The 44,908-nt window shown below is 51.8% G+C and carries 37 protein-coding genes (1 of these 37 running past the window's edge); 16 read left to right on the top strand and 21 right to left on the bottom strand.

Going from position 1 to position 44,908, the window contains the following annotated elements; translation table 11 throughout:
• On the bottom strand, positions 1-2,041 hold a 2,041-nt coding region (locus tag B036_RS0114230), incomplete at its 3' end, for an SdrD B-like domain-containing protein (protein ID WP_026231988.1).
• Between the two features lie 650 nt (positions 2,042-2,691).
• On the bottom strand, positions 2,692-3,333 hold the full coding sequence (locus B036_RS29410) for an NUDIX hydrolase (RefSeq protein WP_020569396.1): 642 nt from the start codon (positions 3,331-3,333) through the stop codon (positions 2,692-2,694).
• Positions 3,334-3,418: 85 nt separating this feature from the next.
• Here B036_RS29410 and pyrE point away from each other — a divergent pair, with 85 nt between their 5' ends.
• Together pyrE and B036_RS0114215 are read left to right on the top strand one after the other, a co-directional pair.
• Entirely contained in the window at positions 3,419-4,060 is a 642-nt protein-coding gene (gene pyrE, locus B036_RS0114220) for an orotate phosphoribosyltransferase (RefSeq protein WP_020569395.1), read from the top strand.
• A 158-nt stretch (positions 4,061-4,218) separates the two neighbouring features.
• Complete coding sequence (locus B036_RS0114215; RefSeq protein WP_020569394.1) at positions 4,219-5,304, top strand: M42 family metallopeptidase; 1,086 nt, start codon at positions 4,219-4,221, stop codon at positions 5,302-5,304.
• Positions 5,305-5,340: 36 nt separating this feature from the next.
• Here the strand turns inward: B036_RS0114215 and B036_RS0114210 are convergent, their stop codons facing one another.
• Positions 5,341-7,134 (bottom strand): vWA domain-containing protein, encoded by a 1,794-nt coding sequence (locus B036_RS0114210; protein ID WP_157472163.1) that lies wholly within the window; start codon positions 7,132-7,134, stop codon positions 5,341-5,343.
• A gap of 116 nt (positions 7,135-7,250) precedes the next feature.
• On the opposite strand from B036_RS0114210, the gene B036_RS0114205 reads away from it, so the two are divergent.
• On the top strand, positions 7,251-8,222 hold the full coding sequence (locus B036_RS0114205) for a UbiA prenyltransferase family protein (RefSeq protein WP_020569392.1): 972 nt from the start codon (positions 7,251-7,253) through the stop codon (positions 8,220-8,222).
• Between the two features lie 43 nt (positions 8,223-8,265).
• Here the strand turns inward: B036_RS0114205 and B036_RS0114200 are convergent, their stop codons facing one another.
• Positions 8,266-9,624, bottom strand: coding sequence for a gluconokinase (locus tag B036_RS0114200; protein ID WP_026231987.1), 1,359 nt, complete (start codon positions 9,622-9,624; stop codon positions 8,266-8,268).
• A gap of 155 nt (positions 9,625-9,779) precedes the next feature.
• On the opposite strand from B036_RS0114200, the gene B036_RS0114195 reads away from it, so the two are divergent.
• The gene (locus tag B036_RS0114195) at positions 9,780-12,530 is read left to right on the top strand and encodes an alpha/beta hydrolase family protein (RefSeq protein ID WP_020569390.1); all 2,751 of its coding nucleotides are present in this window, start codon (positions 9,780-9,782) and stop codon (positions 12,528-12,530) included.
• A gap of 475 nt (positions 12,531-13,005) precedes the next feature.
• On the opposite strand, the gene B036_RS0114185 is transcribed toward B036_RS0114195, so the two are convergent.
• On the bottom strand, positions 13,006-13,788 hold the full coding sequence (locus tag B036_RS0114185; protein WP_020569388.1) for a biotin--[acetyl-CoA-carboxylase] ligase: 783 nt from the start codon (positions 13,786-13,788) through the stop codon (positions 13,006-13,008).
• A 162-nt stretch (positions 13,789-13,950) separates the two neighbouring features.
• Here B036_RS0114185 and rsfS point away from each other — a divergent pair, with 162 nt between their 5' ends.
• The 6 genes from rsfS to argH all read left to right on the top strand — a co-directional run bounded on the left by rsfS (position 13,951) and on the right by argH (position 19,255).
• On the top strand, positions 13,951-14,295 hold the full coding sequence (gene rsfS, locus B036_RS0114180; protein ID WP_020569387.1) for a ribosome silencing factor: 345 nt from the start codon (positions 13,951-13,953) through the stop codon (positions 14,293-14,295).
• 71 nt (positions 14,296-14,366) lie between these two features.
• Positions 14,367-16,358 (top strand): ATP-dependent zinc metalloprotease FtsH, encoded by a 1,992-nt coding sequence (gene ftsH, locus B036_RS0114175; RefSeq protein WP_020569386.1) that lies wholly within the window; start codon positions 14,367-14,369, stop codon positions 16,356-16,358.
• A 105-nt stretch (positions 16,359-16,463) separates the two neighbouring features.
• On the top strand, positions 16,464-17,138 hold the full coding sequence (locus B036_RS0114170; RefSeq protein WP_020569385.1) for a nitroreductase family protein: 675 nt from the start codon (positions 16,464-16,466) through the stop codon (positions 17,136-17,138).
• A gap of 57 nt (positions 17,139-17,195) precedes the next feature.
• Complete coding sequence (locus tag B036_RS29405; RefSeq protein ID WP_052333961.1) at positions 17,196-17,642, top strand: Uma2 family endonuclease; 447 nt, start codon at positions 17,196-17,198, stop codon at positions 17,640-17,642.
• Positions 17,606-17,785 carry a Uma2 family endonuclease gene (locus B036_RS34450; RefSeq protein ID WP_157472162.1) on the top strand — a complete coding sequence of 60 codons (180 nt, stop codon included), beginning with the start codon at positions 17,606-17,608 and terminating at the stop codon, positions 17,783-17,785. Before B036_RS29405 ends, B036_RS34450 begins: the two co-directional genes overlap by 37 nt.
• A gap of 129 nt (positions 17,786-17,914) precedes the next feature.
• A complete protein-coding gene (gene argH, locus B036_RS0114160) occupies positions 17,915-19,255 on the top strand; it encodes an argininosuccinate lyase (protein ID WP_020569383.1) in 1,341 nt (446 codons plus the stop codon).
• On the opposite strand, the gene B036_RS0114155 is transcribed toward argH, so the two are convergent.
• A complete protein-coding gene (locus B036_RS0114155) occupies positions 19,209-19,739 on the bottom strand; it encodes a DUF2199 domain-containing protein (RefSeq protein WP_020569382.1) in 531 nt (176 codons plus the stop codon). The two genes, argH and B036_RS0114155, sit on opposite strands and share 47 nt — an antisense overlap.
• Before the next feature lie 140 nt (positions 19,740-19,879).
• On the opposite strand from B036_RS0114155, the gene B036_RS0114150 reads away from it, so the two are divergent.
• On the top strand, positions 19,880-20,983 hold the full coding sequence (locus B036_RS0114150; RefSeq protein ID WP_020569381.1) for an acyltransferase family protein: 1,104 nt from the start codon (positions 19,880-19,882) through the stop codon (positions 20,981-20,983).
• 123 nt (positions 20,984-21,106) lie between these two features.
• Here the strand turns inward: B036_RS0114150 and B036_RS29400 are convergent, their stop codons facing one another.
• The 4 genes from B036_RS29400 to ileS form a co-directional block, all read right to left on the bottom strand.
• Positions 21,107-23,761: a choice-of-anchor B family protein gene (locus B036_RS29400; protein ID WP_020569380.1), complete on the bottom strand. Its 2,655-nt coding sequence runs from the start codon at positions 23,759-23,761 to the stop codon at positions 21,107-21,109.
• Positions 23,762-24,006: 245 nt separating this feature from the next.
• Entirely contained in the window at positions 24,007-24,498 is a 492-nt protein-coding gene (locus B036_RS29395; RefSeq protein ID WP_020569379.1) for a flavodoxin family protein, read from the bottom strand.
• 311 nt (positions 24,499-24,809) lie between these two features.
• Positions 24,810-25,541 carry an SMI1/KNR4 family protein gene (locus B036_RS0114130; protein ID WP_020569377.1) on the bottom strand — a complete coding sequence of 244 codons (732 nt, stop codon included), beginning with the start codon at positions 25,539-25,541 and terminating at the stop codon, positions 24,810-24,812.
• Between the two features lie 129 nt (positions 25,542-25,670).
• The gene (gene ileS / locus B036_RS0114125) at positions 25,671-29,027 is read right to left on the bottom strand and encodes an isoleucine--tRNA ligase (protein ID WP_020569376.1); all 3,357 of its coding nucleotides are present in this window, start codon (positions 29,025-29,027) and stop codon (positions 25,671-25,673) included.
• A gap of 652 nt (positions 29,028-29,679) precedes the next feature.
• Between ileS and B036_RS0114115 the strand changes: the two genes are divergently transcribed.
• On the top strand, positions 29,680-30,123 hold the full coding sequence (locus B036_RS0114115) for a DUF1493 family protein (protein ID WP_020569374.1): 444 nt from the start codon (positions 29,680-29,682) through the stop codon (positions 30,121-30,123).
• 5 nt (positions 30,124-30,128) lie between these two features.
• Here the strand turns inward: B036_RS0114115 and B036_RS0114110 are convergent, their stop codons facing one another.
• Both B036_RS0114110 and bioD read right to left on the bottom strand, forming a co-directional pair.
• Positions 30,129-30,599, bottom strand: a complete 471-nt coding sequence (locus tag B036_RS0114110) for an OsmC family protein (RefSeq protein WP_020569373.1) — start codon at positions 30,597-30,599, stop codon at positions 30,129-30,131.
• Between the two features lie 218 nt (positions 30,600-30,817).
• On the bottom strand, positions 30,818-31,447 hold the full coding sequence (bioD, locus tag B036_RS0114105; protein WP_020569372.1) for a dethiobiotin synthase: 630 nt from the start codon (positions 31,445-31,447) through the stop codon (positions 30,818-30,820).
• Positions 31,448-31,524: 77 nt separating this feature from the next.
• Between bioD and B036_RS0114100 the strand changes: the two genes are divergently transcribed.
• Together B036_RS0114100 and B036_RS0114090 are read left to right on the top strand one after the other, a co-directional pair.
• The gene (locus tag B036_RS0114100) at positions 31,525-32,076 is read left to right on the top strand and encodes a GNAT family N-acetyltransferase (protein WP_026231986.1); all 552 of its coding nucleotides are present in this window, start codon (positions 31,525-31,527) and stop codon (positions 32,074-32,076) included.
• Between the two features lie 242 nt (positions 32,077-32,318).
• Positions 32,319-33,656, top strand: a complete 1,338-nt coding sequence (locus B036_RS0114090; RefSeq protein ID WP_020569369.1) for a type III secretion system chaperone family protein — start codon at positions 32,319-32,321, stop codon at positions 33,654-33,656.
• Positions 33,657-33,842: 186 nt separating this feature from the next.
• Here the strand turns inward: B036_RS0114090 and B036_RS0114085 are convergent, their stop codons facing one another.
• The 6 genes from B036_RS0114085 to B036_RS0114060 form a co-directional block, all read right to left on the bottom strand.
• Positions 33,843-34,298, bottom strand: a complete 456-nt coding sequence (locus tag B036_RS0114085; RefSeq protein WP_020569368.1) for a methyltransferase family protein — start codon at positions 34,296-34,298, stop codon at positions 33,843-33,845.
• A 4-nt stretch (positions 34,299-34,302) separates the two neighbouring features.
• Positions 34,303-34,965 carry a (d)CMP kinase gene (gene cmk, locus B036_RS0114080; protein WP_020569367.1) on the bottom strand — a complete coding sequence of 221 codons (663 nt, stop codon included), beginning with the start codon at positions 34,963-34,965 and terminating at the stop codon, positions 34,303-34,305.
• Positions 34,966-35,086: 121 nt separating this feature from the next.
• The gene (locus B036_RS0114075; protein WP_020569366.1) at positions 35,087-35,308 is read right to left on the bottom strand and encodes a DUF2795 domain-containing protein; all 222 of its coding nucleotides are present in this window, start codon (positions 35,306-35,308) and stop codon (positions 35,087-35,089) included.
• A 142-nt stretch (positions 35,309-35,450) separates the two neighbouring features.
• Positions 35,451-36,650, bottom strand: a complete 1,200-nt coding sequence (locus B036_RS0114070; protein ID WP_020569365.1) for a hypothetical protein — start codon at positions 36,648-36,650, stop codon at positions 35,451-35,453.
• Positions 36,651-36,825: 175 nt separating this feature from the next.
• Positions 36,826-37,794 (bottom strand): T9SS type A sorting domain-containing protein, encoded by a 969-nt coding sequence (locus B036_RS0114065; RefSeq protein ID WP_020569364.1) that lies wholly within the window; start codon positions 37,792-37,794, stop codon positions 36,826-36,828.
• Between the two features lie 135 nt (positions 37,795-37,929).
• On the bottom strand, positions 37,930-39,873 hold the full coding sequence (locus B036_RS0114060) for an ABC-F family ATP-binding cassette domain-containing protein (protein WP_020569363.1): 1,944 nt from the start codon (positions 39,871-39,873) through the stop codon (positions 37,930-37,932).
• Between the two features lie 401 nt (positions 39,874-40,274).
• Between B036_RS0114060 and B036_RS0114055 the strand changes: the two genes are divergently transcribed.
• Positions 40,275-40,880, top strand: coding sequence for a TIGR04282 family arsenosugar biosynthesis glycosyltransferase (locus B036_RS0114055; protein WP_020569362.1), 606 nt, complete (start codon positions 40,275-40,277; stop codon positions 40,878-40,880).
• 321 nt (positions 40,881-41,201) lie between these two features.
• On the opposite strand, the gene rnc is transcribed toward B036_RS0114055, so the two are convergent.
• The 3 genes from rnc to B036_RS0114040 form a co-directional block, all read right to left on the bottom strand.
• The gene (gene rnc / locus B036_RS0114050) at positions 41,202-41,942 is read right to left on the bottom strand and encodes a ribonuclease III (RefSeq protein ID WP_245557473.1); all 741 of its coding nucleotides are present in this window, start codon (positions 41,940-41,942) and stop codon (positions 41,202-41,204) included.
• Between the two features lie 6 nt (positions 41,943-41,948).
• Complete coding sequence (gene fabF / locus B036_RS0114045) at positions 41,949-43,220, bottom strand: beta-ketoacyl-ACP synthase II (protein ID WP_020569360.1); 1,272 nt, start codon at positions 43,218-43,220, stop codon at positions 41,949-41,951.
• A 151-nt stretch (positions 43,221-43,371) separates the two neighbouring features.
• Positions 43,372-43,611 carry an acyl carrier protein gene (locus B036_RS0114040; protein WP_020569359.1) on the bottom strand — a complete coding sequence of 80 codons (240 nt, stop codon included), beginning with the start codon at positions 43,609-43,611 and terminating at the stop codon, positions 43,372-43,374.
• A 373-nt stretch (positions 43,612-43,984) separates the two neighbouring features.
• Here B036_RS0114040 and B036_RS0114035 point away from each other — a divergent pair, with 373 nt between their 5' ends.
• A protein-coding gene (locus tag B036_RS0114035; protein ID WP_044102750.1) for a T9SS type B sorting domain-containing protein crosses the window boundary here: on the top strand, positions 43,985-44,908 show its beginning. Its footprint extends 4,242 nt past the window's final position; the window shows 924 of its 5,166 coding nt (coding positions 1-924); the start codon lies at positions 43,985-43,987; its stop codon lies off the right edge, out of view.

Below are 44,908 nucleotides of genomic sequence, written 5' to 3'. Positions count from 1 at the left end.
CCTGCGTAACGTCCTGTCCATCGGAGTTCATACCCGCTCCGTCCGGAGACGTCGGGATCACTACCGTGTAGGTACCGTCGGGAAGGTTACCGAAGAAGTAATCGCCATTGAGGTTCGTCATTGTCGTACCGACCAGGGTCTCCGGCGTGCCGTCTCCGTCGATATCGGCATAAAGCTCGACCGTTACGCCGGCGATACCAATCTCGTTGGCTCCAACCTGCATACCGTCATTGTTCATATCGTAGAAGACCGTGGAGCCAACGCTGTTCGTCGGCACGAAGCCGAAGTCAACCGTCATGTTGCCGTTGAGTTCGTCGGCGTCATCCTGACCACCACCACTGAAAGTCTCAATCGTAGCGTTTGGCTCCATATTGTAGACCAGCATAACGGGACCTGAAAGTGACTCATCAAGAGCAGCTGTAGTAGCAGAGCCATCACTGTTACCGTCCGTATTGTCTTCGGGGTCTATTGAAACGGCAGTACCGGAAGATGAGACTGGAGCTTCTGAGCCCGCAACGACACCAACGACATAGATACCGGGAGGTAAAGAGTCAAAAAGGTAATCGCCATTTTCGTTCGTCATGGTCGACTCAACGAGGCTATCAACCAAACCTGTAAGCACACTCGTAGTATATAGGTTAACCGTCAACATATCAATACCGCCTTCCAGTGGATCAGTCAGGCTTTGGTCACCGCTGTTGTCAACATCATAGAAAACGGTAGAACCAAGAGACATAGCTGGCACAAAGCCAAAATCGACTGTCATATCTCCGTTCGCGTCATCATCGCTTGTATTTGTGGAAGAAGAGACTACCACGCCGTTGTTCTGCGTAATGTTGCTAGTGTTATCATCCTGATCGCCACCTTCTCCGAATTCACTCGAACCCGTAGGCTCCGTCCCTGCCATCAGCATAATAACCGGACTGATAACCGGATCTCCGGTCATTGCCTGGATACCACTGTCCATGTTATCGCCTGTAGCATCCGTTGGAGTTGTTCCATTAGTTGAACTCAGCGGGAATCCAGTAGGAGTGGTAGGGATAGAAACCTGGAAGTTTCCTTCGCCCAGACCTCCAAAAAAGTAGTTACCGTCAGAATCAGTAGTTGTCGTAGCCACTAAGCTATCGATCATACCGGAAAGTACACTTGTGGTAAAGAGGTTTACCGTAACGTTGGGAATGCCCATTTCACCGGCAAGCGGTTCGTAGGTAGCATCATTATCGATATCCGTGAATACGGTAGAACCGATGCTAAGGCAGTTGACCGGAACCATAATCACGGGATCCGTATTACATACCGTATAACAGGCACCATCCAATTGGCTGTCATCCGCATCACCGGGCAAGCCATTAAGGACTTCATCAAAAGATTCCCCCGGAATAAGGAATTCGTCTACAGGTTCGGTATCGCGATAGTTTACCGCGAAGACCTGATAGGTGTCACTTGGCAGGCCCGTGAAGAGGCCCGTCAGGTTTGTTTGTACTATGAAACCGGCAGCATCAACCAGTACGTAGGTTTGAATCTGGCCACTCGTCCCTCCGGCCATGAAGCTTCCTGGAGCCGACTGTGCCAAAATTGCACCGCTCAACGCATCGGAATCTGTTGTTGTCATACAGAAACCACCCGATGCCTGTCCGCCATCAGGGCGAACACCACACAAGACTTCCGGAATCTCCTCTCGGGTAGCATCTCCTCCATTAGTATTGTCCAAGACATCTACCACCCGGACTGCACCTCCGGTACCGCTATGGGTGAAAGGGCCGAAAACAAGTGGCTCGTCTCCTGGTGTGAAAGTCAGTAATACGCCATCGACCGTAACGTTAAAGTCGGTTATAACAGTGGCCGTATCATTCGTCACATTACTTACCGTAACATAATAGGCGTTTTCTGCAGCATTCCCTCCTGCGCCGTCTGAACAACTTGCAGCAGCTGTAACCACCACCTGGCCTGACAGACTTGCTAAAGACAAGACGGAAACAAATAATGTCAGGATTCCTTGAAAGATGAATTTCCAGGGACGTTGATTAGAACAATTTTTCATGAGATGAGAGTTGCAGTTCGCCCGCCCCAGAGAGGCTAGCGAATAGAGGTTTAAAATTTCCATGATTTTAGAGAGAAAACAAACGACAACAGCCCTTCCCCGGGGCCGGGAAAAGGCTAAATTTTTCTTTTCCGTAGCGCACGCACGAAAAAGCCTCAGACTTGAATCTGGAGAGAATCCTAAAGGATTCGGAAGTCTATTTTTCATAAGAGATTAAAATAAAAGCAAAACACAGAGTCGAAACTCACAAAGTAAAAACCAAAACATTAAGAATAAAAAAATATGTAACCAATTTCAGACCAAATAGTAAAGCTTATTAGCGTGCTAGCTGATCTGGAGTATATACACTTTTTTTAAAAAGAATTGGACAGAAAAAAGTGGGTTTCAACTCAAAAAAACCTCTAGGTCAACTCCAAAGAGGAACACACAAATATAATACGAATAAGCATTTAGAGAAGAAGAAAGCAAAAAAAACTCTGTGCTTTATACTTTCTTGTTGCCTTTTTGCCTTAGTAAAATCGCAAATTTGAGCCCCCATGCTAATAGAAAGTAGCCCGACCCCCCAAAAAGGGATCATATTGGTCAGATTTGAGATGGCAGTAAAAATTTTAGTATCAGCGTCAAAAGTTTAAATTGTTCCCACGTTGAAGTCACAAGACTTGCTCCAGCAAAAAACGGAGGCTCTTATAGATGGGGTCCGGGCCCGCAAGCACCTCTGAGATAGTTCTCCATTCTGCGATTTCAATATCCTCTTCAACCTGTGGCACAAGCGCTGACTGGCTGGTGTCCATCTCAAACCAGTAGGTTGGCTTTAGGACTCGCTTCTCTTTTCGGTTCCGATAGGTATGGTAGGTTGTTGGCAGCGCCTTACCCAGCGTCAGGTCTGAGATACCTGTTTCTTCCTCCACCTCCCGGAGTGCCGCCGTTGGTTCATCTTCTCCTTTGTCTATTTTCCCTTTGGGGAGATCCCAAAAGTTTCGACGAAAGATGAACAGGTGCTTATCCAGTTCGCGGTGGCGCACCACGCCACCTGCTGCCGGTAACCAGCGATAATGGCTCTGAAAATCTTTCCATAAATCCCCCAGGTCCTTGGCAACGATAGCTACGGATACAACTTTAGGGCTTCCTTTCTCCAGCATATCCGCGTAATGAAGCAGGGTTCTTGGCTTCCCGCTGTACATCGCAGTTAGGTGTGTTTCTGAATTTAAGATTTCCTGGGCGAGGGCGCCGGTGCGATGTTCTGTTTTTGAAAGCAGGGCAAGCGGTCGGTCGTTGATATAGATTACGTACATTTGCGGCGATTTTAAGTTATAGGTTTTCCGCTGTAAGTTACAGTACGCCTGCCTCTCTTAAGGTTCTGAACTAATACGTTACGATATGAGTACTGCTGCAAAAATAGCCCGTCGTCTCCTAGAGGTAGGTGCCGTAAAGCTTCAACCCACTACGCCATTCACCTGGGCAAGTGGTCTGAGGTCTCCCATTTATTGTGACAATCGGGTACTCCTCTCCTACCCGAGCATTCGTACCGAAGTCATTGACGGCCTAGTGGAGTTGGCGGCAGGCTTTGAAAATATTGAAGGCATCGCAGGCGTTGCGACCGCAGGTATCCCACACGGCGCACTGTTAGCCGACCGGCTGAATTTGCCTTTCGTTTACATCAGATCGAAGGCGAAAGAGCATGGTCGCCAAAACCTAATTGAAGGCAGGGTCACCCCCGGCCAACGATACCTGGTGGTGGAGGACCTGATCTCAACGGGAGGTTCTTCACTAAAAGCAATAGATGCGCTAAAGGCAGCGGGAGGTGATGCTATCGGCGCAGTGGCCATCTTCAGCTATGAGTTCCCGGCCGCCGTTCGTGCCTTTGCCCTGGCAGACATACAACTCGCCACCATCAGCGGCTACGAAACCTTGTTGGTTGAAGCAGCAGATTCCGCCTACATTTCCAATGAAGAAGCTAAAGCACTAAGCAGTTGGCGGGAAGACCCAAGAGCATGGAGCGAGGACTTCCAGGCTGCATAACCTCCGTCTTTAGCAAAAGCAAAAATGAACCGGGTGATTTTGGCTGGTTTACACTGCTCCTACAAATTTCTACTGCACCTGCGTTCCCGCCTTATTAGTCAAACAGTACGCAACAACTTACCAATTGACGATCTGACCAACTAACTACCTGACCAACAATGGCAATACTTACCAAGCAATCTGAAAAATTCCTCAACAGTTACCTTAACAATGCCTCTCCGACTGGCTTTGAGTCGTCTGGGCAGAAGCTGTGGCTAGAGTATATCCGTCCTTTCGTTGATGAGGTAGGGCTGGACAATTACGGAACGGCCTACGGGATCATTAACCCCGGCAAGGATTATCGCGTCGTAATTGAAGGACATGCTGATGAGATCAGCTGGTTTGTGCATTACATCACTGAAAGTGGGTTTATCCATGTGATCCGTAACGGAGGCAGCGACCACCAAATCGCCCCTTCAAAGCGGGTAAATATTCATGGAGACAAGGGGATTGTGCGCGGTGTTTTCGGCTGGCCGGCCATTCACACCCGTCGTGGAGACGAAGCTAAACTCCAACCACAAATTCACAACATCACCATCGACGTAGGTGCGAAGGACAAGGCAGAGGTCCTCGAAATGGGTATTCACGTTGGCTCCGTAATCACTTACCCAGATGAACTGGAGGTAATGAACGATACCTTCTACTGCGGCCGCGCCCTCGATAACCGGATGGGCGGCTTCTGTATTGCCGAGGTGGCGCGATTGCTTAAAGAGAACAACATCGAGCTGGACTTTTCGCTCTACATCGTCAATTCGGTGCAGGAAGAAGTAGGCCTGCGGGGTGCAGAAATGATCGCAGACAACATTAAACCACACGTAGCGATCGTCACTGATGTAACCCACGACACCAGTACGCCGCTGCTTAATAAAGCTAAGGTCGGAGAAGTTATAGCGGGTAAAGGGCCCAGCGTCACCTATGCTCCGGCAGTACACAATAAATTGCTCAAGCTGATCATCGATACCGCTGAAGCCAACGATATCGACATCCAGCGCGAGGCTAGCAGCCGTGCCACCGGCACGGACACCGACGCCTTTGCCTACTCCAACGGCGGCGTACCTTCAGCCTTGATCAGCCTACCGCTACGTTATATGCATACGACGGTGGAGATGGCGCATAGGGACGACGTGGAAGGCGTGATCAAGCTGATTTACGAGACTTTGCAACGGATTGATGGCGGGATGAGCTTCAAGTATTTTGAGGTTTAACCCCAATAGAGTATAAAACCAACTATTTCCCATCAGTTACTTATTCTTCACATTAGCAACAGCCTCCGCCTTACCAATCAAAGTTATCATTTCCGAACGATACCCTTCAGTATCCTTTCCAATAGATTTATTTGCCATTTCCAGGCAATGCTTCCAGTTCGCCGATCCTTTATGTTTACTGTCCGTCAAAAGCATGGAGAACTCCGCCACCACTGCGGCCCAACGGATATCGTTTGAGGCGGTAGCATCGGTATGGTGGTTGGCCGCAACGGGATAAGATTCCTTTTTAGATGGTCCGCCAGTATTGGGTTTATACCGAAGTCGGAGGTAGCCTAAGTAATTAGCTTCTTTATATTCTCCTGCCGGCACTATTTCGTACAAAACGGTTACGTTATGGCCAGCCCCCATTTCGGCGGCGTCCTTCGTATCGTCGTCAAAGTCCTCCTTGGCCAACAGCCGGTTTTCGTAGCCGATGAGGCGGTAAGCGGCGACTACTTCCGGATCGAATTCGAGCTGAAGCTTCACGTCTTTTGCGACGGTGTACATCGTCCCACCAAACTCGCTGACCAGTATCTTTTTCGCCTCCGCCGGAGAATCGATGTAACCATGGTTACCGTTGCCGCGATCGGCTAATTCCTGCATCGTTCCTTCCTGGTAATTCCCGGTTCCGAAGCCCAAAACCGTAAGATAGATGCCGCTTTCACGTTCTTTTTCGATAAGTTTCAACAAGCCTTCCTGGCTGCTGGTACCGACGTTGAAATCACCGTCGGTGGCGAGAATAATACGGTTATTTCCGCCCTGGACGAAATGCTTCCGGGCTACGTTATAGGCCAGCTGAATGCCGGCTCCGCCGGCAGTGGAACCACCGGAGCTCAACTTATCAAGTGCGGCAACGATCGTTGCCGGGTCCTTACCCGAAGTAGGTGGTAATACCAGGCCGGCTGCGCCGGCGTAGACCACGATGGCAACCTTATCCTCTGCGCGCAAACTCTGGGTCAACATTTTCAGGCTCTCCTTCACCAACGGCAATTTATTAGCACTGCTCATACTGCCGGAAACGTCCAGTAAAAAGACGAGATTAGCTGGCGGTAAGTCTTCATTTGTGATGGGCATTGTACGGGCACTTACGCGAAGCAATTGGTTTTGCTCGTTCCACGGGCAGGTTATAAACTCCGTTCGCAATGCAATTCCGTCTTTCGTTTTGGGATCAGGATCCTGGTATTTAAAATAATTAATTAATTCCTCTGTGCGGACGGCATCTGCCGGGGGGATTTTTCCTTCATTTAGTATTCGGCGAACGTTGGCGTAGGCGGCCCGGTCCACGTCAGTGGAAATTGTGGAGAAGTTTTGCTCTTTAGTTTTAATAAATCCGTTGCGGGTAATTTTATTATAGGATTCCTGCTGGGTCGGTTCCGGTGCATAGGCGGGCGAGTTTTGATACCGGGCACCATAGTTGGCCGGTCTGGAAATTGCTGCGGACCGGGCCACATCCTTTTTACGCTGAACGGCATATGCGGTGACGACAACCTCTTCCAGTAACTGGCTGCCAGATTCTAATTTTACTATCCCTATTTTCTGGCCCGGGGCTACCAGGGTTTCCAGCGTTTCGTAACCGGTATAAGTCATCACCAATACCACGGAATCAGGAGAGGAAACACACAGGCTGAATTTTCCGTCGAAATCGGTAACGGTTCCCTGGGTAGTTCCTTCCCAAAGGATACTAACTCCGATCAATGGAGAACCGTCGTCAGCATCAGTGATCGTACCGGTGACGCACTGGGCGTGAAGGAAAAAGGGAAGGGAGAATAAAAGGGAAAACAGGAGTTTCATGGTTTGGATTTTAGACCATGGATGTAGCTTACCACTGAAATACACAAACCTTGCCAAACTTTTTGGGGTACGGGACGTAAGTAACCCACACCGTTTCACCGTCCGGGCACCTCCTTATGACCGCTAACCGCCTTTTCAATTGGGTATTCTACGGGCACGTCTGGATTGCGCTGGCGGCTACGGGCTTGTCTTGGTTGAGCCTTCGGCTTGTGTATGGCAATCAAACCTGCGTTAGTGAATGGCCCGTTCTTTCCTTTATTTTCTTAGCTACGCTCGGCGTTTACACCTTACATCGTTACTTAAGTTTCCAACGTGCCGGCATCCGACCGCAGAGCCGGCGATATGAACTTGTCGCCGAAGCCCCAAAAACGAGTCTATGGATAGGCGGCCTGTCCATAGCCTTGGCGATTCTCCTTAGTTTTACCTTCCTTAAGGCAATTTGGTGGTGCCTCTTAGCCGCCGTCCCGCTCACAGTTTTCTATCTAACGCCGCCGCTGCCTGGCTGGCGGCGACTACGGGACCTGCCCTACCTAAAAGTTGTGTGGGTTGCCGTTGCGTGGACGATCATGACCGTCGTCTTACCGGTTATGGTGATCAACACTGCTGCTAGCGCTTTTATAGTACCGGAATCAGAGAATGACTTACTCGGCTTGATCACCCCTTTTTCATGTCTTCCTCCAACAATGACGGCGCAGAATTTTTATGTTGAATGTCTCATTCGCCTATTATTCACCGGTGCCGCGGCGATGTTATTCGATCTACGAGACGTGGTTCTTGATCGGTCACAGGGCGTTCGAACCATGGCGAATGAACGACCAAGGTTGCACAAGGTCCTGGTCTATGGCGCACTGATCTTTTGTATTCTGATGGCTCAAAACCTATGGGACGGATGCATCTACCCTTCTAATCTGGGCATATCTCTGGGGCTTGCTTATCTGGCCCTTTTACCAATAACCTACCTGACTTACCGCAAGCAGGACGAGAACTGGTATGCCATAGTGGTGAATGGCTTGTTATTGGTGCCGCCGTTTGCTTACTGGCTGATGTCGATTTTGGGCGCGGGCGCGGGTGCGGGCTTCGGAATTTGAAAGCAAAGGGGGAGCGGGCGAAGGTGGATGCGCGAACGGACGCTCAAAGGTCGCTACGCGACGCTTCGAGGTCCGTTTGGGCGTTGATGGCAACCAGGGCGGCGCCGTAAGCGGAAGCCTGCGCCGCATCAGCCACCTCCACCTTCCGGCCGGAACGGACGGCGACCAGTGCTACCCATTCCGGCGACTTCGTAAAGCCGCCACTGGCCAGGATCCGATTGGCGGGGCCTACGACTTCTTCCAGCTTCCGGAGGATGTTGACGATGTTTCCGGTTACCCCTTCCAAAACGGCACGGGCGATGTGAGCTGGGCCGTGATGGCCACGCAGGCCTTCTAAACCTGCCGCAGCAGCGGCATCCCACAGAGGCGCGCGCTCGCCATAGAGCCAGGGGGAGAAGGTGGGGCAATCTTCCGGATCGACGGTAAAGGCACCATCGATCAGTTCGCCCACGTTGGCGTAATGCCCGGAGAGGAGTCCTTGCCAATATTCCAGCACCTTGGCGCCGTTATTAGTGGGGCCACCAATGACGTACAGGCCGTCCTTCATCTTGTAGTTAAATAGACCGTATTTAGGGTCAACCTCTGCGCTGCCGTGGGTGGTGCGGACGGCACCGCTGGTACCGATACTCAGCGCCACGTCTCCCGGTTCCATGATCCCGCTGCCCACGTTGGCCAGTACGCCGTCGGAACCTCCGAGGAAGAGCGGAACGCCGGTAAGGCCGAGGCGTTCGGCCACTTCCTTATCCCATTTTAGTTCGTGGTTGGCGGGGAGTACTGGTGGTAACTCAAAGGGAAATCCATTCTTCGCCTCTCCTGAGGCGATGGTTAGTGCCAGTTCCGACCATTCCCCCTTTCTATTGTCGTACATCCCGGTGGCGGAGGCGAGCTGCTCATCCAGCGCCGCCTTTTTTGTCCAGGATTTCGTCAGGAAAGATTTAAGGTCATAACAGTACGCTGCCTTGTCTTTCAGTGCGGGGTCTTCCCGCAGCAGCCAACGCAGCTTCACTAACGGAGACATCGGATGGACGGGCGTACCGGTAATCCGGTGTAACTCCCTGCGGTCTTCCTGGCTGATCTCGTCCATCACTGCCTGCGCACGGGTATCGGCCCAGGTGATGACATGGTCCAGCGGCACTTCATTCTCATCACATAAAATGAGGCTGTGCATCGGGCAGCTCAGGCCGACGCCGGCCGGCTGGCCATCGGTAGATTCAACCAGTTCGGCCAGTGCTTCCCCGGCGGCCCTGAGCACTTCCACAGGCCGCTGAATGGCAGCGCCCGGTTCCGGGTGAAGCAATTCGTACTCCCGTTCGGCAATGCCGATCATTTCGCCGGAAGCATTGAAGGCGCAGGCTTTGGTGGCGGTGGTGCCTACGTCCAGGCCGATGTGGTAGGGGGTCATGGGGGCTAAGGTACTAAAGTCGTCAGCCGAATTCTTTTGGCCTGGCGTAGCCGGACGAAAGTTCGTCTTCCGACTAGGGAGTAGTCCCGTCAACAAGGCGCTACCCTTCATTCGCGCCAAATACCGTAGCTTTCGGCTCCAACAAGCCCCCCACCATGCGATTCCACCACTTCCTCCCCACCCTGCTCCTCCTAACCCTCCTCTGCACCAGCGGCCGCGCCCAAAAAGCCATCACCATTCCAGACATGCAGACCTGGAACGTGATCGACGATGAAGAGATCGGTGCCGATGGCAGGTTTGTCCTTTACACCCTGACAAAAGACGTTGGCGACCCCATTGCCGTAGTCTATGACGGCAAGACGAAAACCGAACGCCGGTTTCCCCGGCTACACCGCGCCCGACTAAGTTACGATGGTCAACACCTGATCGGTCTGCTCAAGCCAGGCATGGCTACCGTGAAAGCACTAAAACTCTCCGAAAAAAAGAAAGCCAAGGACAAACTGGCCAAAATGGACAGCCTACTGGTATGGCACCTGACCGAACCGGAGCCCCGCATCATTCCCCGGGTCTATGACTTCAAAACCGGAGAACGCTGGAGTGGTCGTTACGCCTATACGACCGACTCTACCCTACCCGACAGCCTGCAAAAAGGACTGGACAAAGATGCGCACCGACTGCTGGTGCGGTCGTTCAGCACCCCGGACAGCTTCTACCTCGAAGGCGTAAAATCCTTCCTCCTGGCTCGTGACGCCGCCGTAGTGCTGGCGCACCAAACCGCCAAGGACAGCTCCTGGAAAGCCGGTATTCTACGCCTTGCCGACGATCTACAGTGGCAAACCCTCAGCAGCGATGAGGGCGACTACACTGCCCTGGCACTGAGCAACGACGGCAGCCAAGCCGCCTTCCTCACCGCTAATAAAGAGGCGAAGGACGCTCAAAAGCCCTTCCACCTTCACCACTGGCAGGGCGATGACCGCACGGCAGAAAAGCTGACGGGCGAGGCCCTCGACTGGATGCCGCAAGGCAGCCGCATCTCTGACGACCGCACTCCGGAGTTCAGCGACAACGGCGACTACCTCTTCTTCGGTACTACGCCGCGCCGGCCGGAGCGTGACACTAATCTACTCGACGAAGAAATTGCCGACGTCGAAATTTGGACGACCGATGACGACCGGATGTACACCGAGGAAAACCTCCGCCTTAGAGCGGAAGAGAAACGCACCTTCCTGGCCGTTTACCGGACCAAAGCCAACAGTTTCCTGCAACTCGGCACCCCGGATCGGCCTTACGATTACCAACCCAACGACCTCACCGGCCACTATGTAATGGTCTATGACGATCGTCCCTACTCCAAAGAGACTATGTGGGAAGGCGGGCCCGGCGCCCGGAATACCACCGTAGTGGATCTGCGCACGGGCGAACGCAAAGCAATGCTCGACGGCCAAGTCACCCCCGCCCGCTGGCTCGAAGGCGGTAAATACCTGGTTTGGTACAACCAGACAGACACCACCTGGAACAGTTTTGATGCCGCCAATGGCCAGGCGCACGTATTGACCACCAACGCCACCGGCGTTTTCTACGACGAGATCAACGACCGGCCGATGCACCCCAGCAGCTATGGTTACCAGGGCACGCTGTCCGGCGGCAACAAGTTCTTAGTAGCTGATCGTTACGACCTCTGGCAACTGGACCCCGCCGGGAAAGAAAAACCGGTTCGACTAACAAAAGGCCGGGAGAAGAACATTCGCTACTTCCTTCAGGATCTCGATCCGGAAAATCGGTTCATCGATCCCTCGGAAAAGGTATTGGCCGCCACGTTTCACCAAGACACTTACCATGAAGGTTACGGTTGGTTGAAGCTGACCGACGGCAGCTTCACCAGTTTACGTTCCGGCCCGAAGAATTTCGGCGATTTCGCCAAAGCACGGTCGGCCGAACAGTACCTCTATACCCGATCCGACTTCAGGGAATTCCCTGATCTGCGACTGACCGGCGACATGGCTAAAGAAGGAACCAGGATATCTCAGGCCAACCCTCAACAAAAAGACTTCGCCTGGGGCACCAATGAAACCTATGAATGGACCGATCTGCAGGGCCGTACCCTTAAGGGCCAGTTGGTAAAACCAGACAATTTCGACCCAAACAAGAAATACCCGCTGATGGTCAACTACTACGAGCGGAGCAGCGAGCGGGTCTACCGCCACCAGACACCCTTAGTGGGGCGGAGTAGCATCAACTACAGCCACTACGTCAGCAAGGGCTACGTTATTTTCAATCCGGACGTGGTTTACCGTATTGGGTACCCTGGCGAAAGTGCCTACGACTGTGTGATGAGTGGTTTGACCAGCCTACTGGCGGAAGGGTTCATCGACAAAGAGCGAATTGGGATGCAGGGACATAGTTGGGGTGGTTACCAGGCAGCCTATCTGGTGACGAAGACCGACCTGTTCGCCGCCGTCGAGTCTGGCGCACCGGTGGTCAACATGTTTTCTGCCTATGGCGGTATTCGCTGGGGCTCGGGGCGAAGCCGGCAGTTTCAGTATGAGCATACGCAGAGTCGCATCGGCGGCACGCCGTGGAGTCACTTCCAGCGATATTACGAAAACAGCCCGCTGTTCACTACCGACAAGATCAATACACCGCTGCTGATCCTGCACAACGATCACGACAGTGCGGTGCCGTGGGAGCAGGGCATTGAGTGGTTTACTGCTTTACGCCGATTGGGTAAACCTGCCTGGATGCTCAATTACCGGGGCGAGCCGCACTGGCCACTGAAAACTGCAAATCGGGCCGATTTCCAGACACGCATGGCTGCCTTCTTTGATCATTATTTGATGGGAGAACCGATGCCCATGTGGATGGCGGAAGGGGTCAAGCCTATTGAAAGGGCAAAGGGCTTAGATTGATAAACTTGTAGAACTATCGCATGTGATGGGTGAGTGTGCAAAGCGCAGCTAATGGCACTTGTGGTAGCTCTACCAGACTACCGACTACCGAACTACAAGACTACTTATTGGGGCGGGGCCGCAGGTGCAAGGAATGATAAAAGAGAAGCAGTCATGGAGCAGAACTTTATTGTTGCAATCGTAAGAATCACCAGGCACCTGGGAAATGACTTGTACCTGGCAGAAGATGTATTTGATGGTTCGGAAGTACGAGTCTCTGTCTTGGGAAGAATGCGAATGGTTGCTTCCCCATACCTTCAACTAGAAGACGAATGTATCATCCAGATGTCTCCCCATGACGTTTTCAGGGGAAGAATCATTACCAAAACTTCACTTAAAGGAAATCAGAGTGTATTTGGCAGTTATCTGGATGTCCGGAAACGATACGAGGCTAAATTCGGACCTTATACCAATGACTACACATTGGTTAAACGAGTTAAACAAACCTAACTTCCCGTAAAGAAAACATCCGTTCTCCCCCCTCCGCCAGCTCCAGTCGTAGCTGGCCAATTTCATTCACACCCCGTAAAACGGCGAAGAAGTATGTACCAGTTTCAACTTCCTGATAACGGCCAGGCAGGTTGTGACGATAGAGCAAGCCCTGATAGCGGTGGCCGAGCTCCTTCAATCGCCGGGGATCAGACAGCTGATAATTTTGGGCCAACCGAGCCAGCAGAAAGTTCAAAACTTCATCGGTGGAAAAGAGGGTACTGGAAAGCTGAGCAAGAGAAGTGGCTTTATCCGACAATTCCTCCGGAAAGTCCGCTTCATTTACGTTCAAACCGATGCCAATGACTGACCAGGAAACGCTGCTGCCACGCAGGCCGTTCTGCACCAGGATACCGGCTATTTTCTGGTCTCCGACGTAAACATCGTTGGGCCATTTAAGGCGAACGGTTGCGGCGAGCCCCGGGCTTAAAAAGTGGGCCACCGTTTCTGCTACTGCCAAGCCGGACAGTTGTGTCAGGGCAAAAATCCGGTCTACCGCCAAATGGTCAGGGTATACCACCATGCTAAACGTCAGGTTGTCACCCGGGGTAGAATGCCATCGGTTTGTTCCCTGCCCTCTACCCGCAGTTTGCTCATCGGCCCGGTACACTGCACCGGCTGTGGGGGGCTCCGAACCGGAGATGGCCCGCATTGCCTCAGCATTCGTACCGTCTGTTTCGCCGTAGTGGCGGGCAACTTTAGGAAAAAGTGTAGTGTTTATAAGGGGCAATGTCGTCCTATTGTCTTGATTTGAAGATAATACCGGTATCGAATGACCCAAAAGAGGGTTTAGTTCGTTCTAAAGAGGTACGGTTTTTGCTACCTTTAATAAGAAAAATCAATTATTCTGAACACGTCTGTAACCACTGCCCCCGCTAATCTCTCTACTCAAATGGAGGAGAGGCTGGAACTTATCCTCGATAGCATCCGGGACATCAAAGGTAAAAACATTGTCCGCATCGACTTGCGCCACCTGCACGACCGGCCGGCTGAGTTCTTTTTCGTCTGCGAAGGAGACTCCACTACTCAAGTATCATCCATTGCCGGACAGGTACAGAAGCGCATGAAGGTAGAACTCAATGAAGTGCCCAAAACCGTTACCGGCGGGCGGCATGCAAATTGGATTTGTCTGGACTATTTCGACGTGGTCGTACACGTTTTTTACCCGGAAACCCGTAAGTTTTACGAGTTAGAAGACCTCTGGAGTGACGGAGTAGTTACGACTTACGATCAGTAAACAAACTACTCTATCCTAAAATCAGCATGATTTTCCCAACGAATCGGGAAATCGTGCGTTAGCCTAAGAACATGGATAATAACAATCAAGATAACAAGCCCGAAGGAGGGCCGAAGTTCCAAAGCTACTGGCTTTACGCCATTATGTCTCTGGTGCTACTGGCACTGGTGGTTTCGAGTCTCGGCAGCGGAAGCAGCAACGAGATCGACGACGCGCGCCTGTATCAGATGCTACAGGACAAAGGAGCCATCGAGCATATTGACCTGGTCAATGGCCGGTCTGCCGAAATCTACATTTCTCCCGAAAAGAAAGGAGATACCGGAGCCTACCAGGATGCCTCTCAGGGAGGTATTAGTGGAACCCGGTACGATTATGTGATGCCGGTAGTTGACGCTTCTGTCTTTTACAGCAAACTCAAAGAGAAGGAGGACAACCTCAATATTCCTTTTGAAGATCGCGTACAGGTAAAATCAGTTCGTCGGACCAATTACATCGGTGAAGCCCTGCAGTGGTTATTGCCACTGGCAGTCATCGCGATCATCTGGATCGTCCTGATGCGTCGCCTTGGCGGCGGTGGCGGCGGCCCCGGCGGTCAGATCTTCAATATCGGCAAGTCCAAGGCAACCCTCTTCGATCAGAACAGTAAGGTGAACATCACGTTCGCCGATGTTGCCGGTCTTGACGAAGCCAAAGAAGAAGTAATGGAAGTTGTTGACTTCCTCAAAAACCCTAAGAAGTACACTGCACTCGGTGGTAAAATCCCTAAAGGTGTCTTACTTGTAGGCCCTCCCGGAACGGGTAAAACGCTCCTGGCTAAAGCCGTTGCTGGTGAAGCAGGCGTTCCATTCTTTACCATGTCCGGCTCAGACTTCGTTGAAATGTTCGTCGGTGTCGGTGCCAGCCGGGTCCGTGATCTCTTTAAGCAGGCTCGTGAAAAAGCGCCCTGTATCATCTTCATCGATGAGATCGACGCTATTGGCCGCGCTCGTGGTCGTAATGGTATGCAAGGTGGTAACGACGAAAGGGAAAATACCCTGAACCAACTCCTGGTGGAGATGGACGGTTTCAGCACAGATAAAGGCGTAATCCTGATGGCGGCAACTAACCGCCCCGATGTACTGGACAGCGCCCTGCTGCGCCCGGGCCGCTTCGATCGCCAGATCGGCATCGACCGCCCGGACCTGAAGGGACGCGAAGCCATCTTCAAGGTGCACCTGAAGACCATCAAGACCGACGGTGTTACCGTTGATGCCTTCACCCTGGCCGAAATGACCCCAGGCTTCGCCGGTGCCGAAATCGCCAACATCTGTAATGAAGCAGCCCTTATCGCTGCCCGTCGCAATCAGGACAGCGTAACCTTGGTTGACTTCAACTACGCCCTCGACAAAGCCATTGGCGGACTCGAAAAAAAGAACAAACTGATCAATCCAGACGAAAAGGAAATCATTGCTTACCACGAAGCCGGTCACGCCATTTGTGGTTGGTTCCTCGAGCACGCCAGCCCGCTGGTGAAGGTGACCATCGTCCCCCGCGGCGTTGCCGCGCTCGGCTATGCCCAGTACCTGCCAAAGGAGCAATACATCACCCGTACCGAGCAGATGCTCGACATGATGTGTATGACCTTCGGTGGCCGCGCCGCCGAGCAGGTCATCTTCGGAAAGATCAGCACTGGCGCTCAGAATGACCTTGATAAAGTAACTAAGCAGGCTTACGATATGATTACCGTTTACGGTATGAACCCGGAAGTCGGCCAGGTCAGCTTTTATGGTATGAGCAAGGATGCTTATCAGCGCCCTTACTCTGATGAAACGGCTACCCTCATTGACAATCAGGTCCGGAGGTTGCTGGACAGCCAGTACATGCGTGCGCAAGAACTGCTGAAGGACAAACGTGCTGAAGTGGAACTGTTGGCTAAAGAACTCCTCGACAAGGAGGTGCTCAGTAGCAAAGACCTCGTTCGCCTTATTGGCCCACGACCGGTAGATGCAGACAAACTCCCTCCGGTAGAGATGCCAGGAGTAGTGGATAACTCGCTGGACTCCTCACCAAACGGAGTCAGCTAGTGTCCTGAACACCATAAAGTAACCGAACTGCCGGCCGCCAGACCATTATGTCTGACGGCCGGCTTTGTTTTAGGGTAGCCTCGGCCCGTTACTTACCTTTGCTCTATGGCACACACTAAAGATGGTTTTCAGCTCCTCGAACATAAGGAATACCCCCAGGAAGAGATGCTTGAAAGAGCCAAAAGGCTTTTTCTACAGGCAAACGAACGCCGGACGGTAAGGGAATTTAGTGACCGGACGGTAGCGAAAGAGGTGATCGAATTGGTCCTCAAAACGGCGTCAACGGCGCCTAGCGGAGCAAATAAACAGCCCTGGAATTTTTGCGTCGTTACGAACCCGGACATCAAGGCAATAATCCGGGAAGCCGCAGAGAAGGAAGAATATGAGAACTACCACGGCCGTATGTCGGAAGATTGGCTCGACGATCTGAAAAAATTCGGTACCGACTGGCATAAGCCCTTTATCACCACCGCCCCGTACATCATCGTTGCCTTCAAGAAGACCTATGACCTGAACGCCGCGGGTGAAAAAGAAAAGAACTACTACGTGAACGAGTCCGTCGGTCTGGCCTGTGGCATGCTTATCAATGCCATCCACCACGCTGGATTAGTTACGGTCACCCACACCCCAAGCCCGATGAACTTCCTGCAAAAGGTGCTGGAACGGCCAGAGAATGAGAAAGCGTTTTTGCTGCTGCCGGTGGGGTACCCGGCAGAGGATGCTGCGGTTCCGGTGATTTCACGAAAGGAGTTGGAGGATATGAGTGTTTGGTATGAGTAACTAACTGTCTGCCAAAAACGTCATCTTGATAGTAACAAAATTTTCGCCAAGTACACTATGTACATAGAACTGCCGGACATCAGCACGCCGATCTCTTATGCACGTGAAATGACAAACGAAGAGTTTGAGGGTTTTTGTTTTGCCAATCCCGAATTGGTTATTGAACGTGAACCGAACGGAACCCTTACTATTATGTCGCCTGTATCTCCCTTAAGTGGTAATCGTGAAAACGAGATCAGTACCGACCTTAACCTTTATGCACGAGCTCATGGAGGAAAAGCTTTTAGTAGTAGCACTGGCTTTCGCTTACCGGATACTTCAGTAAAACCTCCTGATGCGAGTTACGTTTCAGCAGAACAAATGGATCAAGTCACTGAGTCAGGCTTACGCCACTTTGCGCCAATTGTTCCGGAATTTATTGTTGAGGTTATTTCGCCAACTGACAAGCTGCTGATCGGGAAGATAAAATGCGTAATGTCTGGATTAAAAATGGTGTCAAACTAGCCTGGCTGATCGACGTGGATTCCGATCGCCTGTGGATTTACCGGGCTGATCGTTCTGTGGAACTGGTCACGCCCCTGAATCGCGAAATTGGAGGAGAAGATGTCTTGCCGGGTTTTTCCTTTGATCTGACCCTGCTTTCGTAGAAAAAAAATTTCTTCCAGCCTATAGGTTGGGAAGTTGAGCGCTATGGGTTGATCTTTGCCGGAACGAAACCTTTTTACGGTCTTGTACAACCTGTAATGTGCAACTTGTAACCTCCAACCTCCACCGCGATGCCAACCAAACTCTGGGAAAAAGACTACGACCTCGATCAACGTATTGCTGACTTCACCGTCGGGCGCGACCGTGAGCTCGATCTTGAGCTGGCCCCTTTTGACATTCAGGGATCTCTGGCGCACGTCCAGATGCTTTCCGAAGTAGGTTTGCTTGATGCGGGCGCGGCGCGCAGGTGCAAGGAAAAGTTAGAGGAGCTGCATGCGGTAGCCCTGGCCGGAGACTTTGTGATCGAAGATGGGGTGGAAGACGTACACAGCCAGGTGGAATTACTACTGACCCGTGCCCTTGGCGATGACGGGAAAAAGATACACTCTGGCAGAAGCAGAAACGACCAGGTACTGGTGGATCTTCGGCTGTACTTCCGCCACCGGATCGAAGGCATTGTTGCACAGACCGCAGAACTTAGCCGGACGCTAACTGACCTGAGCGATGAACATAAGGACAAGCTGATCCCGGGTTACACCCACCTGCAAATTGCGATGGTATCCAGCTTCGGACTGTGGTTCGGTGCCTACGGCGAAGCGCTGATCGATGACCTGCGGATGTGGAAGGGTGTTTACGACGTCGTTAACCAGAACCCGCTTGGCTCTGCCGCTGGCTACGGCTCCAGCTTCCCCTTGAACCGGGATCGCACTACTGAATTACTTGGCTTTGACGAACCAGTCGTCAACGTCGTTGCCGCCCAAATGGGCCGGGGAAAGACGGAATTGCTGGTAGCCTTTGCCATTGCCGGTCTGGCCCAAACCGTTGGCAAAATGGCAATGGACGTATGCCTGTACAGCAGTCAAAACTTCGGTTTCCTGCAATTGCCCCCCGAGCTGACGACCGGCTCCAGCATCATGCCACACAAGAAGAATCCGGACGTATTCGAATTGCTCCGGGGCCGTTGTAACCTGCTGCAATCGCTACCGGCACAGATGAGCCAGTTGACCGCCAACTTACCTTCGGGCTATCACCGCGACTTCCAACTCCTGAAGGAAGCCATCTTCCCCGCACTGGATCAGCTGGAGGACGGGTTGGCCATTGCTCTTTACGCCCTCCCCCGCACCAGCGTCCGCGCCCAGGAACTCCCTACCGACCCAAGATACACCTACCTCTACAGCGTGGAAGCCGTCAACAACCTGGTACTGGAAGGCGTGCCCTTCCGCGATGCTTACACCCAGGTGGGCCGCGACATCGAAGCCGGCACCTTCGTGCCGCCCACCGAACTGAAGCATACCCACCTCGGCAGCCTTGGCAACCTGGGTAATGACCGGATTCGGGAGAAATTGGAGAAGGTGATGGACAGTTTTAAGCGTGATGCAAATCCGAAAGGATCTCCTGCAGCCGGGCGGTAGTGATTCCGTCATGCCAGTCTCGCCTAAAAGCTTCACTTGAAAAGATCAGTTTCCCTACGGGATAAACCTCTTCTGCCACCAGATCAACTTTGACGACGGGGTAATCTGACATACCATAAAATGGTATCGGATAGACCAGCTTGCCCGTTACAATTATTTCTTCTCCATCCGTGTTACCGTAAGCACGTTTTGCCTCGGCTCGTTCAATCCTGATCCAGGTTTGAAGTTCCAGCTCATCAGGTAAGTCGACAATATTAATGTGAAGCGCGCATTTAGTCAAGATGTATTTCCCGTCAATTAAATAACTCTGCTTGAACAGGGTTTTGAGTTCGCCCGGCTTCCTCCCACTGGTAATGTCGGAGATATCGTCGGGCAAAGGGAACTCCATCACTGTTTCCAGTTGATGTGGTTTGCCGCACCTCCGGCAGATGAATTTTTGATTGTCGCGCATGGTTATAATGAGGTGATCAAGGTGATTTTGCATTCGCGTAGCGAACGGGGGTATGATTGGGCGTGCCTAGCTGGGGCGACCGCAGGGGATCGCCCCTGCTAAAAAATGGTTTTTTCCTAACTCTAGCCAATATACCCGTAACGCTCCTATCTTAAGGTTATAGAACCTAACGTATGAAGACGCAATTCCCCACTGGTCGCTTACTCTCCCTGGATGCTTACCGGGGAATAACGATGTTTCTCCTCCTGGCCGAAGCTGCTTTGGTATACGGAACGATAACCCAATACTTCCCCGAGGAGAGTACCGGCGCGGCGATCATGCAACAGTTTCACCACCACCCCTGGAACGGTCTCCGCTTCTGGGACCTGATCCAGCCTTTCTTCATGTTCATCGTCGGTGTTGCGATGCCCTTTTCCCTGGCCTCCCGGGAACGAAAAGGGGCCACCTGGAACCAGTCCTTCCAACACATTTTGCGGCGCTGCTTTCTGTTATTGTGCTTTGGCGTAGGACTGCACTGGGTTTATAATGGCCACCCAGTCTGGGAGCTGTGGAATGTACTAACTCAGTTATCTTTCACCATCTTATTGACCTTTCTCATCTTGCGCTGGGACTGGAAAAAGCAACTGGGTGTTGCCCTTGCCTGTCTGGTGCTCACGGAAGTCCTGTACCGGCTTTACGACCCCGCCGCGCCCTTCGTAAAAGATCAGAATTTTGGAAGCTGGCTGGACATGGTCCTGATGGGTAAAATTAATGGTGGTGGTGGCTGGGTTACGGTAAATTGCCTGCCAACCGCGGCGCATACCATTTGGGGTGCCATTTGTGGCAACCTGTTGATGTCGTCTACTCCCGAACAGTCCAAAATCCGTTGGCTTGCCCTGGCTGGAGTTACCGGTTTGGTAATAGGGTATGGCCTGGACCTTACCGGCATTACCCCAATCATCAAGCGCATCGCCACCAGTTCGTTTACGCTGGCTTCAGGTGGCTGGGCGATACTGGCACTTGGCTTCTTTTACTGGCTGGTGGACGTTCAGAAAGTACAGCGCTGGACGGTCTTTTTTGCCGTCGTTGGTGCTAACTCCATTTTCATCTACCTCTTCGCTGAGACTATTGGTCATCAATGGCTGACTGGCTTTGGGCAGATCTTTGGAAATGGCATCCTGGAGCCCCTGGGCGTCTCCGAAGGTCTGGCCAATATTGTGAGCGCTTTTATCACCCTGGGTATGATGTGGTATCTGTGCTACTTCCTGTATAAGAAGCGAATCTTCTTCAAGGTATAGGCGGTTGTACAAAAAAAGAAGCCTCTGCGAAAAGAAAACAGCTTACCCTCAAGTAGACTATTCTCTTTTCGCAGAGGCAACAGTTAGCCCACGAGCCAACAATAATTTCTCTGAAGATCTACCCTATCGCTTCACAAAAGGGATCACTTCCTCTCCCGCCTTAAGGAGGTAGTAGCCGGCGGGTAGCTGACGCACATCAACAGCTTGTCCGATGGTAATTTGCTGTTGCCCAACCAACTGACCGTTCTGGCGATAGATGATGATTGATCCGGAGAAGGAAGAAGATAATTTGAGAAACTCTTGCGCAGGGTTAGGCCAGACCTGTACCTTATCTAATTCACCTTCAAGGGTAACGAGACGAACTTCGCTAAAGGTCGTTTGCCCATCAAGGTCCACCTGCCGGAGGCGGTAGAAATTACGGCCGGCGAGCGCGCGCTCATCGTCAAACCGGTACTCCTCAACCTGCTCGCTGTTACCAGCAGCCGCTACACGGCCAATGGGCAGGAAATCAATTCCGTCGTTGCTGCGCTGAACGTCAAAATAGTCGCTTCCAACTTCCGTTACGGTTGTCCAGGATAACCTGACAGACTGTTTCCCGAGGCGGGTGGCCGTGAATCCGACCAGATCCACCGGTAGAGAATTAACCCCCACTATGCTGAAATCATCGATGCCGCCTTCTACTACATGTCCTCCGTTATTGTCTCCGATCAGTGCTCCGAAACGCATGGTAGCCGTCAGGGGAATGGTTAATTCACTGAGGTTTACGCTTACTGGCACCCAGGTGCTGGTAGGTGTATTCGAGTCTTGATCGTTCGAGTAGAACACCCGCACGAATTCTCTTTCACTACCATTATCGAGGAATATCTTCAGTGTATCATTAGCCAATCCAGTACCTCCAGCATTGAAGAACCAGTAGGAAAAGTTGATTTGCACCTCGCTCAAGGCTCCGAAGAAAGCGGGATCAAAAGCGGGAGAAAGTAAAGTAGTATTACCGTTATCCACGTCATCAGTACCCGCAGACCCTCCAGCAGTGTTCCCCGTCACGTAGGCAAAATTGCCGATGTCGGTACCTCCGTCTACGTCCTGATCAGGATTCGAAGGCACTCCTCCCAGAGTGGTCCCGTTAGGCACCCCTCTTTCCCAGGCACCGGAAGTTGCGTCACTGCTGACCGTCCATCCCTGATCCATATCAAAGCCATCGAGGTAACCGGGAGCCAGTTGCAGGTTGAGGCTTTCTCCCGGCTCTATCGTAACGTCAGTGATGATGTTTTCAAACCCCCATCTACTGACGTGAGCTACATAGTCTCCCTCAAAGATATTAGGGATGGTAAGCTCACCGTTGCCATTGGCAACGGCATTAAAGGTTCCTTCTACTCCCTCTAACCTTACCTCAGCGGCAGGTATACTGGCGTTTGTTTCGATTGAGGTCACCTCTCCGGAAAGAGCGAACGAGACCTTAGGCTCCAGAGCTACGTCCATGATTTCCTCCACTCCGTTAGCGAAGTCAAGGGTAAAGGTCTTACTTACATAGCCACCAAGAGAATAGGTAACATTATAAGACCCCGCAGTTACCAGTCCCATTTTATAAGCGCCCAGAGCATTTGTTGTTGAGGTAACCCCCTCTGCGCTGGTAATTGTGACGGTTGCATTATTGAGCACATTATTGCTTGTAGCATCCGTAACAATTCCCCGCAGTCTGGCAGCCCTTTGATAATTTACGTCAATAATAAAAAGGCCGTTGTCAATATCTGTTGAAAGCACCAGTCCGGATGGCAGGAAGGGGTAAGCTCCCCAGGAGCCAAAAAAGCCTCCGTCTCCACCATACCAGTGATCGTAATAAGCCACTTCCACTAAATTGTCCGGTACGGAAGCGTCAATAATTTCCACCCCATCAGTATAGTGGCTGATTACCAGGTAATCGTTCAGGACGTGAACGTTGTGTGGGATAGTGTTACGGTTAAGGCTCCGCCGGGGGCGAAATTCATCGAGCAACTTAATGTCCAAAGGGTCAGAGACATCGTAAGCTGCCGTAGAGGCATTCTCCTCTTCATCGGTGGTAAAAACATAGTTCCCATCAGGCGTGGCCCAGGCATTATGCGTAAACGAAAAAGGCGTTTCCCGGGCACCTAACGCAATAATATTGGATGGATCCGAAACATCGTAGAGCGTGAGGTCCCCTATATTGAGTTCACTGGCGTACATAATTCCGTTAGAAACGTAGACATCGTGAGAGTAAATGCTCGGAGCGAATGCCTCAAAAATCGGCGTGCCGGGAGTAGTAGCTAGGTCATAAATGACCATTCCGCCATTGTTGATGTTAGCCCCGGCCACATAAGCCAGGCCGGTAGGCTCGTCGATATAAATGTTGTGTGCTCTGCTCAGGTTTGCTCCGGCAATGGTGCCGGAGGTGAAGAATTCGCTACTGACTGAGTTCGGAAGCCCCGAAAGGTCAATGGCCACAATACCATCAGATCCTCTATCAGCAACTACGTAGGCATAAGTGCCAAAAGTTTTAATATCTCGCCAAACAGACGTCGCGCCGGCAACGAAGGCCACTTCAACGATGTCGTCAGGGTCCGTAAGACTGACGACGGAGATACCATCGTTTCGGCCGACGAGGGCATATTCCGTACCATCGGGAGCTACGTAGCCCCATACATCGTTCAAATCTGAAGGAAAAGTCAGGCTGTCCCGGAAAGTAGTATTGAAGGCTGCTTGTGCAAAAAAGGTGGTGGTGCTTGCCATCAAGAAAGCAAAGAGAAAGAAGTTACGTAGCATGATGAAAGGTCGCGTGAAGAAGTAAGTCTGAAAGTGGAATGTGTTGTTAGGGTGCCTAGTGGTCGGCGAGTTAGATCCGACCACTAGAATATCTAAATCTTGCACGAAAGTAGTATTTATGCAAAAGTTCTTAGCAAAAGTTCTAAGATATGTCGGCGAGGTATGATTTTGGGAGGAAATTAGCCTTCTGATCAGGGAGCAGGCGCGAACGCAGGTGCAGGGAAAGTTGAAAAACAGGCCAGCCACTACTCCAGCGACCGCTCTACGATACAGGCCGACGCCCCTTCCAGCCAGCCGTGCCACTCAGGGCCATAAGCCATTCCAAGATATTCTGCCGACAGGCGGAAGGCGGCAAAAAAGGAATCGTTGACCTCCGCATCGTTTCCGCAAGACATTACCGATAGTTGCTTTCCCCGCAGCTGCCGCCCGAGGTCTTTCCTGCTCTTGAGCAGATCGCTCAGCCGATCAAAGAAGATTTTCATCGGCCCACTCATGGAGTACCAGTAAACGGGGCTGGCGAAGATGATTTGCTGGCGGGGCAGGATTTGTGTTTCGACCAGGCGCAGGAAGTCGTCGTTAGCGGGGTAAATCTGCTCGTAGTTAAAGGGGTAGATGGTGTAGTTGAGCAGGTCGAGGTGGTCGGCTTGTAATTCCTTGGCGAGTTGGCGGGCTACGTGGTAGGTGTCGCCTTGGGGGCGGGCGGAGGACTGGAGGATTAGTATTTGATGGGCTGCCACTATATCTTTTTTCAGTCTGGGATCAAATATTATTGAAGATGGTTGCTATAAAAAATGCTAAAATACTCCCTGCGATTAACCATGTAGGATGCCAATAGATTCTTTGAATCTCTTCCTTGGCTTTTCTCTCTGATTCAATAAGCTTATCGTGTAGAGAGTAGGATTTCCAGCTTAAGGAGATTATTTTCATGGTTAAAAACATAGCATAGAGAAAGAGAACATAATGTAGAATTAGAAAGATATAGTACAGGATTTCATAACCCATTTTCATTAGTTTTAAGCTTACCGATCAACAGTACCCTAAAATTTAGTCACAGCGATTGGAACAGAGAAAACAATCTTTTCAGCAAATCTGGTCGTTTCTTCACCTCAATTATCCAAACAGGACGATCGCCCAGACGAGCAACAAAATCTTCGTGGCGGTTCGGTGCCCACATAAATCCAGCTCCCGGCGGTTGATTCTCTAACGACTCAACGCGATAAGCTTCGGGGAGGTTACTAACGGAAGACAGATCGTAAGCATGGTGATAATCTGCCACGGGATGCCTTCCACAGTTATAAATTTCTCCCTCAATCGGTCCATACAATTTTTGGAAAAAGGATTTATTACGATTTTTGCCGTCTTCGTCCAAAAGGAGAAGAAAGCCAGCGAGGTCATCTGCAAACTTCATCAGGACGGGAGGATCATGATCCATAAAGTAAACCGGTCCCCAATTCCCCTCAGAATCAACATCCACTATCCAGGAATTTCCTCTGCCATCGCCGCAGAGGGTGATTGGATGGGCAAAAAACCTATCATTCCAACCTCTCAGTTTATCGGTAAAACGTATTTCATCGAGCCAGCCATACTCTAATCCACTAGCATAAGAAAGAAGCTCAATGATTTCTTCTGGCAGCAATCCCTTTGGCATATTCGCAGCTACTGCGGTAATCTCTTCCGGGCTCATCCCTGGCAACAGAGTGATTGAATAAGTGTCCCCATCTTCATCCTGATAAATCTTACCCTGCATGGAGCGAAGTATCCATAATGGTGTCTGCTTCATTATAATAAGCTTGTATACGGATTATGGAACTTAAGATGAACCAAGTGGTCGCAGCTTCAGCAACTCACTGTAAAGTACACAGTCAGCAACAGAAGTTGCGATAGCCAGCATAAATGCTGGGGAACCAACCTACACCCGCCCAACAGCCAAAGTAACCACCTCCTCCCCAGGCAGCTCCAGCTCCTCGCCGTCCACATCACCATCCAGCACCAGGCTGTCAGCCAGTACTTCAGCGGAGATGTAGTCGCGGTAAGCAGTAGCAGCTTCTTCAACGGCAGCAGAGCCCTGTAGCCGGACGCGGATGCGGTCCGTTACTTCAAAACCAAGATCCTTACGCATGTTCTGGATCCGGTTCACCAGTTCACGGGCAAGGCCCTCCTTAGCGAGTTCCGGCGTGACCGTAACGTCCAGGGCCACCGTCACTTCACCATCAGAGGCCACCTTCCAGCCAGGAATGTCTTCGGTAGCGATGAGGACATCCTCCAGCGTGATGTAATCGATTTGGTCAGGAGTAGCCTGGATGGCAAACTGGCCGTGCTCTTCGAGTGCAGCAATGGCCTCCGGTGTCATCTCTCCGATCTTTGCGGCAACGTCCTTCATCCGCTTACCGACTTTCTTGCCGAGTACCCGGAAGTTGGGTTTGATGCTCTTTTTCAGGAAGTCGCCATCGGTCAGGAATTCAACTTCCTTTACGTTGGTTTCGCTCTTGATGATGTCGGCAACGGCTTCTACGTGGCGCTGAAAATCAGCGTCGGTGCCCGGCACCAGGATCTTTTGCAGCGGCTGGCGCACCCGGAGGTTATCTGCCTTACGCAGGGAAAGCGTGAGGGAACTGATGCGCTGGGCATAGTCCATACGGGTTTCCAGGTCTTTGTCGATCAGGGAATCATCGGCCTGGGGCAGGATGCTTAAGTGGACGGAGTCAGCCTTCCGCTCGGCGGACGAGTCAGGGCTAGCGCCCGCCTCGGCCGACGAGCTGGCACCCAATAAGTCGCGGAAGAGCTGCTCGGCGTAGAAAGGTGCCACGGGGCTCATCAGCTGCGCCACCCGCACCAGGCAGGCATGTAAGGTTTGGTAAGCTGCACGCTTATCGGTGGACATTTCGCCCTTCCAAAAACGGCGACGGCATTGGCGCACGTACCAGTTGGACAACTCGGCGTTGACGAAGTTCTCGATGGCCCGGCAGGCCGGCGTAGCATCGTAAGCGGCGTACAGTTCGGTCACCTCCTTCGTGAGCGAGTTCAAACGGCTGATGATCCAGTGATCAAGTTCAGCAAGGTCTTTTTTAGCCACCTTCTTGTCCGTCGTCGGGTCATAGCCATCAACGTTGGCGTAGAGGGCGAAGAAGCCATAGGTGTTGTACAAGGTGCCAAAGAAGACACGACGTACCTCCTGGATGCCCTCCTCGTTAAATTTGAGGTTATCCCAGGGGTTGGCGTTGCTGATCATGTACCAGCGGGTAGCGTCGGCGCCATAATTGTCGATGGTTACGAACGGATCCACGGCATTGCCGAGACGCTTCGACATTTTTTTACCTTCCTTGTCCAGTACCAGGCCGTTGGAGACAACATTTTTGTACGCAACGGAGTCGAACACCATCGTACCGATGGCATGGAGGGTGTAGAACCAACCGCGGGTCTGGTCTACGCCTTCGGCGATGAAATCGGCGGGGAAAACCCGGTCAAATTTGTCTTTGTTCTCGAAAGGGTAATGCCACTGTGCGTAGGGCATGGAGCCACTATCGAACCAAACGTCGATGAGGTCGAGTTCGCGGATAAGCTTCTTGCCGTTTTGCCACAGTACGACGTCATCAATGTAAGGCCGGTGAAGGTCTTGCGGCACTTCCTGACTGAGGCCTAGTTCTTTATTGGCCAGGTCAATGCCGGCTTTAAGTTCTGCAATGGAGCCGATGCAAACTTCCTCGGTGCCGTCCTCACTTCTCCAGATCGGAAGCGGAATGCCCCAGTAACGGGAACGGCTCAGGTTCCAGTCCTGAAGGTTTTCGAGCCACTTGCCAAAGCGTCCGGTGCCGGTGCTTTCCGGCTGCCAGTTGATCGTATCGTTGAGTTCCGACATCCGTTCTTTGACGGCACTTGCTTTGATGAACCAGCTGTCTAGCGGGTAGTAGAGCACGGGCTTGTCCGTCCGCCAGCAGTGTGGGTAGCTGTGGTTGTATTTGGCGACGTTGAAGGCCAGGCCCACGGTTTTGAGGTGGATGGCGATGTCTACGTTTACGTCCTTATACGCTGGATCGTTCTTGTAGTCCTTAACGTAGCGACCAGCGAAGAGACCGGCGTCGTCGGTGAATTTACCCTGTTTGTCTACCAGGGTGAGGGAGCCGATGCCGTTGGCTTTGCCCACCGCCATATCATCCTGTCCGAAGCTGGGGGCGGTATGGACGATGCCGGTACCGGCGTCGGTGGTCACGAAGTGGCCGGAGATGACGCGGAAGGCGTCACCATCAGCAGGCTTTGGCCCTTCCAGCAACTGCTCATAGCGGATACCTTCCAGTTTACTACCGGGGAAGGGGGCGGAGATGGCTTCGATCACGGGCTGGTTATGGCCACCAAACCATTTACTGACTAATTCTTTGGCCATCACGACGTCGTTGGCGTCACCGGTGTACTGGTTCCTGGTCCTGACCTTTACGTATTCTATTTTGGGACCGACGGTGAGCGCCGTGTTACTTGGCAGCGTCCACGGCGTCGTCGTCCAGGCGGTGAGGTATACCGCACTGCTGTCTTCAGATCCCATTACGGCACCTGCGACCGCGCCCTCTTCTTCACTATCTTCTACAGGAGGCGAAACCGGAAGGCTCCACAGCCAAGCTGAATCATCCTTTTTCTGTGCCTTAAACATAGCTACCACGGTAGTGTCACTCACGTCCTGGTAAGCACCGGGCATGTTAAGCTCATGCGAGCTCAGGCCGGTACCCGCCGCCGGAGAATAAGGCTGGATGGTATACCCCTTATACATCAGGCCCTTATCGTAGATCTGCTTCAGCAGCCACCAGACGGACTCCATGTATTCTTTCTCGTAGGTCACGTAGGGGTTCTCGAGGTCAACCCAATAACCCATTTTTACCGTGATGTCGTCCCATATGCCCTTGTAGCGCATGACCGTTTCACGGCAGGCCTTATTGTAGTCATCGACCGAGATCTTCGTCCCGATGTCTTCCTTTGTGATGCCCAATTCAGACTCCACCTTTAGTTCAATCGGCAGGCCGTGGGTATCCCATCCGCCTTTACGCTCTACCCGTTTACCGGTCAGCGTTTGGTAGCGGCAAAAGATGTCCTTGATGGTACGGGCCATCACGTGGTGAATGCCCGGCATACCGTTGGCAGAAGGTGGTCCTTCATAGAAGACGAAGGAGTTGTCAACGTCCCGTTCTTCGATGCTGCGCGCGAAAATATCTTCACGCTCCCAGAATTCCAGGATCTGCTTATCTACTTCGGGAAGGTTGAGGTTTTTATACTCTTCAAACATGTTACAAGTTGCAGGTTACAAGTTGCAGGTTACAGATTACGAGTTGCAGGTTGGGTGCGCGACCTGTAACCTGCAACTTGAAACTTGAAACCTGATAAAAAAAGCTCCGGCGGAACAAGTCCGTCGGAGCTTTCATGCTGTTGGCGAACAGCGGCAACCTACGGACGCGGAGCGCTCGTAATAATTATGCCGTCAATAATTCGCGTAGTAGTCATATGGCAAAGGTAACACGTAGGGACTAAATGGGTTGAATCTCCACGAAGTTGCGGGGTAAGCTTAGAAGGCAAGCAAAGCGAAAGTTCGCTTATGAAGAAAAAAAAGATGAAAATCGCTTGCAGACAAAAGAATTTATTATACCTTGAGGCTACAATCAAGCGGTACAAAGTATTGTTAATGTTTGATTGATTTAGTTTTCATTTGGTTTTTTGGGGTTATTGGGAGGCAACGGTGTTGCCTCTTTTTTTGTGCTCAATTGGTGCTTAGTGGCATCAATTGCGAGGCAGGCGGAGCAGGAGAACCCGTACAAACGAACAGGTTTATAGTATTTTACGGACATGGGCGCGGCCGCAGGTGCAGGATAGTGGTTTGAAAGCACAGGTGCCTGGAGTTATTGCCCTGACCTTATATTTGCCTGACAATCAATGTGGGCACAATGCATTATTCCTATTCTGAAGTTAAGCTTGCCTATTTAGACACGATTGAGCTGTTACAGATGAAGGATGAGGTGCCTGTAACTTTGAATAACAAAATAGCGGAAGACCTTGGTCATTGGGGAGACGATAACTACTTCCTCCTGTTAGATTTTGTTGAACGCTTTAAGCTCGGGCACGAAGAGTACTGCCATGATGTATACTTTGAAAGTGAAGGGGAGATTATTACGTTCTGCACTCAAATTGTAGCTCCATTTGTCATGGTGGCCTGGCTCGTATGGAAAATCATCGAGCGTGCGGCTCCCGGATATACTACACCTGAATTCCTTAATCGATGGGAGAACCGTCTTAATCCACGCAAAGACCTGACCGTTGGGGACCTCATCGCCTGGAGGTTAGCGGGTGATTTTTGCTTACGAAAAGACGCTGCTATCCGAACCTATTGACAGCGTTAGCCCACCACAATCTCCCCCTCGTACCTAAGTTTTACGTTCACCGAATTAGCAATAAAGCACTTCGTCCCAGCTTCCTGGTGGAGTTCCCGGGCGCGATCTAATTTATCAGCCTGAGCGATGACAATGTGGGGCTTTAAGGTAACCGAAGCAAAACGACCACCCCCATCAGCATCTTCCGTCATCGTGCCTTCGGCCTGATCCACATATTCCAGGACGGTAATTCCATTGACGGAAGCCAGGTGGAGGTACCACAGCATATGACAGGCTGAAAGAGAGGAGACAAATAGCTCCTCCGGATTATACCGCTTGCTGTCGCCCCGAAAAATGGGGTCGGAGGACCCGGAGATGGTTCCGGATTTGCCGGCAGCGGAGATGGTGTGATCGCGCGCGTAGGCGCGGTAATCAAGGGTGCCGGAGCCGCGGTTGCCCGTCCATTCTGTTTTTATCTGGTAGTGGTGGTCTTTCATGGTGGTGTCTTTGTACCAGGCTAAATTACGGACAGTTGGCGAGTTGACGTGGCTTTGATTTATTAGGTAGTAGATAACAAATGAAACTTAGCTGCTAACTCGGCAGCCGCCGGACGGAGTTTTTACCGACTGCGTCAGGTGAAAACGATCCGTCAGATTGCGAACAATAGCATTGAGCACTCGTCCACACAAGGCATGGTGCATGGAACGCGCTCAAATCAAGTCAATTGAGCGGCTACCCGGGGGCCAAACTCTGCGACCAACTTGGCAATGCCTTCCGCATTTATTATCTCCAACTCCGGTAGTTCCACCAAAGGTTGGATACCGGTCAACTCCCTGACGATGCGTACCGTTTCCGGGCTGTCGCCGCCGGAATAGATCAGGCCGGCAATCGGGACCCCTCGTTGGCGGAGGCAGGCGATGCTTAACAGCGTATGGTTGATGCTCCCGAGGTAGTGGCGGGAAACCAGGATGACCGGCAGGCCTAGATGAACCATAAGGTCGGTGACCGTCTCCTGGTCATTGATGGGAACCAACAGTCCTCCTGCTCCTTCTACGATGAGGGGTCGACCGTTTGTTTCGGGCAGGGAGAAATCGGATAACCTGATGGCGACGCCATCGAGGTGGGCGGCATAGTGTGGACTGGCCGGCGTGTTCAGCGCATGGCGAACGGGGTGGAAACGGTCGGGCGGTGTACCGGTCCAGGACCGTACACGGTCAGCATCACCGAAGTTGAGGTCTCCGGCCTGGATGGGTTTCCAGTAATCGGCATTCAGTGCTTTTTGCAGGAATGCGCTGGCGACCGTTTTGCCGGCGTCGGTGTGGATGCCCGTAACAAAGTATTTCATAGCCTGATAACGCTACCTCCCCAATTAACGTTCTCTGCTCCTCAACCATTCCCCTGCACCTGCGTTCCCGCCAAATAATGCTTCCCACTAACCATATCCGCCTGAGCAACACGCTGTGTCTTGCCCCCATCCGCCCCGAAGACCATCCGACACATTTGGCGTTGATGCAACGAATATACCCGCCCGCCTTTGCTTACCTCTGGCCGGATAAAGGAGCCTGGTACATCAACCATGTGCACGGTAAACAAGCATTCCTTAAAGACCTCGAAAGGCCAGACGCGCCCTACTATCACGTTTACCAACACGAAAAACTCGTCGGTATATTCCAGCTGAAGTTGCACGCTCTTTGTCCCGATTGTCCAGCGGTGCCGGCCCTCAAACTCGACCGGATGTACCTGGCCGACGAAGTGCGCGGGCAGGGAATAGGCAAAGCCCTCGTGGCCTATGCCCGAGAGGAAACCCGCCGCAAGGGTAAGGAGATTCTTTGGTTGGACAGAATGGATTCCAACGAAGCCACCATCGGTTTCTATCGCAAGTTGGGCTTCATAGAAAGTGGACAATTCCGGCTCCCTTTCGAGCAGATGCACCCTGAATATCGGGGGATGTGGCGGGTTATGCTGAGGGTGTGACTACTCACTTTCAGGCAGCAGCTCAGCGACGATCACCTCACCGGCAAAAGGACTTATAAACGTAGCACTCTCTGCATAATGATTCATTGAGGCATAGAGCCATTGATCCGGATCAGGCTGGAGATACACCTCGATTTTGCGCTTCCGAAGATTTATGATCCAATACTCCTGAAGAATACGTTTCCAATCCGACAATACCACTCCGAATCACGTATCTTGGCCGTGATAATAAAACCTACCATTTGAGCATCTGGGATACCCTATTCGGCCGCGCCCCTGGCTACGACCCTACCAACGGGCCCGACTTCAGTTTCGGGCGGTACACCGACGCGTTCAAAACGCCGGAAAACTATGCAGCGTGGGACAAATCCTTACAAGCCTTCGAAAAAGGCAACTACCTGCAAAGTTGCGAAGCCTTCATGGCCTATCTCTACGACCCAAAGGAAGACAATGTAAAGTGGAAATCAGAAGACGGCAAACTCTACTTCGAATTTTACCAGGGCAGTAAGCGGGTTACCGGTTTTGCTGATGTGGAGCAACTGCGGGCTACCGCCCGCATTGCCCGCCTGGACGCCAATAATGCCGACCTGCTGCATCGCCTGACCACGATGAACTATGAGATGAAATACAGCCGCTTCGCCATCGACGAAGAGGACTGTCTTACCATCATTTTCGACTCCCCCATCAACGATGCCAGCCCCCACAAACTCTACCACGCCCTTAAAGAAATGGCCCTGCGGGCCGACAAGCAGGATGATCTGCTCCTCGAAGAGTTCGGCGATTTTCTCAGCCCCGTTGAGATCACCCACCTGCGGGAGCTGTCAAGTGATGAGAAACAGCTTAAACTGGATTTCCTGCGCAACCATATCCAGCAGGTCATCGATTACCTTGCCAGCGGCACCCTGAACCCCGAAGAACAACCGGGAGCGGTAGCCTATCTACTCCTTGACCTGGTGTACCGGCTTGATTACCTGCTCATTCCTGAAGGATACACCATGGAGGCACTGGAGCGGATGCACCGCATGTACTTTGCCCGCGAAGACGACCAACCAGTAACCTATAAGAACGTACGTTTGCTGGGGGAGCTTCAGCACCTGTTGCGACGGGCGCCGGAGTCCTTCTCCGAAGAGTTGTATGCCGGGAAGTCCACCTTTGGCATCACCCTACCCGCCAACCACGACCGGTTGGCCAACCTGATCAATAACGAGCTGCCCAATATGGACTGGTATCAGGACAACGGCTTCCCCGAAGTTGCTCAGGCAGTTCCTGGCTACATCGCCGGCTATGCCTTGTTCAATTATGCCGTACCGCCGCCCGACAAAGATTTGTTACAACTTTACTACAGGGTCTGCGAAGACAAATATTTCCAGGTACTGGGCTATAAACAGCAGTTCCTTGACCGGGACGGACGACCGGCCCGGCGCGCCATACGCGCCGCCATCAATGACCTGACCGATAAGCACCGCGAGGCATTCCCCCGGCTCCGCCCTGCCGTCAGCCAGTTGAATTTCGACAACCTGATGGATTTCGGACGGTCGTTTTTGGGAATGGTGCGGGATTTAGACCTTAGTAAGCCTTAGGTGGTCTGTGGGTGCTCTTGGTCCGTTAGTGCTAAAAGACCAATAGCTCCAATAATACCAAGCAGGGCGCGGCCGCAGGTGCAAGGGAAGGGATCAAGGAGCAGGAAAAACAGGACGCTTCGTTTTCAGTCTTCCATTTTCCGGAACAAACCCGCATTGGTCTTACTGGGCAGATCACCAGACCCGTCAGATCCAGGGCGTAAACCGCCCTACCCTTTTCCGGTACGCTGAATACGCAGGGTATTGAGCCTCCAATAGTTTTTCTTCATAGCTGGATTTGAAATAGAATAGAACCAATAAAGCCAATCCTACTACCATCCGATATCCCGAACCGGTGTAAAACGCATAACCAAACGCTGCGGCAACCAGGCAAGTGTAAATCGGGTGACGAGCGTAAGCGAAGGGCCCAACCGTGATCAGTTCTCCGCCAGCGACGGGAGTCGGGAACGGAGAGAATTTCTTCCAAAGGAAGGTGAAGGCACCAAAGCCGGTAAGTACTGCAATGACCGCAAGCAATAGCCCCAGGTTACCTAATGTATCTGATCGGCCGAAAGTAAGCAAGTCCGGCTCCAAGGCGTAGGCCATGAACAGTATGAGTTGAATGCCTACGAAGAGGTAGTCTTGGGTTGTTTTTTGAGCCATCAGTTTAAGCGCTTAGTTTTTCCACCTCCGCCATACCTGCTGCGATAAATTCTCCCAAAGAGAGGTTGCTGTTGTCGAGAAGGATGGCGTCCTCGGCCTGGCGAAGAGGGCTGTCGGCTCGGGTACTGTCGATGTGGTCGCGTTGGGCGAGGTTAGCCGCGACTTCGGCGCGGGTGGTGGCCACGCCCTTGGCCATCATTTCGGCCAGGCGACGGTCGGTACGAACGTCGATACTTGCCGTGACGAAAAGCTTCAGGTCAGCATCGGGAAAGACGACGGTGCCGATATCCCGGCCATCCATCACGATACCGCCGGTTTTGCCCATTTCCCTTTGCTGTGGGACTACCCAGCGGCGGACGGCAGAGATGGCCGCCACCGGAGATACGAACCCCGATACTGCTGGTTCCCGGATTTCCATTTCAACGTCCTCGCCGTTGAGTAGTGCATGGTTAGAGCCCGGGACAAAGTCAACCCGTAAACCTTCCAATGCACCTGCGACCGCACCCGCATTATCAATGTCTATATTCTCTCGTAAAAAATATAAGGTCACCATACGGTACATGGCTCCCGTATCAATGAACCGGTAGCCGAGTTGTCGCGCCATGGCCTTGGCCAGCGTTGATTTGCCGCAGGCGCTATAACCGTCGATGGCGATTGTGTAGGACATGTTGGGGGTATTGGTCTTTTGGTGCTATTGGTCCAGTGGTATGATTGATCTGTTGGCCTCTTCACACAACGAAGCCGATGATTTGCATCATCGGCTTCGCGTGGGAAAAGTATTCAGCCCATTAGTATTCATCCTCATTGAAAAGGAAGTCGTCCTTACGGGGGTAATCCGGCCAGACATCATCGATGATCTCGTAAGTTTCACCTTCATCTTCCATTGCCTGGAGGTTTTCGATCACTTCCAGCGGGGAGCCGGAGCGGACCGCATAATCGATCAATTCATCCCGGGTGGCGGGCCAAGGTGCATCCTCGAGGTGGGAAGCGAGTTCTAGAGTCCAATACATACTAACGCGTGGTTTTTTGTTGCTATTAAAAGAAGCCCTTAAGCAGGCAATTTGTTTCCCCGTTACCGGGCCACAAATGTAACAATTGGACGCAAACCAGCGCGAGGAAGTCACGAATTAACGATAAAATGCTGACTTTCAATTACTTGTAAGTACCGATGATTTGAAATTTTTTATTTTCATAACCTGGAGGAATCTGACCGATTCGGCTAGAATTTTTCGGACCAGTAGGATCACAAAAAACATAACGCTGCCCATCATAGGTAAAACCATCACCTCTTATGGCGTCCGTTCCTACTGCAATGGTCAGGTGATCATCATAGGCGACGACTGCCATGGGCATATTTAAAAGGTCACGGACGAGGGCAAAGAACAGGGCAGAGCGATCTTCGCAATCGGAAAAGCTGTACCCGAAAAGTTCTTCCGGCACCATTGGTTTAGAGTGACCGAAGTACTCATTGTCTTCTTTATAGTTGAAAGCCGAGCGGGTAAAGCTCACGAGCAATTCGATGCGTTGTTGATCATCCAATGGTTCCAGGTAGCGGCGAAGCTGTGGTAGCAGGCTCTCACGCAGTGTTGGTGAGAGTGGAGTTTCCAGGTAACAGTATTCGTGAATGAAGGGATAATCGGACATAATATCGACCATTGTACGGTCAAAAGTGATGTCCATATTTTGCTGTACGCCGTGGTAGTTGAAGCGCATCGCTTTTGTCTCGGGCTGCACGCCAAGTGCGGGCCACTTACGCAGCTGGAAGCCAAAAGACCGGCCGTGGGGGTTCGGCCGTTCATCGATGATGAAGAGTCTTTGCCGACCGTTACACGCACCATCAAGGCAGCTCAGGTTGGCGTACGGTCGGCCACCGGTATTGATAATCGGTACCTCAAAGAGGTCTTCGGTGGTATAAACGTTGACGAAAACCTGGTTGCCACGGAAGGTAAGCCGGGCATCGAATCCTGCATCGATCAGTAAGCCGAACAGGGTGATCTCCCTGGCGTTGCGATCACGGTCTCCGTAGACTACCTGCAGGCTGGTACGCGCCAGCTTATAAAACAAGAAATCATTCAGTTCATAGCGCTGTTTTGCTTCCAACAGGCTATTGAGCAAGACACGGCTTGGTTTTCGTATAGATTGCCGGTAAGCATTTCGAATACTGGCATTGGTCAATGGCCCGGGATCGGGGATGACCATGGCCGGATCGTAAACGACGGCTATCGGCTGCGCGTAAAACGGCAGCTCAAATCTACTGTAGGTAGTGGGGTCACCCAGGCGGGGAGCGCTGGAACCAGCTAGCAGCAACAAAAAAGCCGCTGCAAAGGAGAGGGAGGCAAAAATCGTTTTCATTCGTCAACTGAGGTGTAAAAGTTCTAAAGGGAAGCGGCTGGGTTGACGTTCCTGAATATGTGTGGTCAATATACGTTGAGGAAAGAAGAAAAGTATGCTAAAAAGGCCTTCGATAAGAGTTTAACCTTTACAAAGTGCGTCAATAACAAAATATTATTGGGAGATCCTGGCTAAATCACTTAATCAAACGTGCCACGTAGCTCTTTCCCGCCTGGTCCTGGATTCTTAAAATATACCAGCCCGAAACCAGGTTTGTCAGGCCGACAATGGGGCCACCTTGCTCCTCCCCGGAACTTTTCACGTTACGCCCTACTGCGTCAAATAGCTGATAATTGTAGTTGACAAACGTTTCCGGCAGATGAATTTCATCGGTGAACGGAACGGGGTAAACCTTGAGCGGAATAATCGCTGCCTGTCGGGTAGCCGTCCCTCCAGTCTGCTGTATGTCGAACTCGGTACAGTCCGGCTCAACGTCAAAGTCATAGTTGCGCCGAAAGATGCATCCCGATGGGCAATCGCCCGACCCGACTGAATAACGGACCCGCAGGCCGTCAGGAAGAACAGGTATCATTTCGATGTTATTACCGTCGCCGAACGCAGATACAGGTTCAACAAAATTATGTTCAGAGATAGCTATTTTGAAGGCCTCGGCGAGCGCCGGAGTGTTCAGGTGGCTGGTACTTGTCAGTTCTAGTCGGTGGGAATTAAGAATCAGAAAATCGTTGTAGCGGGTTACTTCAACCTCATAGAGGGCCAACATACTGTCCAGGGCAGCATTACCGGACGGATTACCGGCCCGGAGGTTGATCATCCAGGGCAGGCTGGGATCGGCATAAATATTGATTTTTTTGGTAGAGACCAACGGGAACGGCTGTACCCTAAGCTGATCAATCACAGTATCGCGTTCGGGCGAACTCTCTAGCTGATGAACGGCAAACAGTGCGGAGATGTACTCCGCACGCCTGGTGGAGTCAAATTCGATGGGCCGGTCAGTCGCTGTACCGCCGGAAACCATTTCGTTGAGCATGATCTGGGTGGCCTGTCCATCAAGCTCGTCGTATAGGAAGTCCAAAATACTGCAATCTGACTGAGCAACGAGTAGGCTACTGGTAAATAGCAGGAATAAAGAAAGCACTGTTTTCATAAGGGAAGCCCGGTTGCCATGGTGAGTTTACTAGCACAATGTAACAACTACCTTAAATTTCTAAAAGCAGCCACTCCTTTCAGCGCGAGCTTCTCCCACCAACAGACCAACCGACCAACCTACTGACAGACCAGCCTACCCCTCCAAGGCCTCCGAAGCCTCCTCCCAGGTCTCCATCACTTCTGCCAATTCGGCCTGCTTGGATTTCAGTTCAGCGGTCGTCTTGTCGACCTTAGCGGGGTCGTTGTAAAAATTCGGGTCGGACATCTTCAGGTGAATCTTCTCAATATCTTTTTCGAGCCGTTCAATCTTGCGTTCGGCATTACCGATGTCTTTTTCCAACCGACGCTTTTCTTCATGGCTGAGGTTAGAAACCTTTTGGGAGACTGGCGGAGCGCTGCCGTTGGACTTTGCCGCAGGAACATCATCGTCGGCCTTTGATTTCTCCAATTCCACCGCCCGCATATTATCAATCTTACGTTTTTCCAGGTAGAAGTTGATATCGCCAAGGTGCTCGTGTAGCTTGTGATCGCGGAACTCGATGGTGCGTTCGGTCAGCCCTGCCAGGAATTCCCGGTCGTGGCTAACCACGATGAGGGTACCGTCGTAGTTGAGTACTGCCTGCTTCAGCATGTCCTTACTGGCCATGTCGAGGTGGTTAGTAGGTTCGTCCAGTACGAGTAGCGAGAACGGACGCAGGAGCATACAGGCCAGGGCCAGCCGGGCGCGTTCGCCACCGGAGAGGACGGATACTTTCTTGTCCACATCTTCCCCGCTGAACAGGAAGGATCCGAGCATAGCCCGCAACTTAGTCCGCATTTCGGGCGGGCTGACTTCCTCCATGGTTTCCAACAGGGTCATCTTACCGTTGAGTTCCTCTGCCTGGTTCTGCGCGTAGTAGCCGACGGTAACGTTGTGACCGAGTTCGACTTCACCACTAGTGGCGGGAATCTCATCGATCAGTATCTTGGCAAGTGTCGTCTTCCCCTGGCCATTCTGTCCTACGAAGGAAACACGGTCTCCTTTGTCGATTTTCAGGTCGACGCCGCGTAAAACGTTGAGGTCGCCGTAGCTTTTAGTGATGTTGCGTGCGGTAAGCGTGATGGCGCCCGAGCGGGGAGCTTTCGGGAAACGGAGGTTCATCACCGCGTTGTTGGTTACGTCCAGCTCAATGCGTTCGACCTTATCGAGTTGCTTCTGCATACTCTGGGCCATCTTAGTCTTGGTGGCTTTGGCCATAAAGCGGGTGATCGTCCGCTCTTTTTCGGCAATCACCTTCTGCTGGTTTTCGTAGGCCGCTTCGGCCTTCTCCCGACGCTCGGCCTGCAGTTCAACGTACTTGGAGTAGTTGGCTTTGTAGTCGTAGATCTTACCCAATTCGACTTCCAGGGTACGGTTCGTAACGTTGTCGAGGAACTGCTTATCGTGACTGATGGTAACGACTGCACCGGAGTAGCTACTCAGCCAGTTTTCGAGCCAGATGATGGATTCGATATCAAGGTGGTTCGTAGGCTCATCGAGCAGGAGGTAATCCGGACGCATCAGAAGCATCTTGGCCAGTTCGATGCGCATTTGCCAGCCGCCGGAGAACTCGGTCGTTTGGCGGTTGAAGTCTTTTTGTTCGAAGCCGAGGCCCTTCAGGAATTTCTCTGCTTCGGCCTCCATCGTGATGCCGCCAACAATGGCGAAGCGCTCCGTCAGTGAGGTAAACTCTTCCAACATACTGGCGTAAGAGTCGGACGTATAATCGGTCCGCGTTTCCATTTCCTTATTCAGTTCTTCCAGGCGGTCTTCCATGGCCAGAATATGGGCGAAGGCGGTCAGCGTTTCCTCCATTACGGTGCGGCCGGTGGGCAGGTCCATCTCCTGGTGCAGGAACCCGAGCGTACTTCCGGTAGGGCGTACTACGGTGCCTTCGTCACACCCCTGGTCTCCGGCAATAATTTTCAAAATAGTAGACTTGCCAGCCCCGTTACGGCCCACCAGGCCGACCTTATCTCTCGCCATAATGACGAAAGAAATGTGATTGAACAGCACCCGATCGCCGTACTGTTGGTATATACCGGTTGCGCTTAGCATAGTCTTATTGGTCTTTTGGTACTATTTGTCCTATTGCCTTTTGAAGTAAAAGCCCTAGAAGTCATCATTTTGGGCGCGCAAAGGTAGGTATTTAGTCTTGTAGTCTTGTAGTCCGGTAGTCTTGTAATGCTACCACAAGGCTAATAAGGGCGCGGCCGCAGGTGCAAGGGAGGCACAAATAAGCAAGTGTTCCTATACCCAAACCGTAAAGGCTTAGGATACAGTTGACTTGAGAGCAGCAGCGATTGCAGGCGCTCAGCGCTGCGGCATTTCCCAAACCACTTCGTGATGAATATACCCCCAAAAGCGAATATTTACGAGCGCAGCGAGCAACCCACTTGCGGAGCCCACCAGACCACAAGACTACTGAACTACAAGACTAAATACCTACCTTCCCGCCTATGTCAGAAAACGCCCTACTTCTATTCATCAAAAACCCGATTCCGGGTAAAACCAAGACCCGTCTTGCCGCCGACGTAGGCAATGAAATGGCCCTACGGATGTACCACGTTCTTTGCGACTGGACGCGGGAGCAGGCGCAGGGACTGCCCGATGCTGACCGGTATCTCTATTATTCAAACGAAATTACGGAACCGGATGCCTGGCCTGCCGAGCACTTCCACAAACGGCTCCAGCACCCCGGCGACCTGGGCGAACGAATGGCAGAGGGGATACAGGCAGCTTTTGCCGCCGGGCACCGGCGGGTGGTCATCATCGGCAGCGATTGCCCGGGCATTGACACGGACTACCTTCAGGCGGCTTTCGCCGCCCTGGACAACGACGACGTAGTCATCGGCCCCGCACTCGATGGTGGCTATACGCTGCTCGGAATGCGCTCCTTCCTCCCTTCGTTATTTACTGACATGGCCTGGAGCACCGAAGAAGTATTCCCCACTACGCTCGCCAGGGCCGCAGCAGCCGGTAAAACCGTGCATGAATTAAAACCCCTCTCTGACGTAGACTACCTGGCAGACTGGCTTGGGTATGGGTGGGCGATGCCGGAATAGGGCTTAGGTTTTAGTATTCAGTGCTTAGGGTTCAGTGCCCGGTATTCAGTTTTCAGTGCACGGCAATCAGTGCTTAGGGGTGGGAAAACCAACTTGTCAGTAAGGATAATGGCACAAAATCAGCTTGCTTCTTAACGTATTCCACTGCACCTGCGATCGCGCGCCTAATTTAGTATTGTGGTCCTATTGGTCTTACTAGTGCTGCCGCACAGGGAGGTTCGGTATGCTCGTGAAGTTCAGTCTGAAAAACAATAGCCCGACAACCTGAGGTACTGAATACTGACTCCTTAGCCTGATTCCTGAAACCTGAACACTGATCTCTTACCCGGTTGTAACCGGCAGCCCCAGCCCCTGCAGCGCTCTTCGGCTGGCAATTTGCTCGGCACTCTTCTTATTGAAGTCTTCGCCTACGGCGAGGCGATCGCCATTTACCAGCACGGCGACACGGAAACGGTCTCGCTTATCTTGCTTGAAGCGGCGGAGGATTTCGTAATCTACCCGTTGTCCGTTTTTCTGGCAATGCTCCAATAACTGGCTTTTATAGTTATCGTCGTAAGTTTCCAGACCTTCCACGTCAACATAGCTGCGCAGCATTTTACGGAGTACGAACCGGGTGGTGAGTTTGTATCCCTGCTCTACGTACACTGCGCCAACTAATGCTTCTACGGCATTTCCGAGCATGGACTTGGCTATTCTGGTATTATTGAACGTTGAGAGGATCTCGTCAAGGCCCATGTTGAAACCAATCTCGTTGAGGCTCTTACGCTTTACGATTTTGGACCGCATTTTTGTCAGGAAGCCTTCATCTTCCGTTGGGTATTTCTTGTACAGGTACTCCGCCACGATGGTTCCCAATACGGCATCACCGAGGTATTCCAGGCGTTCGTTACTTTGTCCTCCGTAGGGGGAGACCTTTCCGTCGTTACTGCTTTTGTGATGAAAAGCAAGCTTAAAAAGCTTCAGGTAAGCGGGCGTGAAGCCGAGCAGACGGCGCAACCGACGGACAAAATCCTTTTCCGGAGACAAGTAATAATTATAGAATCGTCTGATCGCTTTGATCACGGTTACCTATGGATTAAAACGCTTAAAAATGGTAGCGGAATTATGACCACCAAAGCCAAAAGTATTACTCAGCGCAACATCAATCGTCTTTTCTACCGATTTATTAAACGTCAGGTTCAATTTAGGATCGATGTTCGGGTCGTCGGTGAAGTGATTGATGGTCGGCGGAACAAAATTATGTTGAATCGCCAGGACACAAGCAACTGATTCAATTGCAGCAGCAGCACCCAGCAGGTGGCCAGTCATCGACTTGGTGGAGCTGATGTGTAGGTTGTACGCGTCTTCTCCGAAGGCAAGCTGAATGGCTTTTAGTTCTGCGGTATCTCCCAGTGGCGTAGAGGTGCCGTGGGTATTGATGTAATCAACGTCAGCAGGGCTTAGGTTGGCATATTTAAGTGCATTGACCATGGCCATCTTTGCGCCGGCACCTTCGGGATGTGGGGCAGAGATGTGGTAGGCATCTGAGCTGGCGGCGTAGCCGGCAACTTCAGCCAGGATGGTCGCGCCACGCGCCTGAGCGTGCTCCAGGCTTTCAAGTACGAAGGCTCCGGCACCTTCACCGAGCACGAACCCGTCGCGGTCCGCGTCGTATGGACGGCTGGCCGTGGCCATGTCATCGTTACGTGTACTGAGGGCCTTCATGGAGTTGAAGCCACCGATACCGACTTTAGTAACAACTGCTTCGGAGCCACCGGTCACCATAATGTCGGCACGGCCGAGGCGGATATCGTCCGCAGCGGCCGCAAGGGCATGCCCCCCCGACGCACAGGCGGAAACGGTGGCATAGCTAGGGCCGCGGAGGTTGAACTCCATGCTGACGTAGCCAGCCCCCATGTTGGCGATCATCCGGGGGATCATGAAGGGGTTATAACGGGGCGTACCGTTACCTCCTTCAAAAATTTCGATTTGTTCTTCGAGGGAACGCAGACCACCGATTCCGCTGGCCCAAATGCAACCTGCACGGTCAGGGTCAACAGCGACCTGTGGTTTCCCTTCTTCGTCAATAGTCAGGAGCCCTGACATTTCCAACGCTTCATAAGCGGTGTAAAGGGCCATGACGGTATAACGATCCTGACGGCGAATGGCCCGGGCATCGAGCTTGGTAGCCGGGTCCCAGTCCTTCACCTCACAGGCAAACTGTGTTTTGAATAATTCCGGATCGAATTGAGTGATTGGGCCAGCACCACTGCGGCCTGTCTTTAGTCCTTCAAGGTATTCCGGAACGCTGTTCCCGATGGCGGTCAGGGCTCCGATTCCGGTAACGACAACACGATTCATGGGTTTGCTTTTTGTTTTTGTAGCGCCAGGCGCCTAAAGATATGCCCTGGGCGATGAGCTAATTAGTCATGCCGGGGCTACATACAAAACCGCCGCCCGTGGCTCACAAAGTGGGCACGTCGGGCGGCGGAAAGAAAGGGAACGGGAACAATTACTTCTCCACGCTGCTTTCAAGGTAGGTAACAGCATGGCCGACAGTCTGGATGTTTTCCGCCTGCTCGTCTGGAATACTGATATCGAATTCCTTTTCGAATTCCATGATCAATTCGACAGTGTCGAGACTGTCTGCTCCCAGGTCGTTTTGGAAACTGGCGTCTTTGGTGACCTCAGCTTCGTCTACGCCGAGCTTGTCGACAATGATTTGTTTTACTTTTTCCTCAATGCTAGCCATAACTTATTGGCGTTTAATGAACAATTGCGGCGCAAAAAATGCCCGAAGGGGCACCTATAGGCAAATCCAGATCACAGCTGTGATCCAAAACCGCGGTGCAAACTTACAACAAGATTAATAAGTATTTTGTGGACAAGCCCATCAAATAATCTTTAGTTTTTTTTTGACACCTTGTTTTAAGGGTAATCTCAGCAAACCCACACTTCCCCCGAAAGCCTTATTTTGACTAGGTTTCACGCCATTTTTGCGCCTATTCCGTCGCCAATTAGCCCCTTAAGCAGAAAATGGGCATCTTTTTGGTAAATTGCTGATTATCTTTGAATTCTTTATTGTTTAGTCATCGCCGATTGGATCAGAACACTACGCCCAATTTATGAAAGCGCATTTATTTTGTCTCGCGCTCTGTTTGGTCGGGGGTATTTTACTCGCTCAGACTAGTTCGACTCCCAAAAACGACCTGGAATTACGCCGCATCACCGGAACGCCTTACTGGCCATCTACTACCAAAATGCTTTGTGATCCCACTAATACCACACTCTCTGTCCAATGCGACGGGGAAACACCAATTAATGGAGACAACAATCCTGAAAACGGTGCATTTATGGAATGGTCGGCTACTGGCAGTAACTTGTACTACACCAGAATTTTAAGCCTGACGGATACTTTTGAAGTATTCCGGCCGGACTTCGTTGACCGTACCGTTTTCTTCCCAAACGAGCCAGACGGCATCTCTTACAGTAATTCCCTGGCCATAGGTGATAACATTCAAAACGACTGTATCCCTGAAGGAATTTACACCGTGCAGGTCTGGAGCGTTCAGGACCTTGACGGTAATTTGCTCCCTGACGTAGATCCTGCTACTGGTGCCATCATCGGCTGTTTTGTGGAGTGCTCTTTCGAGTTCCGCCCTTCTTGTGCCAGCAGCACGCTTTCGTTTTTTACCGTGGATGCACGCAACATTGGTTGTAGTGAAAATGGTGGCTCCGTGCGCCTCTATGATTTCCGCACCGAAAACATGTATTGCATCGACAACGATGGAGGAGGGACCACGATCAATTGGACCGGGCCGGGCACATTTTCCGCCACAGGTCCGGAAATAACCAATCTTTTACCCGGCATTTACAGTGCGGAGATTATGGACTATTACGGTTGTACGGCCTACTGGGACGTTAACATTGTTGAACTTGACAACGTGTCCTTCTCCTGCGCACTCCGAAGCATACCAACCACCGTCAACGGAACGGATGGTTCTATCACCATTGACATCATCGCCGGACTTGGAGATTATAACCTTTAC

This window comes from Neolewinella persica DSM 23188 (assembly GCF_000373105.1).
In the GTDB taxonomy this organism is placed as follows: Bacteria; Bacteroidota; Bacteroidia; order Chitinophagales; family Saprospiraceae; genus Neolewinella; species Neolewinella persica.
This window is presented reverse-complemented; position numbering and strand designations above follow the sequence as displayed.

What these genes read in the sequence shown, in the direction of transcription:
- B036_RS0114070 (WP_020569365.1), bottom strand. Translation starts at nt 36,650, where the DNA reads ATGAAAACGATTTTTGCCTCCCTCTCCTTTGCAGCGGCTTTTTTGTTG.
- pyrE (WP_020569395.1), top strand. Translation starts at nt 3,419, where the DNA reads ATGAGTACTGCTGCAAAAATAGCCCGTCGTCTCCTAGAGGTAGGTGCC.
- B036_RS0114200 (WP_026231987.1), bottom strand. Translation starts at nt 9,624, where the DNA reads ATGACCCCCTACCACATCGGCCTGGACGTAGGCACCACCGCCACCAAA.
- B036_RS0114055 (WP_020569362.1), top strand. Translation starts at nt 40,275, where the DNA reads ATGTCAGAAAACGCCCTACTTCTATTCATCAAAAACCCGATTCCGGGT.
- B036_RS29410 (WP_020569396.1), bottom strand. Translation starts at nt 3,333, where the DNA reads ATGTACGTAATCTATATCAACGACCGACCGCTTGCCCTGCTTTCAAAA.
- B036_RS0114205 (WP_020569392.1), top strand. Translation starts at nt 7,251, where the DNA reads ATGACCGCTAACCGCCTTTTCAATTGGGTATTCTACGGGCACGTCTGG.
- argH (WP_020569383.1), top strand. Translation starts at nt 17,915, where the DNA reads ATGCCAACCAAACTCTGGGAAAAAGACTACGACCTCGATCAACGTATT.
- B036_RS0114115 (WP_020569374.1), top strand. Translation starts at nt 29,680, where the DNA reads ATGCATTATTCCTATTCTGAAGTTAAGCTTGCCTATTTAGACACGATT.
- B036_RS0114150 (WP_020569381.1), top strand. Translation starts at nt 19,880, where the DNA reads ATGAAGACGCAATTCCCCACTGGTCGCTTACTCTCCCTGGATGCTTAC.
- B036_RS0114210 (WP_157472163.1), bottom strand. Translation starts at nt 7,134, where the DNA reads ATGAAACTCCTGTTTTCCCTTTTATTCTCCCTTCCCTTTTTCCTTCAC.
- cmk (WP_020569367.1), bottom strand. Translation starts at nt 34,965, where the DNA reads ATGTCCTACACAATCGCCATCGACGGTTATAGCGCCTGCGGCAAATCA.
- B036_RS0114065 (WP_020569364.1), bottom strand. Translation starts at nt 37,794, where the DNA reads ATGAAAACAGTGCTTTCTTTATTCCTGCTATTTACCAGTAGCCTACTC.
- B036_RS0114110 (WP_020569373.1), bottom strand. Translation starts at nt 30,599, where the DNA reads ATGAAAGACCACCACTACCAGATAAAAACAGAATGGACGGGCAACCGC.
- ftsH (WP_020569386.1), top strand. Translation starts at nt 14,367, where the DNA reads ATGGATAATAACAATCAAGATAACAAGCCCGAAGGAGGGCCGAAGTTC.
- B036_RS0114040 (WP_020569359.1), bottom strand. Translation starts at nt 43,611, where the DNA reads ATGGCTAGCATTGAGGAAAAAGTAAAACAAATCATTGTCGACAAGCTC.
- B036_RS0114170 (WP_020569385.1), top strand. Translation starts at nt 16,464, where the DNA reads ATGGCACACACTAAAGATGGTTTTCAGCTCCTCGAACATAAGGAATAC.
- rsfS (WP_020569387.1), top strand. Translation starts at nt 13,951, where the DNA reads ATGGAGGAGAGGCTGGAACTTATCCTCGATAGCATCCGGGACATCAAA.
- bioD (WP_020569372.1), bottom strand. Translation starts at nt 31,447, where the DNA reads ATGAAATACTTTGTTACGGGCATCCACACCGACGCCGGCAAAACGGTC.
- ileS (WP_020569376.1), bottom strand. Translation starts at nt 29,027, where the DNA reads ATGTTTGAAGAGTATAAAAACCTCAACCTTCCCGAAGTAGATAAGCAG.
- B036_RS29400 (WP_020569380.1), bottom strand. Translation starts at nt 23,761, where the DNA reads ATGCTACGTAACTTCTTTCTCTTTGCTTTCTTGATGGCAAGCACCACC.
- B036_RS34450 (WP_157472162.1), top strand. Translation starts at nt 17,606, where the DNA reads ATGCGTAATGTCTGGATTAAAAATGGTGTCAAACTAGCCTGGCTGATC.
- B036_RS0114075 (WP_020569366.1), bottom strand. Translation starts at nt 35,308, where the DNA reads ATGTATTGGACTCTAGAACTCGCTTCCCACCTCGAGGATGCACCTTGG.
- B036_RS0114100 (WP_026231986.1), top strand. Translation starts at nt 31,525, where the DNA reads ATGCTTCCCACTAACCATATCCGCCTGAGCAACACGCTGTGTCTTGCC.
- B036_RS0114215 (WP_020569394.1), top strand. Translation starts at nt 4,219, where the DNA reads ATGGCAATACTTACCAAGCAATCTGAAAAATTCCTCAACAGTTACCTT.
- B036_RS0114155 (WP_020569382.1), bottom strand. Translation starts at nt 19,739, where the DNA reads ATGCAAAATCACCTTGATCACCTCATTATAACCATGCGCGACAATCAA.
- fabF (WP_020569360.1), bottom strand. Translation starts at nt 43,220, where the DNA reads ATGAATCGTGTTGTCGTTACCGGAATCGGAGCCCTGACCGCCATCGGG.
- B036_RS0114085 (WP_020569368.1), bottom strand. Translation starts at nt 34,298, where the DNA reads ATGGCTCAAAAAACAACCCAAGACTACCTCTTCGTAGGCATTCAACTC.
- B036_RS0114060 (WP_020569363.1), bottom strand. Translation starts at nt 39,873, where the DNA reads ATGCTAAGCGCAACCGGTATATACCAACAGTACGGCGATCGGGTGCTG.
- B036_RS29405 (WP_052333961.1), top strand. Translation starts at nt 17,196, where the DNA reads ATGTACATAGAACTGCCGGACATCAGCACGCCGATCTCTTATGCACGT.
- B036_RS0114130 (WP_020569377.1), bottom strand. Translation starts at nt 25,541, where the DNA reads ATGAAGCAGACACCATTATGGATACTTCGCTCCATGCAGGGTAAGATT.
- B036_RS0114195 (WP_020569390.1), top strand. Translation starts at nt 9,780, where the DNA reads ATGCGATTCCACCACTTCCTCCCCACCCTGCTCCTCCTAACCCTCCTC.